46 protein-coding genes (1 of these 46 running past the window's edge) are annotated in these 57,671 nt (G+C 66.1%); 27 read left to right on the top strand and 19 right to left on the bottom strand.

Translation table 11 applies throughout. From position 1 onward, the window contains the following. Positions 1 to 77: 77 nt before the first annotated feature. Entirely contained in the window at positions 78 to 875 is a 798-nt protein-coding gene (locus AC1RQF_RS15400; protein ID WP_273996817.1) for a thioesterase II family protein, read from the bottom strand. 216 nt (positions 876 to 1,091) lie between these two features. Here AC1RQF_RS15400 and AC1RQF_RS15405 point away from each other — a divergent pair, with 216 nt between their 5' ends. The 8 genes from AC1RQF_RS15405 (at position 1,092) to AC1RQF_RS15440 (ending at position 10,103) form a co-directional block, all read left to right on the top strand. After that, entirely contained in the window at positions 1,092 to 1,532 is a 441-nt protein-coding gene (locus tag AC1RQF_RS15405) for a GNAT family N-acetyltransferase (RefSeq protein WP_273996816.1), read from the top strand. Positions 1,533 to 1,567: 35 nt separating this feature from the next. Then, positions 1,568 to 1,717, top strand: a complete 150-nt coding sequence (locus AC1RQF_RS15410) for a hypothetical protein (protein ID WP_273996815.1) — start codon at positions 1,568 to 1,570, stop codon at positions 1,715 to 1,717. Continuing rightward, complete coding sequence (locus AC1RQF_RS15415; protein WP_273996814.1) at positions 1,695 to 2,594, top strand: metal-dependent hydrolase; 900 nt, start codon at positions 1,695 to 1,697, stop codon at positions 2,592 to 2,594. Before AC1RQF_RS15410 ends, AC1RQF_RS15415 begins: the two co-directional genes overlap by 23 nt. A gap of 345 nt (positions 2,595 to 2,939) precedes the next feature. After that, complete coding sequence (locus AC1RQF_RS15420) at positions 2,940 to 4,484, top strand: amino acid permease (RefSeq protein WP_273996813.1); 1,545 nt, start codon at positions 2,940 to 2,942, stop codon at positions 4,482 to 4,484. 434 nt (positions 4,485 to 4,918) lie between these two features. After that, entirely contained in the window at positions 4,919 to 5,521 is a 603-nt protein-coding gene (locus AC1RQF_RS15425; protein ID WP_273998416.1) for a DUF1326 domain-containing protein, read from the top strand. Further along, on the top strand, positions 5,518 to 6,333 hold the full coding sequence (locus AC1RQF_RS15430; protein ID WP_492872401.1) for a DUF2182 domain-containing protein: 816 nt from the start codon (positions 5,518 to 5,520) through the stop codon (positions 6,331 to 6,333). The genes AC1RQF_RS15425 and AC1RQF_RS15430 overlap by 4 nt, the downstream gene beginning before the upstream one ends. After that, complete coding sequence (locus tag AC1RQF_RS15435) at positions 6,326 to 7,198, top strand: DMT family transporter (protein WP_492872402.1); 873 nt, start codon at positions 6,326 to 6,328, stop codon at positions 7,196 to 7,198. The genes AC1RQF_RS15430 and AC1RQF_RS15435 overlap by 8 nt, the downstream gene beginning before the upstream one ends. A 367-nt stretch (positions 7,199 to 7,565) precedes the next feature. Further along, positions 7,566 to 10,103, top strand: a complete 2,538-nt coding sequence (locus tag AC1RQF_RS15440; RefSeq protein WP_492872403.1) for an ATP-binding protein — start codon at positions 7,566 to 7,568, stop codon at positions 10,101 to 10,103. A gap of 131 nt (positions 10,104 to 10,234) precedes the next feature. Here AC1RQF_RS15440 and AC1RQF_RS15445 read toward each other — a convergent pair whose 3' ends face one another. Genes AC1RQF_RS15445 through AC1RQF_RS15455 form a run of 3 tightly spaced genes read right to left on the bottom strand, consistent with a single transcriptional unit; the run spans position 10,235 to position 12,316 of the window. Continuing rightward, positions 10,235 to 11,266: an FUSC family protein gene (locus AC1RQF_RS15445; RefSeq protein ID WP_492872404.1), complete on the bottom strand. Its 1,032-nt coding sequence runs from the start codon at positions 11,264 to 11,266 to the stop codon at positions 10,235 to 10,237. Between the two features lie 10 nt (positions 11,267 to 11,276). Then, positions 11,277 to 11,849 carry a cysteine hydrolase family protein gene (locus AC1RQF_RS15450; RefSeq protein ID WP_273996807.1) on the bottom strand — a complete coding sequence of 191 codons (573 nt, stop codon included), beginning with the start codon at positions 11,847 to 11,849 and terminating at the stop codon, positions 11,277 to 11,279. Next, the gene (locus AC1RQF_RS15455; protein WP_273996806.1) at positions 11,846 to 12,316 is read right to left on the bottom strand and encodes a MarR family winged helix-turn-helix transcriptional regulator; all 471 of its coding nucleotides are present in this window, start codon (positions 12,314 to 12,316) and stop codon (positions 11,846 to 11,848) included. The genes AC1RQF_RS15450 and AC1RQF_RS15455 overlap by 4 nt, the downstream gene beginning before the upstream one ends. A gap of 379 nt (positions 12,317 to 12,695) precedes the next feature. Here AC1RQF_RS15455 and AC1RQF_RS15460 point away from each other — a divergent pair, with 379 nt between their 5' ends. Then, positions 12,696 to 12,935 carry a hypothetical protein gene (locus tag AC1RQF_RS15460; protein ID WP_273996805.1) on the top strand — a complete coding sequence of 80 codons (240 nt, stop codon included), beginning with the start codon at positions 12,696 to 12,698 and terminating at the stop codon, positions 12,933 to 12,935. Positions 12,936 to 13,051: 116 nt separating this feature from the next. Here the strand turns inward: AC1RQF_RS15460 and AC1RQF_RS15465 are convergent, their stop codons facing one another. The 9 genes from AC1RQF_RS15465 to AC1RQF_RS15505 form a co-directional block, all read right to left on the bottom strand. Then, positions 13,052 to 13,570, bottom strand: a complete 519-nt coding sequence (locus AC1RQF_RS15465) for a DUF2878 domain-containing protein (RefSeq protein ID WP_492872405.1) — start codon at positions 13,568 to 13,570, stop codon at positions 13,052 to 13,054. 143 nt (positions 13,571 to 13,713) lie between these two features. After that, positions 13,714 to 14,292, bottom strand: coding sequence for a chalcone isomerase family protein (locus tag AC1RQF_RS15470; protein WP_492872406.1), 579 nt, complete (start codon positions 14,290 to 14,292; stop codon positions 13,714 to 13,716). Next, a complete protein-coding gene (locus AC1RQF_RS15475) occupies positions 14,258 to 15,469 on the bottom strand; it encodes an SAM-dependent methyltransferase (protein WP_273996802.1) in 1,212 nt (403 codons plus the stop codon). The genes AC1RQF_RS15470 and AC1RQF_RS15475 overlap by 35 nt, the downstream gene beginning before the upstream one ends. Beyond that, positions 15,466 to 16,257: a DUF1365 domain-containing protein gene (locus AC1RQF_RS15480; protein ID WP_273996801.1), complete on the bottom strand. Its 792-nt coding sequence runs from the start codon at positions 16,255 to 16,257 to the stop codon at positions 15,466 to 15,468. Before AC1RQF_RS15480 ends, AC1RQF_RS15475 begins: the two co-directional genes overlap by 4 nt. Next, a complete protein-coding gene (locus AC1RQF_RS15485) occupies positions 16,254 to 17,543 on the bottom strand; it encodes an NAD(P)/FAD-dependent oxidoreductase (protein WP_492872407.1) in 1,290 nt (429 codons plus the stop codon). Before AC1RQF_RS15485 ends, AC1RQF_RS15480 begins: the two co-directional genes overlap by 4 nt. Positions 17,544 to 17,646: 103 nt before the next feature. Continuing rightward, entirely contained in the window at positions 17,647 to 18,741 is a 1,095-nt protein-coding gene (locus tag AC1RQF_RS15490; RefSeq protein WP_273996799.1) for an SAM-dependent methyltransferase, read from the bottom strand. A 22-nt stretch (positions 18,742 to 18,763) separates the two neighbouring features. After that, positions 18,764 to 19,558, bottom strand: a complete 795-nt coding sequence (locus AC1RQF_RS15495) for a DUF1295 domain-containing protein (RefSeq protein WP_273996798.1) — start codon at positions 19,556 to 19,558, stop codon at positions 18,764 to 18,766. 413 nt (positions 19,559 to 19,971) lie between these two features. Then, positions 19,972 to 20,700: an anti-sigma factor gene (locus tag AC1RQF_RS15500; protein WP_492872408.1), complete on the bottom strand. Its 729-nt coding sequence runs from the start codon at positions 20,698 to 20,700 to the stop codon at positions 19,972 to 19,974. After that, positions 20,697 to 21,296, bottom strand: coding sequence for a sigma-70 family RNA polymerase sigma factor (locus tag AC1RQF_RS15505; protein ID WP_273996796.1), 600 nt, complete (start codon positions 21,294 to 21,296; stop codon positions 20,697 to 20,699). Before AC1RQF_RS15505 ends, AC1RQF_RS15500 begins: the two co-directional genes overlap by 4 nt. Positions 21,297 to 21,636: 340 nt before the next feature. Here AC1RQF_RS15505 and AC1RQF_RS15510 point away from each other — a divergent pair, with 340 nt between their 5' ends. From AC1RQF_RS15510 to AC1RQF_RS15525, 4 genes are all read left to right on the top strand, one after another. Continuing rightward, a complete protein-coding gene (locus AC1RQF_RS15510) occupies positions 21,637 to 22,065 on the top strand; it encodes a helix-turn-helix domain-containing protein (protein WP_492872409.1) in 429 nt (142 codons plus the stop codon). 102 nt (positions 22,066 to 22,167) lie between these two features. Further along, positions 22,168 to 22,587, top strand: a complete 420-nt coding sequence (locus tag AC1RQF_RS15515; RefSeq protein WP_492872410.1) for a DUF4180 domain-containing protein — start codon at positions 22,168 to 22,170, stop codon at positions 22,585 to 22,587. Positions 22,588 to 22,632: 45 nt separating this feature from the next. Continuing rightward, the gene (locus AC1RQF_RS15520) at positions 22,633 to 23,502 is read left to right on the top strand and encodes an alpha/beta hydrolase (RefSeq protein WP_443111457.1); all 870 of its coding nucleotides are present in this window, start codon (positions 22,633 to 22,635) and stop codon (positions 23,500 to 23,502) included. A 49-nt stretch (positions 23,503 to 23,551) separates the two neighbouring features. Further along, positions 23,552 to 24,745, top strand: coding sequence for a retropepsin-like aspartic protease (locus AC1RQF_RS15525; RefSeq protein WP_492872411.1), 1,194 nt, complete (start codon positions 23,552 to 23,554; stop codon positions 24,743 to 24,745). Here the strand turns inward: AC1RQF_RS15525 and AC1RQF_RS15530 are convergent. From AC1RQF_RS15530 to AC1RQF_RS15545, 4 genes are all read right to left on the bottom strand, one after another. Then, positions 24,702 to 25,211 carry a GNAT family N-acetyltransferase gene (locus AC1RQF_RS15530; protein ID WP_492872412.1) on the bottom strand — a complete coding sequence of 170 codons (510 nt, stop codon included), beginning with the start codon at positions 25,209 to 25,211 and terminating at the stop codon, positions 24,702 to 24,704. The two genes, AC1RQF_RS15525 and AC1RQF_RS15530, sit on opposite strands and share 44 nt — an antisense overlap. Then, positions 25,212 to 25,475 carry a hypothetical protein gene (locus AC1RQF_RS15535; protein WP_492872413.1) on the bottom strand — a complete coding sequence of 88 codons (264 nt, stop codon included), beginning with the start codon at positions 25,473 to 25,475 and terminating at the stop codon, positions 25,212 to 25,214. Positions 25,476 to 25,589: 114 nt separating this feature from the next. Continuing rightward, positions 25,590 to 27,011, bottom strand: a complete 1,422-nt coding sequence (locus tag AC1RQF_RS15540) for an MFS transporter (protein ID WP_492872414.1) — start codon at positions 27,009 to 27,011, stop codon at positions 25,590 to 25,592. Beyond that, the gene (locus AC1RQF_RS15545) at positions 27,008 to 27,442 is read right to left on the bottom strand and encodes a nuclear transport factor 2 family protein (RefSeq protein WP_273996789.1); all 435 of its coding nucleotides are present in this window, start codon (positions 27,440 to 27,442) and stop codon (positions 27,008 to 27,010) included. Before AC1RQF_RS15545 ends, AC1RQF_RS15540 begins: the two co-directional genes overlap by 4 nt. A gap of 126 nt (positions 27,443 to 27,568) precedes the next feature. Between AC1RQF_RS15545 and AC1RQF_RS15550 the strand changes: the two genes are divergently transcribed. Beyond that, positions 27,569 to 28,318, top strand: a complete 750-nt coding sequence (locus AC1RQF_RS15550; protein WP_273996788.1) for an ArsR/SmtB family transcription factor — start codon at positions 27,569 to 27,571, stop codon at positions 28,316 to 28,318. An 81-nt stretch (positions 28,319 to 28,399) separates the two neighbouring features. On the opposite strand, the gene AC1RQF_RS15555 is transcribed toward AC1RQF_RS15550, so the two are convergent. After that, positions 28,400 to 28,933 (bottom strand): tautomerase family protein, encoded by a 534-nt coding sequence (locus tag AC1RQF_RS15555; RefSeq protein ID WP_492872415.1) that lies wholly within the window; start codon positions 28,931 to 28,933, stop codon positions 28,400 to 28,402. Between the two features lie 106 nt (positions 28,934 to 29,039). Between AC1RQF_RS15555 and AC1RQF_RS15560 the strand changes: the two genes are divergently transcribed. Beyond that, positions 29,040 to 30,026 (top strand): GlxA family transcriptional regulator, encoded by a 987-nt coding sequence (locus AC1RQF_RS15560; RefSeq protein WP_492872416.1) that lies wholly within the window; start codon positions 29,040 to 29,042, stop codon positions 30,024 to 30,026. Between the two features lie 64 nt (positions 30,027 to 30,090). Here the strand turns inward: AC1RQF_RS15560 and AC1RQF_RS15565 are convergent, their stop codons facing one another. Then, positions 30,091 to 31,146, bottom strand: coding sequence for an AraC family transcriptional regulator (locus tag AC1RQF_RS15565; RefSeq protein WP_492872417.1), 1,056 nt, complete (start codon positions 31,144 to 31,146; stop codon positions 30,091 to 30,093). Between the two features lie 102 nt (positions 31,147 to 31,248). Between AC1RQF_RS15565 and AC1RQF_RS15570 the strand changes: the two genes are divergently transcribed. From AC1RQF_RS15570 to AC1RQF_RS15625, 12 genes are all read left to right on the top strand, one after another. After that, a complete protein-coding gene (locus AC1RQF_RS15570; protein ID WP_492872418.1) occupies positions 31,249 to 33,282 on the top strand; it encodes an oxidoreductase in 2,034 nt (677 codons plus the stop codon). 469 nt (positions 33,283 to 33,751) lie between these two features. Next, positions 33,752 to 34,963 carry a glycoside hydrolase 5 family protein gene (locus tag AC1RQF_RS15575; protein ID WP_273996783.1) on the top strand — a complete coding sequence of 404 codons (1,212 nt, stop codon included), beginning with the start codon at positions 33,752 to 33,754 and terminating at the stop codon, positions 34,961 to 34,963. A 753-nt stretch (positions 34,964 to 35,716) separates the two neighbouring features. Next, the gene (locus AC1RQF_RS15580) at positions 35,717 to 45,157 is read left to right on the top strand and encodes a hemagglutinin repeat-containing protein (RefSeq protein WP_492872449.1); all 9,441 of its coding nucleotides are present in this window, start codon (positions 35,717 to 35,719) and stop codon (positions 45,155 to 45,157) included. A gap of 408 nt (positions 45,158 to 45,565) precedes the next feature. After that, positions 45,566 to 46,945, top strand: coding sequence for a VENN motif pre-toxin domain-containing protein (locus AC1RQF_RS15585; protein ID WP_492872419.1), 1,380 nt, complete (start codon positions 45,566 to 45,568; stop codon positions 46,943 to 46,945). A gap of 9 nt (positions 46,946 to 46,954) precedes the next feature. Next, positions 46,955 to 47,350: a hypothetical protein gene (locus AC1RQF_RS15590; RefSeq protein ID WP_273996780.1), complete on the top strand. Its 396-nt coding sequence runs from the start codon at positions 46,955 to 46,957 to the stop codon at positions 47,348 to 47,350. Between the two features lie 196 nt (positions 47,351 to 47,546). Then, positions 47,547 to 48,473 (top strand): CdiA C-terminal domain-containing protein, encoded by a 927-nt coding sequence (locus AC1RQF_RS15595; protein ID WP_492872420.1) that lies wholly within the window; start codon positions 47,547 to 47,549, stop codon positions 48,471 to 48,473. After that, positions 48,470 to 48,754, top strand: coding sequence for a hypothetical protein (locus AC1RQF_RS15600; RefSeq protein WP_273996778.1), 285 nt, complete (start codon positions 48,470 to 48,472; stop codon positions 48,752 to 48,754). The genes AC1RQF_RS15595 and AC1RQF_RS15600 overlap by 4 nt, the downstream gene beginning before the upstream one ends. 682 nt (positions 48,755 to 49,436) lie before the next feature. Next, positions 49,437 to 51,194 (top strand): ShlB/FhaC/HecB family hemolysin secretion/activation protein, encoded by a 1,758-nt coding sequence (locus AC1RQF_RS15605; RefSeq protein ID WP_492872421.1) that lies wholly within the window; start codon positions 49,437 to 49,439, stop codon positions 51,192 to 51,194. Between the two features lie 35 nt (positions 51,195 to 51,229). Next, positions 51,230 to 52,162 (top strand): prolyl aminopeptidase, encoded by a 933-nt coding sequence (gene pip / locus AC1RQF_RS15610; RefSeq protein WP_492872422.1) that lies wholly within the window; start codon positions 51,230 to 51,232, stop codon positions 52,160 to 52,162. 68 nt (positions 52,163 to 52,230) lie between these two features. Next, on the top strand, positions 52,231 to 52,782 hold the full coding sequence (locus AC1RQF_RS15615; protein ID WP_492872423.1) for a GNAT family N-acetyltransferase: 552 nt from the start codon (positions 52,231 to 52,233) through the stop codon (positions 52,780 to 52,782). A 199-nt stretch (positions 52,783 to 52,981) separates the two neighbouring features. Beyond that, the gene (locus AC1RQF_RS15620; protein ID WP_492872424.1) at positions 52,982 to 55,957 is read left to right on the top strand and encodes a tetratricopeptide repeat protein; all 2,976 of its coding nucleotides are present in this window, start codon (positions 52,982 to 52,984) and stop codon (positions 55,955 to 55,957) included. Between the two features lie 593 nt (positions 55,958 to 56,550). Continuing rightward, a protein-coding gene (locus tag AC1RQF_RS15625) for a polysaccharide biosynthesis tyrosine autokinase (protein ID WP_492872425.1) crosses the window boundary here: on the top strand, positions 56,551 to 57,671 show its 5' portion. It continues 1,105 nt past the right edge of the window; 1,121 of the gene's 2,226 nt are visible here — the first part of the coding sequence; the start codon lies at positions 56,551 to 56,553; the stop codon falls past the right edge of the window.

The following is a 57,671-nucleotide window of genomic DNA, read 5'->3' on the forward strand; positions in this document are numbered from 1 at the left end:
TGTTCGGCTGGGAGGCGGCCTGGCTCGCGATCACCTGCACGGTGCCGCCGTTCAGCGTCGCCGCGCCGGTCGCCGCGCTACGGTTGCGACGGCAGCGCCGCGGCCGTGCGCGCGCGGTGCGCGTCGTCGAGCGCGCGGCCGATCGTGTGCTGCACGGCCGCCGCCTGGTCGAACAGGTAGAAGTGGCCGCCGTCGAAATCATGGAAGGTGACCGGGTGTTGCGAGCCGCGGGTCCAGTCGTGCAGGCCCGCCGCGCTCACCACCGGGTCGTGGCGGCCCGAGAACACCGCGACCGGGAACGGCTGCGGCGTCGCCGACGGCAGCGGGAAGCCCGCCTCCACGATGCGGAAATCGGCTTTCGCGAGCGTCAGCAGCATCTCCTTCAGCTCCCGGTGCTCGGCCAGTTCGCGCGGCGTGCCGCCGAGCGTGACCAGGTAATCGATGATCTCCGGATCGCTGCGCAGGTGGACCGGCGCATTCGCGCGGCGGCGGCCGCGTTCCGGGTAGAACGGCGCGTCCGCGCCGGAGGCGCCGAGCCACAGCGGCGGCCGGCCGAGCTGCGTCATGTCGTGTGCGAAGCAGTACGCGACGAGCGCGCCCATGCTGTGACCGAACACGGCATAGTCGCGCGGCAGGAACGGCGCCAGCGAACGCAGGTGGGCGATCATGGCCGGCACCGTGTCGACGGGCCGCTGGCGCATGGTCTTGCCGCGGCCGGGCAGGTCGATGAGCCAGACTTCGGTATCGGCGGGGAAACCCATCGCCCAGCGATGGTAGTTGGTCGCCGCGCCGCAGGCGTGATGAAACACCAGCAGCCGGTGGCGGGCCGCGTCGCGGCGGGAGGGAATCGTGATCGTGTCGGGTAGCGAGGCCATGCGCGGCGGCTCCGGGTCAGCGGAGGCAGGTCAGTGTGTTGTCATGTGTTCAAATGGCGGGCCGCGCTGCGCGCGAAGGTCCCGCCAGATGCGCCGAGGTGCTTTCTGGAATGCGCAGCAGATTATGCGGCACGCGCGCGCGGAATTCACGCATCGCTTTGTTCGGTCCGCCACACCGAGCGGAATCGGACCGTAAAAAAACGGAGACCCGCCGACATGACGCTTCACGTACGCGGCGCAACCGCCGCCGATTTGCCTGCCTTGCGCGACCTGTTCCTGCGTTCGCGCCGCGCCGCATTCTCCTGGGAACCGCCCGAGATCTTCGCGCTCGCGGACTTCGAGGCGCAGACGCGCGGCGAGGCGCAGTGGGTGGCGGTCGGCGCGAGCGGCCAACTGGTCGGTTTCGCGTCGGTGTGGATGCCCGAGCATTTCCTGCACCACCTCTATGTCGATCCGGCGCGCCTGCGCGACGGCGTCGGCCGCGCGCTGCTGCAGGCGCTGCCGGGCTGGCCGGCGACGCGCTATCGCCTCAAGTGCCTGACCCGCAATCTGCGTGCGCTGGCGTTCTATCGCGCATGCGGCTTCGTGGAGGTCGGCGCGGGCACGGCCGATGACGGCGACTACCTGTTGCTGGCGTCTCCCGACGGCGGCGGCTGAACCGATCCTTGCATCCTGGACGTTCCGGTTCTATCATGACATCGATCAATGTAACTGTTTATGATGACTTAATTGCCCGGGTGACCGTTCCCCATTTTCGCGCCGCCGTGACGCAGTCCGGCGCGCCGTGGGCGGCACCCCGGGACGACCGGGAGACATCCAATGACTTCGATCGTACGCCGTGACGTCCGTTTTGCCCTGCCGCCGGATCGCGCCTGCGACTGGCATGGGGAGGGCGTCGCCACCACGCATCTGTACAACGCGCTGTCGCTGCTGTTCCCGGCGGGCGAGCGCTTCTTCATGGATTCGGTGCGCAATTACCGCGACCGGATCGACGATCCGGAACTGAAGCAGGAAATCGTCGGCTTCATCGGCCAGGAGGCGATGCATACCCGCGAGCACGTCGAGTACAACGACCTGCTGCAGGCGGCGGGCCTGCCCGCGCACAAGATCGACGCGCGGCTGTGGGCGGTGCTCGGCTGGATGAAGAAGGTGTTGCCGCACTCGATGCAACTCGCGATCACGATCGCGCTCGAGCACTACACGGCGATGTTCGCGGACCTGCTGCTCGCGAAGCGGGTGACGCTCGCCGAGGGCTCGGTCGACGGCTACGTGCAGATGTGGCAATGGCACGCGCTCGAGGAAACCGAGCACAAGTCCGTCGCGTACGACGTGTGGCTCGCCGTGATGAAGCCGGGGCTCAAGCGCTACCTGATCCGCACCGGCGCGATGTTGTTCACGAGCGTGCTGTTCTGGGGCACGGTGTTCGAGTTCCACCTGCATCTGTTGAGCGCGCATCGCCGGCGGATCGGCAAGGTCACCGGCTTCGGCCGGCTGGTCGGCTATCTGTTCGGGCCGCGCAAGGGCGTGTTCGCGCTGATCGGGCGTGAATGGCTCAGCTACTTCCGGCCGGGCTTCCATCCGTGGGACCACGACAACCGCGCGCATCTGGCGCGTCTCGACGGCTTGCTGGCCGCGATCGACGCGACCAACCGGCGCTATGCGTCCGAGGCCGCGCCGCGCCGCGTGCCGCTCCATCCGATGCCGCAAGCAGGCGCCTGAGCGCCGCATCCGCCGTCACGGGGCCTGCCGCGCCCTCGTCCCGAGGTCGATTCCGGGCCCGCCGATGTCAGGCGGGCCCGGGCGCTTTTCGGGGGCCGGCACCGGCCGTCGGCACGATACGCCCACTATGCACGGATGATTGTATAATCGACCGACCGGCGGTCAATGCAGCGGCGCCCCGTCGGACGAATCGGGTAGAATCCGCGCTGCGCAAAAAAATGCAATCGGCGCGGCCGCCCGTACCATTTCCGGCTGACGTGCCGCCATCCATTCCGGGGACACATCGAATCCCGGAGCGACCCGAAGCGATGCATTCATGCGTCGCCCGCTCCTTGCACGCCAGTTATGCCAGCACACCCGAATTCCGACAGTCCTACTTCATCCTCGACTCAACCCAAGCTCCACCGCAGTCTGAAAGCCCGTCACCTGACGATGATCGCGATCGGCGGCTCGATTGGCACCGGCCTGTTCGTCGCGTCCGGCGCGTCGATCTCGCAGGCCGGCCCGGGCGGGGCGATGCTCGCCTACCTGCTGATCGGGCTGATGGTTTATTGCCTGATGATGAGCCTTGGCGAGATGGCCGCGCTGATGCCCGTGTCCGGCTCGTTCTCGACCTACGGCGCGAAATACGTCGAAGAGGGCTTCGGTTTCGCGCTCGGCTGGAACTATTGGTACAACTGGGCCGTGACGATCGCGGTCGAGCTGGTGGCCGCGCAGCTCGTGATGCACTACTGGTTTCCCGATGTGCCGGGGGTGTGGTGGAGCGCGCTGTTCCTCGCCGTGATGTTCCTGCTCAACGTGCTGACGGTGCGCGGTTTCGGCGAGGCCGAGTACTGGTTCGCGCTGATCAAGGTCGTCACGGTGGTCGCGTTCATCGGCATCGGCTTGCTGATGATCGTCGGCATCCTGAAGGGCGGGGCCAACACGGGCTGGCATAACTTCACGATCGGCGACGCGCCGTTCGCGGGCGGCCTGCCCGCGATGATGGGCGTTGCGATGATCGCGGGCTTTTCGTTCCAGGGCACCGAGCTGATCGGGGTCGCGGCGGGCGAATCGGAGAATCCGCGCACGACGATTCCGCGCGCGGTGCGCCAGGTGTTCTGGCGGATCCTGCTGTTCTACGTGCTGGCGATCTTCGTGATCGGCATGCTGATTCCCTATACCGATCCCAATCTGCTCAAGAGCGACGTGACCGATATCGGCGTGAGCCCGTTCACGCTGGTGTTCCGTCACGCGGGCCTCGCGTTCGCGGCGGGCGTGATGAATGCGGTGATCCTGACCGCCGTGCTGTCGGCCGGCAACTCGGGCATGTATGCGTCGACGCGGATGCTGTACAACCTCGCGACCGAGGGCCGCGCGCCGAAGCTGTTCGCGAAGCTGTCGCCGGGCGGCGTGCCGCGCAATGCGCTGTATGCGACCACCGCGGTCGGGGCGCTGTGCTTCCTGTCGTCGCTGTATGGCGACAAGACCGTTTATCTGTGGCTGCTCAATACCTCGGGCATGACCGGCTTCATCGCGTGGCTCGGCATCGCGGTCAGCCATTATCGGTTCCGCAAGGGCTTCATCCGGCAGGGGTACTCGGTCGATCAGCTGCCGTACCAGTCGAAGCTGTTCCCGTATGGGCCGATCTTCGCGTTCGTGCTGTGCATCGTGATCGCGTTCGGCCAGGACTATCAGGCGTTCCTGTCGAACAAGATCGACTGGATCGGCGTGACGGCGACTTATATCGGCATCCCGCTGTTCCTGGTCGTGTGGCTCGGTTATCGGCTCGTCAACAAGAGCCGCTTCGTGAAGTACGAGGACATGGAGATCGCGCCGTGGCTCGAAGGCAACGGCGTGGACGGCGTGCGGCGCACGCGCGTGCCGGCGAATACCGAGACCGTGGCGTAACGCGGGCGGGTGAAGCGGATGACGGGGAGCCGGGAGGCTCCCCGTTTTTTTTGTTTCGTGGATTTCCGGCGGATGTCGCCGGTCGATCTCATCCCGGCGATCTCGTCGCGCGGATGCGGCGTCGTGATGATCGTCTGGAGAATCGGTATCGCACGAGGTCGAGCGCCGATCGTCGGCACTCGCCTCTATCGAATTTATACGCAGACAAAATCGGTCTTTCGATGATGCAGCTGTGCGTGGATAGCGAAGCGCGGTCGCATCGCTCGGGTTGTATGACGTAATGATCTTGCATAAGCCCGACCTGATCTGTCGACCTGCGCGCTCCGCAATGACCTTGACTTTCCGCAACCGGCAGCGAAAAGATTAAGAGTCCTTGCAGTCGCGCCATGCAGCGTCAAGTTGGTGGTGTTCGCCTGCCTTCAATGGAGGTTCGTATGAGTTATCACCTGGAAGGTCGTCTCCTCGAAGTTTGCAACTGCAATGTGCTTTGCCCCTGCTGGATCGGCGAGGACCCCGACAACGGCACCTGCGACACCATCGTCGCGTGGCATATCGACAAGGGCACGGTCGACGGCGTCGATGTGGCCGGCAATACCATCGCGGCCGTCGCCCATGTGCCCGGCAACATCCTGCAAGGCAACTGGACGGCCGCGATCTATGTCGACGATCGGGCTTCGAAGGCGCAGGAAGAAGCGCTGCTGAAGGTCTACACCGGCCAGGCCGGCGGGCCGGTCGCCGATCTCGCCAAGCTCATCGGCCAGGTCGTGTCCGTGGAGCGCGCGCCGATTCGTTTCACCGTGGTTGCGGGCAAGGGCGAACTCGAGATCGGTGCGAACTACTACGCCGAACTCGAACCCTATCTCGGCGCAACCGGTGGCCAGACCACGCTGTCCGACACCGTGTTCTCGACCGTGCCCGGCGCGCCCGTGTTTGTCGGCAAGGCCCCGACCTATCGATCGAAGAACCCGGCGTTAGGCATCGACCTCGATCTCAAGAATCACAACGCCCTGCAGAGCACCTTCGTCTTCGACGCATGAACCCGATGGCCGGCCCGCCGCCGGCCCGCGCCTCGCGCCATACTCATGTGTTCCTGCCGGTCTTGACGGCGTTGATCGCGCTCGCGTGGGTGGTGTTGTGGGCATGGGCGCGCAGTCCATACGGGCGCTACATCGAACACGGCGACTGGACAGCGTCCGGACCGGCGGCGTTTCTGTGCCGTGTCATTCCCGCGGGTGACGTGGTCGTGCCCGTGGTGCTCTACGCTGTCGCGTGGATTCTCATGACGGTAGCCATGATGCTGCCGACCACGTTGCCGTTGTTCAATGCATTCGACCGGCTGACGGCGGGGCGCCCTGATCATGGTGGGCTGCTCGTGTTGCTCGGTTCGGGCTATGTGGCGGTGTGGGGAATCTTCGGACTTTTGGCGCATGCGCTTCACAGTGCGGTGCTGTTCATGGTCGGCAGCGTCCCCGCTCTTGTCTGGCATGGGTGGCTGATCGGCGTCGCGGTCATTGCGTTGGCCGGCGCATTTCAGTTCAGCCGGCTCAAGTATCGATGCCTTGAAAAGTGTCGCACGCCCTTGAGCTTCGTCATCGAGCACTGGCGCGGGCATGCGCAGGCGTGGAATGCATTCGCGCTGGGCGCGCGGCATGGTCTGTTCTGTGTCGGCTGTTGTTGGGCGTTGATGTTGCTGATGTTCGCGTTAGGCACCGGCAGTCTTGGCTGGATGCTCCTGCTTGCCGCCGTGACGGCGATCGAGAAGAACGTTTCCTGGGGCAAGCGTCTCAGCGCACCTCTCGGCGTGGCGCTTTTGTCGTGGTCATTCGTCATGGTCCTGACTCATGCATGAAGCGCGCGGGGGATTGTTGATCTTGCGGACGACCATCCTCACTGTGGCGGCGATGTTTGCCTTCGCGGCGAATTCGTTGCTGTGCCGGCTCGCGTTGCTGCGGGGGGAAATCGATCCGGCCAGCTTCGCCGGCATCAGACTGGTTTCGGGGGCGATCGTGCTTGCCGTCATCGTCCGGTTCAGGTCCGGGCCGTACGCGTCTGGTCGCGTTGATTGGCTCGCGGCTGTCATGCTGTTTGTTTATGTCGTGTTCTTCTCTTTCGCGTATTCAACGTTGTCCGCCGGCACGGGTGCGCTGGTTCTCTTCGGCGCGGTTCAATTGACGATGTTCAGCGTGGGTTTGCGCTGTGGGGAGAAGTTTGGATCGGTCGCGTGGGTCGGTCTCGCGCTGGCGGTCGCAGGGTTGATTTATCTGGTATCGCCGGGGATCGCGGCGCCTCCGCTCGTCGGCGCGGCGTTGATGGCGATCGCGGGGGGCGCTTGGGGGGTGTATTCGCTGCGCGGCCGCGGCGTGGCCGATCCGATCGCAGCGACGGCGGGTAATTTCGCGCGAGCGGCTCCGCTTGCTTTCTCGTTAAGCGTGTTTTTCATTATCAGCACCCGTGCTCATGCGAGTGGGGCGGGGGTTGGTCTGGCGATTGCGTCCGGCGCGCTCACGTCCGGCATCGGGTATTGCATCTGGTATGCGGCGCTGGGCAGGCTTACGGCCTTGCGGGCAGCGACGGTGCAGTTGGCGGTGCCGTTGATCGCTGCGTTTGGCGGGGTGGTGTTCCTGTCGGAAGCGATTACGCCGCGTCTGGCTGTGGCTTCGGTTGCGATTCTTGGCGGCATCGCGATCGTGCTTGCGGGGAGGTCGCGTAGCTAGCGGTCATCGTATTCCGGATCGTAGATGGTCGAGCCTGCCGATAGACGGCACGCTATTCAGGGTGGTCGACAGACCGACTGTCTTGATCGATGCACGAAGGTCTGTTGCCGGCGTCCTTGCTGATGCGTGGATCAACACCCTTATGTAGCAGGTCTTGGCCTGAGGCGTGAGACCGTGATCGACCCGATTCGGCCAATGTACCTCGTACTGTATAAACGGCTGCATCCGAAGTTCAACGGACATCCGCGCTTGTTGCGTCGGCCAACCCCGCATTGCCACGGCGGCCGATCTCGCGTGCACTAGTCCGGCTTATACTTACAGTGCAACATAAGTCAACTGAAGTTCTGCCGATACATTCGGGGGAAAAATGGTGACAGGCATCGATCAGATGTTTCAGGACTTTATCACTTTAGAACCTGAGCTAACTGCAGCCCTTAATGAGGCTCCCAACGAGAGCGATACGCGGTTAAAAGCCCTTGATCGGATTCTGTTTGAAATTTTGGGATGGCGGCATGAATCAGTTTTCACCGAACAAGCAACTTCATCGGGTTATATCGATTATCTGCTAACAGTCGGAGAACGACGGGGTGCTATAGTAATTGAGGCCAAGCGGTCGGGTCTTCTCAAGGCAAGCACTACCACAAATAAGGCCACAGCTTTGTCTCTTAATGGTCCTGTCTTGCAACCGCTGAAGGAGGGTATTCGCCAAGCACTAGCGTATGCAACCGAGCAGGGTACGCCAGTGGCGGCGCTTACTGACGGTCGTTGTTGGTTGTTTTTCAAAGCATCAAGAACCGACGGCCTTCCTCCCTTGCAGGGAAAAGGAATCTTCTTCCCCACAATAGAATCCGTTAGGGATGATTTTTCTCGATTTTCAGAATTACTTGCACTTCCATACGTTCTTGAGCGACGCCATTTAGTGCACCTTAATTCAGCTGAGGGAGTGTCAATCGGCGAGGCGGAGGAACAGTATTTCGTTGCAAATCCGGCTGACGCACATATGAAGCCACGCGATGCTCTCGCAACCGACGCGTCTTTAATGTTCTCACAGTTTTTCTCTCGCCTATCAAATACCGAAGACAAAGAGATGGTGCGTGCGTGCTTTGTCGAAACACCGGAAAGTCGATGCGCCGATTTTGAGCTACAAAAAATCGTTCAAAACGTACTGAACGGTATAGCTTCGCTCGATACCGCCGAAAGCTCTGCCCTTCAGGCGGAAATCGAGAGAACATTAACATCTCAAAGGTCGGAAACGGTTCTCCTCGTTGGCAATAAAGGCTCTGGAAAATCAACCTTTATAGATCGATTTTTTGGAGAAATATTGCCGCTCAGTGTAAGACAGAAATGTTCAATTGCAAGAGTCAATTTAGATGAATATTCCGGCGATCCTTCTGGCATAGTCGAATGGGCAATTCGCCAACTTCGAGCGTTGTTGGAGGTTCAGATCTGCACGAATCAACCGCCCAGTTACGACGATCTCCAAGGTATTTTCTGGGGTGAATACGTTCGCTGGAAAGAAGGTCCCAAAAAACCACTGTACGAAACCAACAAAGACCAGTTCAAAATTGCTTTCGGCGACCATATGGAAGTTAGAAGAGAGAGCCAGTCGGAAGAATATGTTCGCCTCTTACTGAAAAGGTCTACCGTAGGGCTGAAGCGCTTGCCATGTATTGTCTTCGATAACACCGATCAATTTTCGCCTGATATCCAAGACAAAATCTATCAGCTTGCGCACTCGCTCGAGAGCGCGTCTGCGGTTTTCATCATGGTCCCAATAACGGATCGTACTGTTTGGAGGCTCAGCAAGGCTGGAGCACTTCAGAGCTATGCAGCCAAAAGCTTCTACCTTCCAGTTCCTGAAGCTAAGGAAATACTGTCGCGGCGAGTGCGGTTTGTGAAGGAAAAAATCAACCTAGAGAAAGAAAATAATTCTTCTTATTTTTCAAAAAAAGGATTTTCAGTAAGCATCGATGACCTATCGATGTTCGCAGACGCAGTCGAGCGAATATTTGTTGATAGCGACTATGTCTCTGGCCTCATCGGGCGACTTGCAAATTTCGACATTCGTCGCATGTTGCGGCTAGCCGAAAGAATTTTTATTTCTCCGGAAATTAAGATCGACGATATAGTCAAGTCTCACTATGGCGGGCCGTCAGTTTCGTCTGATAAGTATCGAACTCATCGGGCACTTATAAAAGGAGAATATGATCGCTTTTCCGAGATGGAAAACGAGTATGTTTGCAACCTATTTTATACAGACCCACGCAAGCCGACATCCCCTTTACTTGCTCTCTACGTGCTCTGGATATTACGCCAACGTTCCGCAAATGTTCGATTGGATCAAGTAGACGGGCGACATTGGCTGATATCGGAATTGTGTGATTTCTTTGAGGCCTGCGGGGTTTCCATTGAATCCGTTTTAACAATCGTGACTCGGCTCTTTGACCGAAGGCTATTGGAAACACTTGACCCAAATGTGGTAAAGCCAGCCCTTTCCGATCGAATTGCAATAAAAGAAAGTGGTATTGCGCACATCGAACTACTGGGCAATTCATCAGTTTACATGGAGCAAATGGCATTAACGACAGGAATTAATAGCCGTCTAGTGCGCGATGAGCTAAAACAAAAACCACATCACTCAAATAGCCAGAGCTTTGTAGAAATGCGCGATGTGTTTATCTCTTATTTGCTTAAAATCGACTCGAATCGCATTTCCATTCCACAAACAAACCAGTACAGGCAGTTGAACGAAGTGAGGGCATTTGTCAGGGACATCAAGGCGCTTGATAGACCGGGACCACGCCAACAAACCACTACCACTATTCAGAATCGGAGGGGTGGTGGCATACGTGCGAAGCAATTTGGTGTCACAAGCAAGAACTTTCGAGGTGGCAAATTACGCTAGGGAGAAGTCTGTTCGCTGACGTCAACGGCCATTCGACTGGCGCCGCCAGAGCGTTAGCGAACGCCAGTTCATGGCCGAGTCCAGACAGATCTTTCCCCGATATCCGTACCGCTGGCGGCGCAACTCGGGCGCTACGCATCGCGCGCCGCCGAAGCGGCCGACGTATTCCACAGACCGACCACCCGCCCAGCCAACGGCGCAACAACCAACATGCACGCGCAACCAATCAACCCACCCAACCAGACATCGACCACCCGTTCCACCGCGATCGCGGCCGACTGCTGCGCGATCCACACAGCGCACGCAATACACGCGCAGCGCGCGGCGAAGCCGCTCGCATAATGTCGAAACGAGACCAGCGTGAGGATCGATGCGAGCGCGGTGGCGGTATAGGCCAGCGGCGCGGCGGGCAGCAGATAACCGACGAGCAGTCCGAGCGGCGCGCCGACCAGCGCCCCGAGGCCGCGATCGCGCAGCTTCACGAGACTTTCGGCCACGCTGCCGGTGACGACGCTCGCCGCCGACCAGACTACCCATTGACCACCTTCAAGCTTCCGTGAAACGACCAGCGCCGCCGCCACGGCGACCGCGCAGGCGACAGCCAGCATCGCAGGCAACGCGACGTCGCGCGGCGCGCCGACCACCGGGCCGCGCGGTGCATGCCAGCGAACGAGTGCGCGCCAACGGTCCTGCAAGGCGGCGCGCCGCCACTGCGCGATACCTGCCGCGACGATCGGCGGCAACGCCCCCACCGCGAGATAAGGCAACAGACGTTTGACCGATCCATGCGCGATGGCGGTCTCATAGCTCAGATACAGCGCCGGAATAAAGATGTAGTTGCCGAGCGAGCGCAGCCGCGCACCGACGAGCGACAGCGCGACGCTCATCGCCGCGAGCGCTGCGCAGCCGGCGGTGAACGCAATAGGCACAGGCAACGCATACGACAGCACGCCGACCCCCGCGACGATCGCGAGCCCCTGTGCAACGAGCCCTACCGGCGCGAGGTCGACGCGCTCGTGCGCGACGAACAGTGCGATCGCGACGAGCGCCGCCTGCAGCCACCCGGCGTCGCGGCTCAGCGCATACAGCGCGACGAGCGGTGCGAGCACGGCCAGCGCGCGCAGGCCCGCGCCGGGGTCGAGGGCCTCGCGGACGGCGCGCATCGCGCGGGCCTCAGTGGGCGGCGAGTTCGTCGAGCGTGACGATCCGCGCGATGCCGCGCAGCATCTCGATCGAGCGCTGGTGTTCCTCGTCGGTCGCGGCGGCGCAGGCTTCTTCCAACACCAGGACTTCGTAGTCGCGATCGTGCGCGTCGCGGGCGGTTGCCTGCACGGCCCAGGTCGTGCTGACCCCGGCGACGACCACACGCTCGATCCGGTTCGCGCGCAGCGCGGGTTCGAGCGGGGTGCCGTGGAACGCGCTGACGCGCGGCTTGACGACGACGAGTTGCGCGGCGGCGGCGTCCAGGTCCGGATGGAACGCGGTGCCGGGGCCGGCGAGGTCGAGCGCGCCGAATTCGCGCGCGCGGCCGAACATCGGCGAGCGGCTCGGCAGGGCGGCGTAGCCGGGCTCGAAGCCGACCTTCACGAGGATCCGCAGCCATTCGCGCGAGCGGGCGAGCGCGAGGGCCTGGTTGAAGCGGCCGACCACGTCGCGCGCGGCCGCGTGGGCGGCGCTGCGGGCGATCTTGCCGGTGGGATGCATGATGTCGACGATGTAGTCGAGTCCGATCAGGGCGGTGGTCATCGAGGGCTCCGTTTGGTTGAGGGGCTGGGCGGGTCGTATTGGGCCAGACGTTCGAACAGCGGGCCGGCGGCTTCGAGCAGCGCGCGCTCCTCGGCGCTCAGGCACGCGCGCATCGCGGCCACGAGCCATTCCTCGCGCTTCGCGCGATTGCCGTAGAGCATGCGCCGGCCCGTCGCCGTCAGCGACAGGCGGATCTTGCGGCCGTCGTTCGGATCCGGGAGGCGGTCGATCAGCGCCTGCGCTTCCAGCTCGCGCAACAGCGCGGCGAGATTCGACGAGCGCAGCCGCTCGGTCGCGGCCAGCTCGGACGGCGTCACGCCGTCGCCGAGCCGGTCGATCGCGCCCAGCACGACGAGTTGCGCGAACTGAACGGGATCGGCCTGCGCTTCCTGGCGCAGGCGGCGGATCAGCGCGGTGACCTGGCTGCGCAGGTGGGCGGCGAACTGAAGGTCGGCATCGGGTTTCATGGTCGCTACTTTAATATAGTTATAAAAATATAGCAAAATGACAAAGATGAGCAGGCAAGGGATGGGGAGTAGGGGAATAGGTTCCCGAGTTCGCCGGTTTGCGTGGCAAGCGGGCGAGACGTGTGGGGCGGACAAGACAGGCGAGCCGGACGAAGCAGGACATTCGCGATCTGGTTTGGGGGAGAAACCACATGAGTACGCGGCCGGGAATAACGCCAGTACCGGCACGCCGCCGCCCCACTTAACAATCCGATCATTGACCGCTCGGCGTTCGGCCTGCAAGATGCCGGGTCGCGCCGTGCTGCGGCGTCATTGCCTACCTCCGTCATCGACCGTGAATCACATCATCCTGCCGCGCCTCATATCCGTCGTCGTCCTCATGACTGCTTTGCCCGCGCAAGCGGCCTACACGGAAGAATGGCTGGGCGCCCGGCCCACCCGCCAGGCCGCCGAGGCGTCCACGCATCCGGCCGCTTCGCACAAGCCGGCGAAGCCGGTGGCGCACAAGGCCGCGCCGTCTGCCGAGGCGGCCGATCCGATTGCCGATCTCATCACGCGCCGGACGCATCCGGCCAAGCGCCCGGCGTCCGCGAAGCCGGCGGCGAGCGGGCGCGGCTGACGCAAAGGCCGCCCGCTGCGCATCGTCGGCATGCCGCGCCGGCAGGTCCGGCAGCGATGCCCGTCGTGCCTCGATACAAGCGTGGTGCGGCCTGAACACGTGCCTTGCGCACGTGTTCACGAATCCCGCACTTCCCCGCGAGACGGCGCATGCCAGCGGCGCGCGAGCGCCAGGCACGCCGGCAGCAGGAACGCCCAGCCGAGGCCGATCGCGAGCAGCGCCTCGCCGACGTCGGCCATCTTCACGGCGCCCAGCGCCGCGCCGGCGCGAAACGACAGCGGCGCGACCAGCGCGCCGAGGCCGGCGGCCAGCCACGGGCGGCCCTGCAACCAGCGAAACGGCCCGTCCAGCTGGATCGCGAACAAGGCCCAGAGCGCCGCCATCCAGACCGGTGCGGCAACGACGGGCAGCGCACTGTCCACGTAGACGAGCAGGCCGGTGCGGGCGAGCAGGCTGTCCCACAACCAGCCGATGGCCATGACGCTGACGACGAGCCCGGCCGCGCGCGCCGGCTGCGCATGCGACACGAGATGCCCAGCCGCCATGCCCGCTGCGAAGCCGATGCCGAGCAGCGCGGCATGACGCGCCGCACCCGCCACGCACAGGAACCAGCCGGCCTGGCAGAGCACGAACATCGCGCCCGCTCGCATCGCAGGCGATTCGTCCCGTACAGGGACGTCAGGCGCCGAGCGCGTCCCGGGGTTGTCCGGCAGCCGCTCGACGGACCGCACGCTCTCCCGCGCGTTCGACGCGGGACGCCGGATCGCGCGTCGGCAGGTCATGGCCCGCCCCATTCGTCTTGCGCCCCGCCGAGCAGATGCGTGCGCAGCGTCCGTGCGCGCGTGCGCGGATCGAGCCAGATGCCGAAGAACGCGCGCGCGAAGGCGGGATCGTCGATTTCAGCGGTCAGCCGATCGTTGGCGTAAAAACGCGCGCCCTTGCCCGGCAGGTAAACCCCGCACAGCGTGTCGCCCGCCGCGACGTCGCCGAACGCGCGCGCCATGTCGTCGCGCCATGCGGCGCGCGTGGCGGCAGGCAGTGGCGCGGCGGCGAGCCGTTCGATCTCGTGGAGACCGACGGCGACGAGCCGTTCGCGACGGATTGCGCGCCGGTAGGTGAGGCGCAATGCGAACGGCGCGTCGAATCCGGAATCGGCCCGCGCGGCCCACAGCTCGGCGTCGTACAGGCAGAAGCCGAGTACGCAGAATTCGCCCGCGCCGATCCGCTGCGCCGGCGCGACGTCGTCGCGCCAGCCGCCGTGCGCGAGCGGCGCGCCGAGCAGCAGCGCGGACGCCAGCGCGAGCAGCAGGCGTCGACGCGCATCAAGGCGCGCGCGAGACGACGAAGTGCCGGACATCGGTGCATCCCTCGATGAAACCTGCCTCGCAATACGCGAGATACATCCGCCACGTGCGCGCGAAGGGTTCGTCGAAGCCGAGCGCGCGCACGTCGTCGAGACGGCTTTCGAACGCGTCGCGCCAGCAGCGCAGCGTGCGGGCGTAGTCGGGGCCGAAGCTGAGCGTCGAGACGGCATGCAGGCCCGCATCGGCGGCCGAGCGGATGAAGCGCGCGGGGCTGGGCAGCATCCCGCCCGGAAAGATCGTTTCGCGGATGAAGTCGCTCGACGCGCGATACGCGGCGAAACGCGCATCGGCGATCGTGATCGACTGCACCAGCGCACGCGCGCCCGGCGCGAGCCGCTGTTTCAGTACCTCGAAATAAGTGGGCCAGTACGCCTCCCCGACCGCTTCGAACATCTCGATCGACACGATGGCGTCGTATTGGCCGTCGAGGTCGCGGTAGTCGCGCAGCTCGACGCTCGCGGGCGTCGCGATATCCGCCGCACGCAATCGCGCGGCGGCGATCTCGTGCTGGCGCGGCGAGAGCGTCACGCCGCGCACCTCGATGCCGAGGCGCGCCGCGTGGAGCACGAAGCCGCCCCAGCCGCAGCCGATTTCGAGCACGCGCATGCCGGCGCGCAGGCCGAGCGTATCGATGATGCGCTGGTATTTCGCCGCCTGCGCCACTTCGAGCGATGGCCCGGTCGGACCGTCGAACAGCGCACTTGAATACGTCCAGCCAGGATCGAGCCAGAGCGCGTAGAAGTCGTTGCCGAGGTCGTAATGCGCGTGGATGTTGCGCCGGCTGCCCGCGTGCGTGTTGAGGCGCAGCCGATGGCGCAGCGCGTACCACAGGCGCGCCGCGGGTCCGCCCCACACCGTGCGCGACAGCGCCGCCTCGTTGCGGATCGCGAGCCGCAGCAGCGCGATGGGGTCGGGCGTGTCGAGCCATGCGTCGCGATAGGCCTGCGCGAAGCCGATGTCGCCCGCGCGCAGGATCGCGCGGCAGGCTCGCCAATCGTTCAGGCGCAGCGTCGCGGACGGCTGCGCATGAGGATCGCCGTAGAGGCGCTGCGCGCCGTCGGGCGTGACGAGCACCAGATGACCGTGGCGGATGCGGCGCAGCAGCGCGAGGAACAGCCGCGCCGACGGCGGCGGCGCGGCGGGCAGCGAGGACAGCCGGAGCAGCGTCATGAGCGCATCTCCTGATCGGGCAGCGCGGTCGCCGAGGGCGGCGTGCGACCGTGGAACGGCACGCGTTTCATCGCGAGACGCAACGCTTGCCAGTGGATGCGCGCGAGGACGCCGACGATCGAGAACGGCTGCGCGAGCAGCGCGCGCGCCGCGCGCCGGCCGGTCAGCGGCCCGGCGCGCATCGCGAGCGCGGTGCGCAGCAGCACGCCGTCCCGGTCGCGGTAGTCGATCGCGATGCGGGTCCGCGCGGCTTGCTCGCGGACCCGGAACAGGTATTCCCCGGCGACGTCGCAGAACGGCGAGACGTGGAAGTGCTTGCGGCAGACGAGCACGGTGTCCGGGCCGATCGGCGCATGGTTCGCGGCGCTCAGCAGGTAGCCGTGATGGCCGCCGAATGTGTTGCGCACGTCCGCATACAGCGCGCGCAGGCGTCCGTCGCGATCGTGGCAGAACCAGAAGCTCACGGGGTTGAACGCATGGCCGAACAGGCGCGGGATCGTTTGCAGCCAGATCGCGCCGTCTGCCGGGAGCGCGGCGGCGGCGAGCTGGTCGCGCATCCACGCGTCGAGCGGGCGGCCGTCGCGCGGCCCGTGGTCGAAGCGCGACAGTCCGAGCGGCGCCCAGCGATCGATGCCGAACCACCAGCGGTCCAGTTCCGCGAGCCGCGCCACGTCGCAGCGCACGCACAGCAACGGGTACGCGAAGCGATGCCGCACCGGCCGTTCCCGGACATGCAGCACCCGCCCGAGCAGCAACAGGCCGGCGGCGGGGGAGGCGGGCCGGTTCATGCGCGCGTCCAGGCTGGCCGGACGCCGAAATCGACGGACACGGCGAGCGCCGACTTGAGCCCGTCCTCGTGGAAGCCGTAGCCGGTCCAGGCGCCGGCGAACCAGGTGCGGCGGCGTCCCTGCAAGGACGGCAGATGCCGTTGCGCGTCGAGCGCGGCGAGATCGAGGAGCGGATGCTCGTACTGGTAGCGTCCCAGCGTGCGTTCGGGCGCGGGCTCGCTGACCGGATTCAGCGTGACGATCACCGGGGTGTCGAACGGCAGCGGCTGCAACTGGTTGATCAGATAGCTGACGCACACCGGCCGGGTCGCGTCGCGCGCGCCGAGGTAATTCCAGGCGGACCACACGCGACGACGCCTCGGCAGCAGTGCGGCGTCGGTGTGCAGCAGCGCGAGGTTGCGCTGATAGCGGATTGCGCCGAGCACGCGGCGTTCGTCCGGCTCCGCGTCGGCGAGCAGGGCGAGGCTCGTCGGTGCGTGGCTCGCGAGCACCACCGCGTCGAAGCGGGCCGGACCGGCGTCGGTGAACACGGTCGCGCCGTGCGCATCGCGTCGCACGGCGCGCACCGGCGTGCCGGTGCGCACGTCGTCGAGCGTGGCCGCGATCCGCTCGACGTAGGCGCGGCCGCCGCCGGCGACGGTCTGCCAGCTGGGGCGGCGCGCCACCTGGAGCAGCGCGTGGTTCAGGCAGAAGCGCAGGAAGGTCGCGGCCGGAAAGCGCAGGATCTCGTGCGCCGTGCTCGACCAGATCGCGGCCGCCATCGGCAGCAGATAGTGATGCTGGAACGGCGCGCCGTAGCCGCCGTCCGTCAGCAGGTCGCCGACCGAGCAGCGGGTCCGGCTCGCGGCCTCCAGATGTCGCTCGGCGTGCGCGTTGAAGCGCAGGATGTCGCGCAGCATGCCGATGAAGCTCGGCGAGAACAGGTTCGCGCGCTGCGCGAACACCGTGTTGAGGCTGGTGCCGGCCCATTCGAAGCGGCCGTCGTCGAGCGACACCGAGAACGACATCTCGCTGCGATGGGCGGTGACGCCGAGTTCGGCGAACAGCGCGACGAGGTTCGGGTAAGTCCGCTCGTTGAAGACCAGGAAGCCGGTGTCGACCGGATGGCGCCGGCCGTCCAGCTCGACGTCGACGGTATGCGCATGGCCGCCCAGCGTGGGCTCCGCCTCGAACAGCGTGACGCGGTGGCGGCGCGCCAGCAGGTACGCGCAGGCGAGCCCGGCGATGCCCGCGCCGATCACGGCGACGCTGCGGCCCGGTTGCAGGAACGCGTAATGATGATCCATCGCGTTGAGTCTCCCTGGTGGCGCGGCAACGTGCGGAACGGCCGCTAGCCCTGAATACGGACGGCGCGCGCGTGCGGATGCACGGCGTCGCGCCGCGCTGTGGTCAGCGGCGACGTTTGTCGAGCAGGTAGTGGGCGACGCCCCATTCGCTGCCGCGCGCGTAGCCGAACAGCTCGGCCACGGCCATGTAGAACATGCGCCAGCGCTGGAACGCGCGCGCGGCCTGCCGGCCATGACAGTCGGCCAGGATCGGCAGCGCCCGGTCGCGCGCGGCATCGAGCGACGCGAGCCACTGGTTCGCGGTGCGCGCGTAGTGGGTGCCGTTCAGCCACCACTGGCGGCGCACCCGCAAGTCGTCCTGGAAGCGCAGCAACAGCGCGGCGGACGGCATCGTGCCGCCCGTGAAGAAGTGGCGCGACATCCAGTCGTTGCCGTCGCGCGCCGCGAAGTGATAGGCGAGCGTGCGATGCGCGAACAGGTGCACGAACAGCAGGCCGTCGTCGCGCATCCAGCGCGCGATCTTGCGCAGCAGCAGCCCGTAGTTCTTCATGTGCTCGAACATCTCGATCGACAGCACGCGATCGAAGCCGGCCTGATCCGGGTCGAAGTCGAAATCGACGATGTCGCCGGTGATCACGCGCAGGTTCGTGAGGCCGCGCGCATGCGCGGCCGCCTCGATGAAGGCGCGTTGGCCGTGCGAATTCGACAGCGCGACGATCTGTGCGCGCGGATAACGTTGCGCGAGCCATAGCGACAGCGCGCCCCAGCCGCATCCCAGGTCGAGGATGCGCTGCCCGTCCTCGAGGCCGGCGCGCGTCGCGTACAGCGCGAGCATCGCTTCCTCGGCTTCGGCGAGCGTTTCGCGGCCGTTCGGGTAATAGCCGCACGAATATTTGAGTTGCGGGCCCAGATGCGCGGCGAAGAACGCGTGCGGCAATTCGTAATGTTGTGAATTCGCGGCCGGGGTGTCGATGGCGATCGGGCTCGCGCGCAGTTCGCACAGCAACTGCTCGAAGGCGCGGGCGCATGCTTCGCCGTCGCCCGCCTGTTCGTCGCGCAGGCGCTGGCGCAGCAGTGCGCGCATGCCGGCCCGGACCAGCGCGTCGGGCAGCCAGCCCTGTTCGCAGGCGCGGATGGGCCAGCTGTCGTGGGCGGCGGGCGTCGGGCGGCCGGCGCGAGGGGTCGTGGTGTCGCTCATCGTGGCTCCTGTCGGGATCGGATCAGTCGGGATCGGGGGCGGGCCGTCGCGGCGGCCACGGGATCAGCGCGCTCGTCGTGCGCATGTAGCCGCGATAAGCGGGGCGGGTCGCGGCGAGATGCGCCTCGAGCACGGGAATGCCGGAAACCTTCAGCAGCAGCCAGGCCATCAGCAGCGGCGGCGCGAGTGTGAGCGCGCCCCAGTGCGGGTCCAGCGCGAGCACGGGATACGCGACCCAGTGAAGGCATTCGAAGAAGTAGTTCGGGTGGCGCGAGTAGCGCCACAGCCCCGCCTGGCATACGGCGCGCGAGCCGCCCGACACGGCGATGAAGCGACGCAGCTGGCGATCGGCCGCGCGCTCGCCGGCCAGCGCGACGAGCCACACGGCGGCCGCGCCCGCGAGGCGCAGGCCGCCGGCGGGCGTGGGCTGGTAGGCCGGGACCAGGAACGCGACCGACAACAGTGCGCAGACCACGGCCTGCAGCAGGAAGAACCCGAGCATGCGGCGCGAGGCGTGAGCGCCCCATGCGATGCGCAACTGTCGGTAGCGGGCGTCTTCGGGCTTGCCGTGCTGGCGTTGCCACAGGTGGGCGGCAAGGCGCGCGCCCCAGAGCCCGCCGGCGACGCCGACGAACGCGCGATTGACGGGCGCGCCCGTGCCGAGCGCCGCGGCGAGCACGGCGGTGACGCCGAGCGAGGCGGCCCAGACCGGATCGATCACGCCGGCGTTCAGGGTTTTCATCTGCCGCAGCCAGACGGCGAGGAAGGCGGCGAGGGTCCCGGCGCTGGCGAGCGCGGCGGTCGCGAGGACAGGCATGGGCGGCTCCGTGAGGCGTTCAGTGACGGATACGGATCAGCGGGCGTACCGGATGCAACGATGAGGGGGTGTTGCCGGGAGCGGGGCGATGGGTTGAGGCGGATGCGGCGAGGTGCGAGGTGCGAGGTGCGAGGTGCGAGGTGCGAGGTGCGAGGTGCGAGAGGCGAGGTGCGAGAGGCGAGGTGCGAGAGGCGAGAGGCGAGAGGCGAGAGGCGAGAGGCGAGAGGCGAGAGGCGAGAGGCGAGAGGCGAGAGGCGAGAGGCGGCGCCGCATGGAGGCGCGGGCAACGAGGCCCACAGCTTGCGGATGCGACGCGCGTAACGAGCCGCATCGCGCCGGATCGGTGCGCGTGACCGGCCCACGAGCGGGGCGTCAGTCAGGCATGCGTCATCGCGCGGGCGCGTCGCCGCGGCTCAGGCGCCCTGCATGGGACCGGTTGCAAGCACGGGGCCGGTCGGCAGGCCGGTCGGCGATCCGCCGGGCGGTTCGAGCGAGACCGCGAGCGTGGCGCGCGCGCTCATGCGCGCGACGACCGCGGGCGGCAATGCGAGCGTCGCGGGGGCGTCGGCGGCGAATACGCCGAGCGGGATGGGCTGGGCGTTCGGCGGAATCAGCCACAGTTCGGTCACGCGCTTCGCCGCGATGCGCGGCGGGACGGCCGGCACGACGACGAGGCTCGCGCGTTGCAGGTCGACCGTGGCGGTCCAGTGCGCGATGCCGTCCTGGCGCGCGATCGTCGCGACCAGATAGCGGTTCGCGACGCCGCCGGCGGCGGGCGGCGCGGCCTCGCGCAGCCAGACGAGGTTGACCGCGAGCAGCGCGAGCGCGGCGACGCTCGCGCCGATCGCGAGCCAGCGCCACAGCCGCAGGTTGTCCAGCCAGCCGCTGCGCGGCGCGGAGCCGGGCGCGGGCGCGAAGCCGAGGTCGTGACGGATGCGCGTCCAGACCCGCGCCGGCGGTTCGATCGGCGCAACCGCCTCGGCGAGCGGCGCGAGGCGTTCATGCCAGTGCGCCAGCGTCGCCTGCAAGGCGGGATCGTCGGGCAACGCGTGTTCCAGCGCGCGGCGCTCGCCGGCGTCCAGCACACCGAGCGCGTATTCGGCGCAACGCAGTTCGCGTTCGGGATCGAGGGGCGTGCTCATCGTTCGAGACAGGTTTTCAACTGGATCAGGCTGCGCCGGATCCAGCTTTTCATGGTGCCGAGCGGAACCCGCACGCGTTCCGCCAGTTCGCTGTAGGTCGCACCCGTGAAGAACGCTTCGCGCACCGCGTCGCGCTGCGGCGCATCCAGCGCGCCCAGGCATTGTTCGAGCCGGCGCCGTTCCTCGCTGGCCTCGGCTTGCGCGGCGGGTGTCGGGCCCGCGTCGGGGAGATCGAGTGCCGTGTCTTCGTCGAGCGCCTCCTCGCGATGCTGCCGCAGCCGGTCGATCGCGCGATGGCGGGCGAGCGTGACGAGCCACGTCATCGCGCTGCCGCGCGCCGGATCGAACTGGTCGGCGCGTCGCCAGGCGGACGTGTACACCTCTTGCAGGATGTCCTCGGCTTCGCCGCGATCGCGCAGCATCCGGACGATCACGCCGAACAGGCCTGCCGAGGTTTGCCGATAGAGTGCCGCGAAGGCCGGCTGGTCGCCCGACGCGACCTGCAGCAGCAGGGCGTTCAGACGGGTGCGCCGCGCGCGGTCCGGATCGGACGCGTCGTGGTCGAGGGGCTCTGCGTGTCCTGCGTCTTCGTTCATGCGTGGCATGAGGCTGACGTCGCCCGGGCGGATGGAGGAGTGCCGGGTCGAATATAGCATCGACGGGCGCAGCGAGGGCGTGGCATTCAGCATGAGGCGGGGCGACTCGTGAGTAAGCGGGCGGCGGCGCGGGCCGGGTGGCGCGCGCCTGTCGACGATTACGTCCCGGCGCGGGGCGCGGATGCGGCCGAGTGCGGTTTTTTCACGGCGCTTACGCCTGGATCGCATGAGCCGCCTCGGTCAAGACAACGGAATCCCGTCTCCAGATGTGAATAAATGTACCTTATTAGTCTTTTTTGACGGGTAATATAAGGTACGTTTGAGAACAATTTGAGCGAGAATGGAAGCCTCCTATTACACCGTCGCACAGACCGCCGCGCATCTCGGCCTGCATCCGAAGACCGTGCTGCGCTTCATCCACGACGGCCGTTTGCCTGCGACGCGCATCGGCAAGTCCTATCGGCTGCTGCGGGACGAAGTCGCGCGGTTTGCCGGCGGCGCGGCCGCCGTCGCGCCGGCCGGGCCGACGCCGAGCGCGCGCGTGACCAGCATTGTCGAGATCGACGCGCTGTCGGCCGCGCAGGCCGAGCGGCTGGCGACGGCCCTGCAGGCGACATTGCTGGGCCGCGACGCCGGCGCGATGCCGATTCGCCTGCAGAGCGCGTACGACCCGTCGCAGTCGCGCCTGAAGTGCGTGCTGATCGCCGCGCCGGCCGATGCGGCCGAGTGGCTGGGGCTCGTGCAGATGTTGACGGATGCGCTGCGTTGATGCCGCGCGACACGATCCAGCGATAAGCCGCGCGCGGCGCAAAAGACCAGAAACCAAAGACCAAAGACCGGCGACGCCGGCCGGAACATCCAGGGGAATTCGATGACGACATCCGATGAAGTGGTGCAGATCGGCAGCGTGCCGGTGCTGATGTGCGCGGAGCGGGGTTCCGCGATCGCGAACGAACGCGATGCGGGCGACCTGATCGCCGCCGCATGGGGATGCGGCGCGGTGTGGGTGGTGATCCCGGCCGCACGGCTCACGCCCGCGTTTTTCCAGCTGCGCACGAGGGTGGCGGGCATGCTGCTGCAGAAGCTCGTCAACTACCGGCTGTGCGTCGCGATCGTCGGGAATCTCACGGGCCGGGTTGCGGAGAGTACGGCATGGCGCGATTTTGTCCTAGAGTCGAATCAGGGTCGCACGGTCTGGTTCGTCGCGGATCACGATGCGCTGCGCGTTCGGCTCTTGGGGACGGCGTCCGGTCATGGGCGCGACGTGTCCGGCATGGCCCGGATCGTCTAGCGCGCAGGTGGCCCACGTGACGCCCGGCTTGTGCAGGTGACGGAAATGATGCTCACAGGCGTGTTGCTGTTCGGATCGGTGCTGGCGTTCGGCGTCGTGGCGGGCTGGCGGCCGGCCGCGGTGCTGAACGTGGTGGCGGGCCGCTCGTCGTTCGTCGGCCGCTACGATCTCGCCTATGGCGACGGGCCGCGTCACGCCCTCGACGTCTATGCGCCCGCGCGCCGGCCCGGCGGCGCACCCGTGCCGCTCGTCGTGTTCTTCTACGGCGGCAGCTGGCAGAGCGGCAGGCGCAGCGACTACAAGTTCGTCGGCGAGGCGCTGGCGTCGCGCGGTTGCGTCGCGGTGATTCCCGACTACCGGCTGTATCCGGACGCGGTGTTCCCGGCGTTCGTCGAGGATGCGGCGGCCGCGGTGCGCTGGGCGCGCGATCATGCGGTGGAGCTGGGCGCGGACCCGTCGAGGCTGTTCCTGATGGGCCATTCCGCGGGCGCGCAGATCGCGGCGATGCTCGCGACCGACGCGCGCTTCCTGGCCGAGCACGAGATCAGCAAGCGCGACATCGCGGGCGTGATCGGCCTGGCCGGGCCTTACGATTTCCTGCCGTTGCGCGACGAGACGCTGATGCGGATCTTTCCCGAACCGGCGCGCGCCGCGAGCCAGCCGATCAATTTCGTCGACGGCGGCGAGCCGCCGATGCTGCTCGCGTCGGGCGCGAACGACACCACGGTCCGGCCCGCCAACACCGACCGCTTCGCCGCGCGCCTGCAGGAGGCGGGCAGCGTGGTGCGGGTCAAGCATTACGCGGGCGTCGGGCATGCGGTGCTGGTCGGGGCGTTCGGCTTGCCGGTGCGCCCGTTCGTGCCGCTGCTCGACGACGTGACGGCGTTCATCGCGAGCGCGGAGCCGCGCAGATAAGCGCGCGCATCAAGCGGTTTTCCCTGGTTTTCCCTTGAAAGGAGGCGGCATGCGCACGGCGCATCGGATCAGGCTGGGCCTTGCGGTCGTGCTGGGCGCGACCTGGGTCGCGGGCCAGGCCGCGGTCGCGGCGGTGGTGCTGCCCTTGTCGATCGTCGACAACCGGCCGTTCGTCGACGTGACGATCGACGGCCAGGGGCCGTTCGCGTTCATCGTCGATACCGGTTCGTCGGAAACCACGGTCAGCGCGGCGACGGCCGCGCGGCTGCGGCTGCCGCGCGTGAGCACGGGAACGGGCACCGGGGCGGGCGAACAGGCGCTGGCGTTTCCGGTCGTGCACGTGCGCGCGCTGCGCGTCGGGACGGTGTCGCTCGGCGCGCTCGATGCGCCCGCGTTCGACGTCGGCGTGCTGAGCCGCGCGATGGGCTTCGCGCGATTCGACGGCGTGCTGGGCGTCGAGCTGTTCCGGGATCGCGTGGTGACGCTCGATACGGGCGCGCGAACCTTGACCGTCGAGGCGCCGGACGCATTTCACCCGCCCGAGGGCGCCGTGCCGGTGCCGTTCCGGCTGGACCAGAACGGCATGCCGCTCGTCGACGCGACGGTGCAGGGCGAGGCGGGCGTGTTCCAGGTCGACACCGGCGACCGCTTCAGCCTGACGCTGTTCGGCGCGTTCTGGCGTGAGCGCGGGCTCGATGCGCGGCTCGGCCCGCTCGTCGAGGCGATGACGGGCTATGGCGGCGGCGGGCCGATCCGCGCGCGCGTGGGACGGGCGGCGGCGTGCTCGATCGGCGACGTGGCGCTGGCGCCGCCCGTGACCCGCCTGTCGTTGCAGAAGGCGGGCGGGTTCGCGCGGACCGATCGCGCGGGTAGCGTCGGCATGGGCGTGCTTGGGCGCTACCGCGTGTCGTTCGACTATCCGCATCAGGTGATGTGGCTCGCGCGGCGCGCGGATTCCGATGCGCCCGAGCACTACGACCGCAGCGGCATGTGGCTCGGGCTCGGGGAGGCGGCCGGGCTGCGCGTGATGGACGTGGTCGCGGGCGGCCCGGCCGCGCAGGCGGGCATTCGCGTGGGCGATCGGGTCGAGCGCGTCGGCGCGCTGCCGGGCGACGCGGCGACGCTGGCCGCGATCCGCGCGCTGCTGCGCACGCCGGACCTGGCCGACGTGCCGGTGGTGATCCGGCGCGCGGATGCGCTCAGGCAGGTGCGGATTGCGCTGCGGGACCTGATCGCGCCGTGAGCGCGTGGCGGACATAGTGGATGTCCCACGCCGATTCGGCCTCCTGCCGGAAACCATGCCGCTGGTAGAAGCGCTGGGACGCGCTGCCGCGCAGCGCGTCGAGCCGCAGGTCGAGCGCCTGCGCGTCGGCTTCCGCGAGCAGCGCGCGCAGCACGGCGGAACCGATTCCCCGGCCCTGCCACGCGGGCGTGATATAGCAGTGATCGAGCTTCAGGCCCGCATCGTCGGGCCGTAGCTGCACGAAGCCCGCGCGCGCGCCGTCGACGATCACCCAGCGGCCGTGCGCCGGCGCGTACGTGGCCAGGAAGCGGTCGCGGGCCCGGTCGGGATCGAAGCGCCCCAGCTGTTCGAGGCTGTCGCGCATCGCGGCGATGCGCAGCGCGACGAGCGCCTCGGCGTCGTCGGCCGCGGCCGGTTCGAAGCGGAACCCGGGCGCGGGGGGCGTCGAAGGCGGGACGTCGTTCATTCAGGTTCCGGTGGCCTGGAGTGCGGCGGCGATCGCGGCGAGCAGCGCCTGCCGCTCGCCGGGCCCATCGAGGCGGAAGCGCTCGAAGTCGTCATGGCGGCGCAGGTCCGCGTAGAGATCGGCCGCCTCCTCGTGAAAATGCAGGAACGGCCGGGATTTCCAGTAGAACACCCCGCGCGATTTCTCGCGCAGGCCGGGCAGCGCGCGCACGTCGGCGAGCAAGGGTTCCAGCCGGTCGAGCGCGGCCGCGCCGGCATGTTTCATGAAAGCTCCCGAAAGGAACGGCGCCGCAATGGTTGCGCGCGCAAGCACTGGCGGGATCGGTGCGCGCGCATCGTCACGCAATGGTAGGACAAAATCCCTGCGCCGTGGGCCGGATCAGCCGCGCGGCAATGCGCGCGCGGCGGGGGTGTCCGATGCGGCGGCGCGTGGTCCGCGCCATGCGTATCCGCCGCCGAACCCCGCCAGCACCGCGCTCGCGGCGGCGGTCCACAGCACCGCATGCATGCCGCGCGTGAAATCGGCCGCGCCGGCGAGCAGCGCGCCGAATACCGCGACGCCGAGCGCCGCGCCCGCCTGGCGCGCGGTGTTGAGCACGGCCGCCGCGATGCCCGCGTGGTGCGCGTCGACCGTTTCCAGCGCGGGCGCGGTGGCGGCGGGCGAGATGAAACCCGACGCGCAGCCGATCGCCAGCAGCGAGGCGACGTCGAGCCACGCGGGCGCGCCCGGCCCGCCGACAAGCAGCCCCAGCGCGCCCGCCGCGTAGCCGCCGAACGCCGCGCACAGCGCGCGCCGAGCGCCGAACCGTGCGGCGAGCCGCCCGGACCACAGGCTGCCGAGCGCGACCATCACCGTCATCGGCAGCAGCGCGAGCCCGGTTGCGAGGGGCGATGCGCCGCGCGCGCGCTGCCAGTCGATGCTGATCGCGAACAGCAGGCCGTAGAACACGAAGGCCGAGGCCATCGAGACCCCCGTCGACCCGTTGAAGACCCGTGCGCGAAACAGCGCGGGCGGCAGCATGGGGTGCGCGCCGCGCGTCTCGATGCGCAGCAGCGCGGCCCATGCGAGGACGCTGGCCGCGCCGCCCGCGATGACGGCAGGCGAGCGCCAGCCGAGCGCGGGCCCTTCGATCAGCACGCCGATCAGCGTGCCCAGCGCGACGATGCCGGTCAGCAGGCCGGCCCGGTCGAGGCGCGCGGCGACGGCGCGGATGCGGTCGTGGGGCAGGCGCCACGCGAGCACGGCGGCGGCGAGGCCGAGCGGCAGGTTGACGAAGAAGATCGCACGCCAGTCGGCGAGCCGGATCAGCACGCCGCCGAGAAGCGGGCCGGCCGCCATCGCGACGCCGCCGCAGCCGACCCACAGGCCGATCGCGCGCGCCCGCGCGCGCGGATCGACGACATGCTGGTTGATCAGCTTCAGCGCGCACGGCACGAGCAGCGCCGCTCCGAGGCCCTGGCCCGCGCGCGCCGCGACGAGCGCGGGCAGGGACGGCGCGAGGCCGCACAGCGCGGAGGCGAGCGTAAACGCGAGGAGCCCGGCGACGTACAGCCGCCGCGCGCCCCAGCGATCGCCGAGCATGCCGCCCGTCAGCAGCAGGCTCGCGAACGCGAGCGTGTACGCGTTCATCACCCACTGGAGCCCGGCGATGTGCGCGCCGAAGGCCGCGCCGATGCGGCCGAGCGCGAGGTTGACGATCGAAGTGTCGAGCAGCACCAGCACGTAGCTGACGCAGACGGCCGGGAGGACGCGGGCCGCAACGCGCGGCGGCGCGCAGGCCGTGGCGACGGCGGGGTTCACGCCGCGTCTCCGCGCCGCATCGCGCTCAGCGCGAGAAAGCCGGTCCAGCCCCAGTAGACGCGATGGTGCGCGATCCGCTCGCCGTCGAGATCCATCACTTCGACGAGGTCGGTCTGATCGCCGTCGGGCGTCGCGCGCGGGTATTCCCAGACAAGGCGGTTGCCGTGCGTGAGGAACACGTCGCTCCGATGCCAGCGGGTCGGCGCGGCGGAGGCGGCCGCGCGCAGGCCGGTCGCGAAGAACGCGCGCAGCGCGTCCTTGCCGCGCAGCACGCCGTCGCGCCGGTCGGGCAGCGCGACCAGGATCAGCGGCGATTCGAGCACGGCGTCGTCGGTGTACAGCGCGAGCAGCGCGTCGAGATCGCGCGCGACCACGGCGGCGTGCCAGGCGTGGTGGATGTGACGCAGGCGGGCGTCGGAGGTGTCGGTCATGATCGGCTCACGAAGGGGAGGGAATGGCCGAAGCGTAGCCGCGCCGCGCGCGCCGATGCTTCGATGCGTATCGAAGCGACGGCCGGGGCGGAGGTGCTATCGTCGACGTATTCCTGGGAGCCCGTGATGCAAGCCAACGCGAATATCGTTTCCTCGGCGTTCCTGATCGCCGATCCCGCGCGCCTCGCGATACTCGTGAGCCTGCTCGACGGCCGCGCGCGGCCGGCCGGGGAGCTGGCGCGCGCGGCCGGCGTCACCGCGCAGACGGCCAGCTCGCATCTCGGCAAGCTGCTCGACGGCGGGCTGCTGAGCGTCGAGACCGAGGGCCGCCATCGCTACTACCGGCTCGCGGACGCGCACGTCGCGTCCGCGCTCGAAAACCTCGCCTCGATCGGCCCGCGCGAACCCGCGCCGGCGCGCTCGACCGCGCCGCATGCGCGGGCGCTGCGCTTCGCGCGCTGCTGCTACGACCATCTGGCGGGGCGGCTCGGCGTGACGGTCACGCAGCGCCTGCAGGCGCGCGGCCTGATCGTCGCCGTCGCGGACAAGCGTTTCGAGATCACGCCCGACGGCCATGCGTGGTTCGCGGCGCTCGGGATGGATACCCGCGCGCTCGCGGCGGGCCGGCGCGGCGTGGCGCGCCAGTGCCTCGATTCGACCGAGCGCCGGCATCATCTCGCGGGGCCGCTCGGCACCGGGCTCCTGGCATGCCTGTGCGAGCAGGGCTGGCTGCGCCGCACGCCGTCGTCGCGTGCGCTCGACCTGACGCCGCGCGGCTGGGCCGGCCTGCACGAATGGCTCGGGATCGATGCGGATGCGCTGACGGAGGCGGAGGCGCCGCCCGACAGCGGGGCCGGCGCGCACGCGCGGCCGTGACGGCGCACGGGGGCGCGCCGCGGCGCGCTGATGCACGCGGCCGGCCCGCCCCTCGGGCGCGGCCGACGCGCGCCCCGGACCTCAGCGCTCGCGCGGCTCGGCCGCCAACGCCCCGAGCACGCTTTCCAGCAACACGCGCGCCTTGTCGCGCCGCCGCCGGGCCAGACGCGCCGCGCCGACCGGCCGCTCGGCCTCGCCGGCGATGAACGCATGGATGTCCGGCAGCGGACGGATCACGCCGCGGCTGCCCCAGTCGCCTTCCGGGACTTCGGTCGGGAACACCCAGACGCGCGACGCCACGTCGCCGAACGCACGGCCTTCCACCCGCGCGACCGCCGCGGTGACGTCCGTGACGAGCCGCCGCCGCGCATCGTCGTCGTACTGGCCTTCCGGCACCGACGCCACGATCCGGTAGCGCGGCTCGGGCGCGGGCGCGCCGCCGACGAAGATCGCGGCGGGCCGGTGCAGATATGCGACCGACACGCTTTGCGCGACCGGATTCGCGGGATCGAAGCCTTCCGCGCGCAGCAGGATGTCGGTGAGGTCTTTCAGCAGCGCGGCTTCGGTGGCGGGCGCGAGCGCGCCCTCGGGAATGCAGACGTCGATCATCGGCATGGCGTTGCTCCTTCGTGGTGGGGAAGTGTGCTTATCGTCATGCTTCACGGCGCGGCGGCGAAGTGGCAGTATCGCCATTCCTCAAGGCAAATCGGACAGCGCGGCGATGATACGGATCTGGGTCTACGACGGCATCCTGGCGTCGGGCGTGGCGGGGACGGTCGACGTGCTGCACGCGGCCAACCAGTTGGGCGCGCGCCGCGCCGAGGCGGACGGCACGCGGTTCCGGGCGTTGCGCTGGCGGGTGGAGTCGCTCGACGGCGCGCCGGTGCGCGCGGCGTCCGGGCAGACGATCGCCGTGGACGGCGCGCTCGATCCGCGCCGGCGCACCGGCGCGATCCTGTTGGCCGCGCCGTTCGTCGACGACATGGAGGCGTTCATCGCACGCCGCGCCGCCTGGTGCGGGCTGCTGCCCGCGCTCAGGCGCCAGCATGGCGCGGGCGCGCTGCTCGCGTCCTATTGCACCGGCAGCTATCTGCTCGCGGAGGCGGGCCTGCTCGACGGCCGGATCGCGACGACCCACTGGGCGAAGGCCGCCGATTTCGCGCGGCGCTATCCGCGGGTCGAACTGCGGGCCAGCGAAGTCCTGACCGAGCAGGACGGCATCCTGTGCAGCGGCGCGGTGACCTCGAGCCTCATGCTCGCGGTGCGGCTGGTGGAGAAATGCACGGACGCGGCGCTCGCGGCGGCGACGGCGAAACTGATGCTGATCGACATGCACCGCATCGAGCAGGCTTCCTATGCGTCGCTGCTCGTCGATCACGGGCACGCGGACCGGCTCGTCGCGCGCGCGCAGCGCCGGATGGAGGCGACGCTGCGGGAGCGCTTCCGCCTGCCGGAGCTGGCGGCCCGGCTCGCCGTCAGCGAGCGGACGCTGAACCGGCGCTTCAAGCAGGCGGTGGGGCAGGCCCCGCTCGCGTATCTCCAGACCCTGCGGGTCGAGGTCGCGAAGCGGCTGCTGGAGGCGGGCGAGGTGGGCTTCGAGACGGTCAGCGAGCGGGTCGGCTATGAAGATCCGGCGACCTTCCGGCAGCTGTTCCGCCGCCTGACCGGATTGTCGCCGCGCGCGTATCAGCAGCGGTTCGGCGGGTGAGGTGCGACCGGGCCGCGGCGGCCTGCCGCGCGGCGGGATCGACCGCGCCGCGCCACGCCCGCCCTCAGCGCGCCCCCTCCCGCGCGGCCGCGAGCCGGTACGCGCTCGGCGTCTGCCCCGCCCATTTGCGAAACGCGCGCGTGAAGTTCGCGGGATCGCTGAAATCCAGCCGCTCGGCGATCGTCTTCAGATCGAGGTCGGACGCGCGCAGCAATTCGCGCGCGTCGCGAAAGCGCGCTTCGTCGAGCAGCGTTCGATAGCTCGACCCCGCGTCGAGCAGGCGTCGCCGCAGCGTGCGGGTCGACAGCAGCAGGCGCTGCGCCAGCCACTCCGGGCCCGGATAGCCGCCCGCGTATCCGGCCAGTTCCGCCCGCACCCGTTCGACCAGATCGCCTTCCTCCTGCCGCACCGCCGCGTATTCGCGCTCGACCTGCACGAGCGCCTGCCGGTGCGCGACCTCGTCGGCCAGCGCGAGCGGCCAGTCGAGCACGGCGCGCGGAATCCACAGCGCATGCGCGTCGCACGAGAAACGCACGCGCGGCAGCCGCTCGCGATAGCGCGCGTAGTAATCGGGCTCGGGCCACGTGAAGCGCAGCTCGACCCCGGGCGCGGCGCGTCCCGCGAGCGTCGCGATGCCATGCGCGAGCCCGGTCAGCACCATCTCGAACATCATGTGGTGCTGGAGCACGGGGCTCGCCTGCACACCCGACAGGACGACCCGCGCGCCCGCGTCGTCCTCGGTGAACTGCAATTGGTACTGGCGGTTGCGCATCCGGAAGTAGCGCGCGTGCACCTGCAGCGCCGTGCGCAGGTCGGGCGCCGTCATCGCCGCGTAGCCGAGGAAGCCGTGCGCCGACAGCTTGAGCCGCAGCCCCAGCTCGAAGCCGAGCCCTTCGTCGCCGCTGAGCCGGAGCGCGTTGAGCACGAGCCGCGCCCATTGCGCCGGCGGCACGCGCGCGTCCGGCTCGGCCAGCACGTCGTCGCGCAGGCCGGTGCCGGCGCGCGCCTGCCGCGCGTCGATGCCGCGCTCCTCGAACACTTGCAGCAGCAGCCGCAGGTAGGCGACGGGAATGGTCGGCCGCCGCAGCCCCAGATTGTCTTTGGCGGATCGTCGTGTCATCGTTTTGGCCGAAAATGACAAGCATTATGGCTGTTTGCCCCCTCACGCTCAAGCGGCGGCGCGCCCTACGATGGCGGACACAATCATTCCCCGCACCCCGCCATGACCACGCCCTTCCCGCACCTGCTGGCCCCGCTCGACCTGGGCTTCACGACCTTGAAGAACCGCGCGCTGATGGGCTCGATGCATACCGGCCTCGAAGACAGCCGCAAGACCCTGCCGCGCCTCGCGGACTATTTCGCGGAGCGCGCGCGCGGCGGCGTCGGGCTGATCGTGACGGGCGGCTTCGCGCCGAACGTCGCCGGCTGGACCAAGCCGTTCGGCGGCACGCTGTCGACGCACGGCGCGGCGCGCCGGCACCGGGTGATCCCGGACGCGGTGCACGCGGAGGGCGGCAAGATCGCGTTGCAGATCCTCCATACCGGCCGCTACGGCTACCATCCGCTCGCCGTCGCGCCGTCGAGGATCAAGTCGCCGATCTCGCCGTTCACCCCGCGCGCGCTCACGGCGGGCGGCGTCGAACGGCAGATCCGCGCGTTCGTGCGCTGCGCGCAGCTTGCGCGCGAGGCCGGTTACGACGGCGTCGAGATCATGGGCTCCGAAGGCTACCTGATCAACCAGTTCATCTCGCAGCACACCAACAAGCGCACCGACGCCTGGGGCGGCTCGTATGCGAACCGGATGCGCCTGCCGGTCGAGATCGTGCAGCGCACGCGCGAGGCGGTCGGGCGCGACTTCATCATCATCTACCGGCTGTCGATGCTCGACCTGATTCCCGACGGCAGCAACTGGGAGGAAGTCGTGCAGCTCGCGAAGGCGATCGAGCGCGCGGGCGCGACGATCATCAACACAGGCATCGGCTGGCACGAGGCGCGCGTGCCGACGATCGCGACCTCGGTGCCGCGCGGCGCGTTCGCGTGGGTCACGCAGAAGATGAAGGGCGAAGTCGGGATTCCGCTCGTGACGACCAACCGGATCAATCGCCCGGAAGTCGCCGAGCAGATCCTCGCCGACGGCTGCGCGGACATGGTGTCGATGGCGCGGCCGTTCCTCGCCGACGCCGAATTCATGAACAAGGCGGCCGAGGGGCGCGCCGACGAGATCAACACCTGCATCGGCTGCAACCAGGCCTGTCTCGACCATGTGTTCAAGAACCAGGTCGCGTCGTGCCTGCTGAACCCGCGCGTGTGCCACGAGACCGAACTGAGCTACCGGCCGACGCCGCGCGCGAAACGCATCGCGGTGGTCGGCGCGGGGCCGGCGGGGCTCGCGTGCTCGACGCTGCTCGCGCAGCGCGGGCACGCGGTCGACCTGTTCGACGGCGCGGCCGAGATCGGCGGCCAGTTCAATCTCGCGAAGCAGATCCCCGGCAAGGAGGAATTCCACGAGGCGCTGCGCTACTTCGCGCGGCAGATCGAGGTGACCGGCGTGCGGCTGCATCTGAACCGGCGCGTCGACGCGGCGGCGCTGATCGCGGGCGGCTATGACGAAGTCGTGCTCGCGACCGGCGTGACGCCGCGCGATCCGCGCATCCCCGGCCAGGATCATCCGAAGGTGCTCAGCTACGTCGACGTGCTCGCGGGCAAGCGCCCGGTCGGCGCGCGGGTCGCGGTGGTGGGCGCGGGCGGGATCGGCTTCGACGTGTCCGAGTTCCTCGTGCAGGAAGGCGAATCGTCGACGCTCGACCTCGCGACGTGGAAGGCGGAGTGGGGCGTGACCGATCCGGGCGCGGTGCGCGGCGGCGTCACGCGTCCGGTCGCGACGCCGCCCGCGCGGCGCGTCACGCTGTTGCAACGCAAGGCGACGGGCGTCGGCAAGGGGCTCGGCAAGACCACCGGCTGGATCCATCGCGCGGCGCTCAAGATGAAGCAGGTCGAGATGCTCGCGGGCGTCAACTACGAGCGCATCGACGACCAGGGGCTGCACGTGAGCTTCGGCGAACAGCGGACGAAGCCGACCGTCATCGAGGTCGACACGATCGTGCTGTGCACGGGCCAGGAACCGCAGCGCGCGCTTTACGAACCGCTCAAGGCGGCGGGCGTGGCGGTGCATTTGATCGGCGGCGCGGAGCTGGCCGCCGAACTCGACGCGAAGCGCGCGATCGACCAGGGCGCGCGGCTCGCCGCCCGGCTCTGACGCGCGCGCCGGGCGGCGCGGCCGAATCGGGTATCATGCGGCCCGATCGAAGCCGGATCGGGCCGTGCCTGCCCGTACCGGCGCGACGGGGCGACCCGCGCACGGCCGAGGCCGCCTGCGCGGGCCGGCCGGCGGCGCGGCGTCATCACGCGGCGGGCCGGTCGATTCGGATTCAACCAGTTGAAAGCGTTGTCATCATCGTGTCGTATTCTTTAAGGTATCCAAAAGGAAAGGCCCGGACCGGGCGCGTCATCACGCGCGGCATTCGGTCCGGGCCCTTCGTCCATCCTCCGCTTCCGATCTAAGACGTCCCGGGTTCATCGTCTCATTTACTTGCTCGTCGCGAAAAATAATATTCAAGACGGCGATGCCCCGGGAAACGTCGACAGTCCAGTTCTTTACAGCTCAACGGCGCGGTCGTCCGACAGCGGGCCGCCGCGCGACATGATTTAGCGGATGGGGGTGAATCATGGCAACTCGCAGACAATTTCTGCTGGGCGCGGCGGCGGCCGGGGCCGCGCGCATGTTGTCCGGCTGCGGCGGGGGCGGCGACGGACAGGCGTCCGGCGCGACGTCCATCATCGACAGCAGCGCCAAGCAGCCGACGACCGGCGCGCAGCCGCCCACGGGCGGCGCGAAGAACGTCACCGGCACGCCGACCGTGACGCCGTCGCCGCCGTCGCCGCCGGTAGCGGCGGCGGCGCTGCCGTTCTTCGGCATCAACGCGCACCTGCTCGCGACCTACGCGCCGTTGCCGGCGTGGCTGTCGTCGACCTACGTCAACACGTTCGCCGACCTCGGCGCGCGGACGGTGCGCACCAACCTCAGCACGGCCGTCGACGCGGCGGCGCTCGTGCCGTACTGCCAGGCGTTCGCCGCGAGCAACGTCGTACCGTTCGTCGTGATCGACCAGGGCATCAGTCTGGTCGCCTCGTATACGGCGAACTACAGTGCGGGCTATGCGCTCGGCAAGTCGATCGCGCTGCCGCTGAACGGCCATTGCCGCTACTTCGAATGCGGCAACGAACTCGACTACGCGTGCCGCGTCGATTTCCTCACGCCGGGCGCGGTGAATCCGGTGGACGGCAAGCCCGTCGACGGATCGGTGCCGACCGACTATCTGCCGACCTCGATCGAGGCGCTGCGCGGCTGGACCGCCGGATTGCGCGACGGGATCAAGGCGGTGATTCCGGATGCGCAATGCGGCTATGCGTCGGGCGTCGCGTACAGCAACGTGGTGGCCGACATGCTGTGCAACGGCAAGGACACGACGGGCGCGGTCACCCGTCCGCCGATCGCGCTCGATTTCATCGGCGTGCACTGGTACAGCAGCGAGAACGACATCCTCGCGGCCGGCCCGTCGACGCACACCAACCAGTTCGTCAACGTGCTGCAGCAGTTGAACGCGGTGACCGGACGCAAGCCGATCGTCGTCTCCGAGTTCGGCGCCTGGGCCAGCGAGGCGGGCCAGGCGCAATACCTGAGCAGCCAGTTCGACGTGTGGCGCACCCAGCGCGCGCAGTACAACATCATCGGGGCGATCTATTACGCGTTGTTCCCGAACCCGACCGATCAGGGCGAGACCGCGGCGATGAACTGGGGGTTGATCCAGGACGACGGCGTGACGCGCAAGCCGGCTTATGCGGCGTATAAGCGGTATACGGCGGCGTATCCGCTTTAAGGCGCGGTGACGGGTTAAGCGTTATGTGCGGGAATGGCGAGGATCGACGCATTGCCGGCGATCCTCGTCTCCCTATCGAATGGCCCGTGACGACATCGTTGATTCATTGCGTCGCCGCTCGACGCTTCTTTTTCAATAGACTGATAAAATTCCTGCCCTGAATAAAAGAACACGAGGGTTGGGCGGTGGCGGCGATCGCGCAGCGTGATTGCCGGGTGCGCATCACAAGTCCAATGGGTTTGATGATCCTGGGTACCGCTCGAACGGGGTTTCAACGAGGCTGAGGTGAACCGCGGCGTGCGTCACGCATGGCGGCGTAATCCTGCTCAAGCGCCGCGATGGGCGGCGTGTTTATCCCAAGCAGCGCGACTTGGCATTCGAAGCGATCGAATCAATTCGAATCAATCGATTCACGCCACGGCGACTCAACGGCTTCAGTCAAATCAACGCGTTCTTGTCAGTTATATCGGTTTCTTTCCAAGGAAGGTGTCAAAGATTTTGAACGCGTGGCGTTATTTCCCCTCGTAATTCTGTCAGGGATTTTTCGAGATCGAAATTGTGGTTAGTATGGCGTCCTTTCCGATCGGGTGAGGTTGTCCGGTTCGGGAATCGCGCCGTACCGAGCGCGTTCATGCATCAAGGTCCGACAGAGACCGGTGCACCTTGAAGTTGATAGTCGACGACCCCGTTGGAACACGCATGGCCTGGGCATCCGTGCGTGCGAACCGAGCGGATCGCGAGCAGACCAGAATCATGAATAAAAATTACTATCGATTGGTGTTCAGCCGCGTGCGCGGCATGTTGGTTGCCGTTCGGGAAACGGCCAATGCCGCGGGGAAAACCAACCGCGGCGAAACGCGGCGGGCAAGCCACGCAGGCGCATCGCGCGGGCGCGGGCACTTTGCGATGCGTCATGCCGCATTCGCGGCGCTGATTGCCGCCGGCGCGATGCCGAGGTGGGCGGACGCGCAGATCGTCGGCGCGGGGCCGAATGCGCCGTCGGTCGTCCAGACGCCCAACGGGCTACCGCAAGTCAACATCAACCGGCCCGGCGGCGCGGGCGTCTCGCTGAATACCTACAGCCAGTTCGACGTCCAGAAGGGCGGCGCGATCCTCAACAACGCCGCGGGCATCACGAGCACGCAACAGGCCGGCGTGATCAACGGCAATCCGAATTTCGGCGCGAACGACGCCGCGCGGATCATCGTCAATCAGGTCAACAGTGCGAATCCGTCGCAGCTGCGCGGTTTCGTCGAAGTCGCGGGCCAACGCGCCGAAGTCATCCTCTCGAATCCGTCGGGGATCTACGTCGACGGCGGCGGCTTCATCAACACATCGCGCGCGGTGTTGACGACGGGCGTCCCGTTCTACGACCGGGACGGAGCCGTCGCGGGCTTCAACGTGAACCGCGGGCTCGTCACCGTGGCGGGCGCCGGGCTGAATGCATCGAACGTCGATCAGGTCGACATCCTCGCGCGCGCGGTCCAGGCCAATGCCTCGATCTACGGCGACAAGCTGAACGTCATCGCGGGCGCGAACCAGATCGATCACGGCACGCTGGCCGCGAAGCCGATCCAGGGTGAAGGCGCGGCGCCGGCGGTGGCGATCGACGTCGCGCAGCTGGGCGGCATGTATGCGAACCGCGTGTACCTGGTCGGCAATTCGGCGGGCGTCGGCGTGGCCAATGCCGGGACCATCGCCGCCCAGGCGGGCGACCTCACCCTGCAATCGGACGGCCGCCTGGTCCTGACGGGCAAGACCACGGCGCACGGCAATCTGCTGCTGTCGGCGGCGGGCGGCGTCGACAACAGCGGCGCGATCGACAGCCGGCAGTCGGTGGACGTGAAGACCGCGGCGGATCTCACCAACAGCGGAACGCTCGCCGCGCAGCAGAACGTGACGGTGAGCGCCGGCAGCATCCATTCGACGGGCGCGCTCAGCGCGGGCGTCGACGACCAGGGCAAGGTCGTGCGGGCCGGCGACCTGAACCTCACCGCGTCCGGCCAGCTGACCGCGACGGGCCGCAATACCGCGGGCGGCAACGCAGCGTTGACGGGCGGCAGCGTGAACCTCGCCGGCAGCCAGACCGCCGCGAACGGCAGCCTGTCGCTGACCGCCAAGACCGGCGACGTGAACCTCGCGAACGCCACCACGAGCGCTCAGCGCGCGGTCACGGCCAATGCGGCGGGGGCGATCATCAACGATCACGGCCAACTGTCGAGCGACGGCAACGTGACGCTGACGGGCGGCAGCATGTCGAACCAGGGCGGCAAGGTGTCGGCGCAAGGTCCGCTGTCGGTGCAGTCGTCGGGGCAGGTCGCGAATCAGTCCGGCACGCTGGTGTCGCAAGGCACGCTGGAGGTGCGCGGCGGGGGGATCGCCAACCAGTCCGGCACGATCCAGGGCGCGGGCCGGACCACGGTTGCCGGCGCGTCCATCGACAACTCGGCGGGGCGCATCACGTCGCTCAACGGCGACGGCCTGACGGTCACGGCGACCGGCCGGCTCCTGAACGCGGCGGGCGTCGCGGCGGACGGCGCGCAGGGCGGCGTCGTCGGCGGCAACGGCAAGGTGACGGTGCAGGGCGCGGATCTCGTGAACCGCGGCAAGATCACGGCCGGCGCCGACCTGCAGGTGACGGGACAGACCATCGACAACAGCGACGGGCTCCTCAAGGCCGCCCAGACCGCCACGATCGACGCGGGCGCGCGCTTGACCAACCGCGGCGGCACGATCGTCGGCCAGACGGCGAAGGTCGTCGGCACGACGCTCGACAACCGCGCGGGCACCGTGCAGGCCGACCAAGTGTCCTTGACGTCGACCGATCTCCTGAACCAGGGCGGGACGATCACGCAGACCGGCGCGGGCGCGATGCGCGTCGAGGCCACGGGCACGCTCGACAACTCCGGCGGCGGCTTGCTGGAGACGGAGAGCGCGGATCTCACGCTCGCGCCGACCACGCTCGTCAACGACGGCGGCACGATCACGCACGCGGGCAAGGGCACGCTGACGCTGGGCGGTGGAACCGGGTCGGTTTCGAACGTGGGCGGCACGATCGCGGGCAACGGCCGCGTTCTCGCCGAAACCGGGGCGCTGAACAACACGGCGGGCTCGATCAACGGGCAAGGCGGACTGACGGCGAACGTCGGCGGCCTGCTGAACAACGCGAAAGGCAAGCTGTCGTCGGATACGGCGCTCGACCTGACGAGCGGCGCGCTCGCCAACGACGGCGGCCGGATCGGCGCGAGCACGGCGGTGACGATTCACGGCGGCTCGTTGACGAACCGCGACGGCGCGATCGTCGCGCCGAACCTGACCGCGACCATCGATGCGACGCTCGACAACAGAGGCGGCAAGCTCGAAGCCAATCAGATGGCGTTGACGGCGAAGAACCTGACCAACCACGGCGGCACGATCACGCAGTACGGCGCGTCGGCGATGGGCATGGATGTCAGCGGCACGCTCGACAACGCGCAGGGCGGCGTCGTTCAAACCAACAGCACGGACCTGACGCTCAAGCCCGGCGAACTGAACAACGCGGGCGGCACGATCACGCACGCCGGCGCCGGGACGCTGACGATCGGGCCGGGCGGCGGCTCCGGCATGCTGAACAATGCGGGAGGCACCCTCGTCACGAAGGGGCGGGCCGTCGTCAACGCGGGCAAGCTGAACAATGCGAGCGGCATCCTGTCGGCGCGCGGCGCCATCCGCGCGAATATCGCGGGCGACGTAATCAATACGCAGGGCCTGATCCGCTCGGACGGCGCGCTGTCGCTGACCAACGGCGGTGCGCTCGTGAACCGGGCCGGGCATATCCAGGCAGGGCAGTCGAACCCCGGCGACGCCAGCACGCTCGACGTCCAGGCCGCCTCGATCGACAACGCCGACGGTGCGATCGCCGATCTCGGCGCGGGCAAGATGACCGTGCAAGGCGGCAGCCGCATCGACAACAGCCATGCGAACGGCGTCGCCGGCATGGGCGCGATCACCGGCAACGGCGACGTGACTGTCCACGCGTCGTCGATTGCCAATACGCAAGGCGGGCAACTGAGCGGCGTGGCGTTGACGGTTCGGGCCGACGTGCTGGACAACAGCGGCGGGCGGATCGGCAACGTCGTGAATTCACGCGGCGACGTGACCGTGGCGACGGCCGGCGCGGTCACGAACGCGAACGGGCAGATTGGTTCGACGCGCAGCCTCACGGTCACCGCGGCGACGCTGCAAGGCGGCGGCGAGTACAGCGCGACCTACGACGCCAGCATGAACCTGCAGGGCGATTTCACGGCGACGTCCGATTACCGGTTCGGCGTGGGACATGACTTCGGCTTCACCCTGCCCGGTACGTTCACCAACCGCGGCAATCTGGAATCGGTGCACAACCTGAGCATCCAGGCGGGCAATATCGTCAACGTGGGGGCGCTGTCGGCGGGCGGGCTGCTGCGCACGCAATCGGCCAATCTTGCCAACACCGGCGCGATCGTCGGCGGCAGCACGTCGATCAACGCCACGGATACGGTCTCGAACCTCGGGCGCACCGCCGTGATCGGTGGCTCGGACAGCAACGGCCTGCTCGAAATCCTCGCGCGTCACATCGAGAACCGCGACGATACGTCGTCAACCGACTCGATGGCGCAGACCGCCATCTTCGGCATGGGCCGGGTGGTGCTGGCGGGCGGCAAGGACGCGAACGGCAATTACACGAACGCCGCGCTGGTCAACAACTCGTCGGCGCTGATCCAGTCGGGCGGCGACATGGAACTGCATGCCGACCGGGTGACGAACACGCGCCGGGTGATGACGACCACGGGGTACACGAACAACGTCGATCCGGCCATGCTGGAGAAGTATGGGATCAGCATGTCGGGTTGCGCGGCCGTCTACATAGCTGCTTGCAGCGGTCACGACGTCCGTTGGGCGGATATCTTTGGCAGTCCGAGTTTCCCCGATTACGATCCTGCGCCCGTCATTGCGCAACTGAAGGAGCAGCCGGGCGGCATGTTTACCGTTCCCCCGAGCGAAGATCACTGGAACAGCGGCTATCAATACACGACCTACAAGGGCGTCGCGATCGCGAACATGATCAAGGACGTCAGCGCCGCCGGGCAAATCGTATCGGGCGGTGCGATCGATGCCTCGTCATCGGGCACGGTGCAAAACTACTGGAGCAATATCGCCTCGGTCGGCGCGCTGAAGCTGCCCGCCCGATATGAGTCGGACGCATGGGCGGCCACGGGGCAGCAGGCGCCGGGCGTTACGGTCACCTACTCGGGCCACTATCACTACAACAACTACAACAACGAGGAACACGGCTGGACGTTGCCGTTCGGCGATGCGCCGTTTATCGGCGGCCGTCCGGGGGGATATGCTCAGGCCGCGCCGGCCGACGTCAAGAAATACGCGCTGCCGGGTTACGGGGCGACCCTGAGTTCCAACAAAACGATTTCCGGAACGGGCGTGAGCATCAACAACACGGCCGCCAATGCGTCGATCCCTTCGCTCGGGCTGATTCCCGGTCAGGCGGTGCCGGGGTTGACGATCGGCGGGCCGAACGGCAGCGCGAGCGGCGGGAAGACGGGCGCCGTGGCCGTGCGCGGCGGCCGCGCCACGGCGGTCGATCCGATCATCGCGAGCGCGACGGCGCTGAACGTGCTGAACAACCTGACGATTCCCCAGGGCGGCTTGTACAAGCCGACCGAGTTGCCGAACGCGAGCTACGTGATCGAGACGAATCCCGCGTTTACGAATCAGAAGACCTTCATTTCGAGCGACTACTTCTTCAAGCAGCTCGGCGTCGACCTGACGCATGTTCCGAAGCGCCTGGGAGATGGCTTCTACGAGCAGCAGCTCGTCCGGAACGAAATTACCGCGCTGACCGGCAAGGCCGTGTTGGGACCGTATACGGATCTCCAGACGATGTATCAGTCGCTGCTGACGGCGGGCGCGGCGTTGCAGAAGGATCTGGCGTTGCCGGTCGGCGCGAGCCTGTCGGCCGAGCAGGTGTCGAAGCTGACCAGCAACGTGGTCATGATGGAGACGCAGGTCGTCGACGGGCATTCGGTGCTGGTGCCGGTCGTGTATCTCGCGAAGGCAAGCCAGCAGAACATGGGCAACGGCCCGCTGATCGTCGCGACCGACATCGACATCAAGGACGCGCAGTCGTTCGTCAACAGCGGCACGATCAAGGCGGACAACACGCTGGCGGTTCAGGGCAAGCAGATTGACAACGCGTTCGGCGCGTTGGAAAGCGGCGGGCTCATGTCGTTGACGACGGCGGGCAACGTCGATCTGACTTCGGCCAAGGTGAAGGCCGGCAGCCTCAGCGTCGCGGCGGGCGGCGACCTGATCCTCGATACGGCGACGAAGACCGACAAGCGCGTGAGCCGCGACGGCGCGACCGGCGTCTTCACGACGCTCGGGCCGACCGGGCAGGTGGATGTGGCCGGGGATGCGGCGATCGTGACGGGCGGCAACGTGCGGCAGAACGCGGGCAACCTGACCGTCGGCGGCAACCTCGGCGCGAACATCGGCGGAGATTGGACGCTTGGTGCGCAGCAGATCGGCGAGCACAAGGTCGTGCAGTTGGCGAACGGGGTGTCGGATACGAACGTCAACTCGGTGGTGGGCAGTACGGTCAAGGTCGGCGGCGCGTCCGTCATCGGCGTGGGCGGGGATTTCACGGCGAAAGGCGCGCAGATCGAACTGGGCGGTGGCGGGGCGATCGCCGCCAAGGGCAATGTGACGCTCGGGACGGCGAGCGCGACGTCGGTCATCAATTCCAACGGCTCGGGCGGAAGCAGCGGCCGCAGCTATGTCGAGCAGCATCACTCGTCGGACGAGACGCTGACCGGCACGGTGCTCAAGGGCGGGCAGACGGTCACGATCGCGGCGGGCAAGGACATTACGCTCAGCGGGAGTGCGATCAGTCTGGACAAGGGCAATGCGAACCTCGTGGCGGTGGGGGACGTGAATGTGGTGGCGGCGACGGAGACGCACGTCATCAATTCGCACGAGACGCATAGCCATAGCGTGGTGGTGAGCGGATCGAAGGTGGCGAGCGGAATCGATCAGACGTCGGTGCGGAGTCTGGGGAGTGTGATTTCGGCGGATGGAGTGAATGTTGCGAGCGGGAAGGATGTCAATGTGACCGGCAGTACGGTCGTCGGTACGAACGATGTGACACTGAAGGCGGCACGCGATGTCAACATCAAGACATCGCAGGACACGGTCGAATCGTCCAACTACTACCAGAAGAAGGAAACCGGGCTGATGTCGAACGGCGGGTTGTCGATGTCCGTCGGCTCGCGATCGATGACCGACCGCGAACAATCTTCCACGGTGACGAATAACGCGAGCACGATCGGTGCGCTCAACGGCAACCTGTCGATCCAGGCTGGCAACAATGTAAACGGCACCGCGGCCATCCTTCATGCGGGCAACGACGTAGAGGTATCCGGCAAGCGGGTCAAGCTGGATTCTGCCTATGACACGATGAGTCAGGCGGAACAGCAGCAGTATCGCCAAGCGGGTGTAACGGTCGGCGTGTCGAGTCCCGTGATTGCGCTGGCGCAGACCGGCAAGCAGATGGCGGAGGCCGCCGGGAAGACCAAGGGCGATGCGCGTCTGATTGCATTGGCCGCGGCCACGACCGGCCTTGCCGCGAAGAATTCCTACGATGCGACGGACGGCGGCGATCCGACATCCGTTGCGAAGTCGGTCGGCGTGAATATTTCGCTGGGGGCGAGCAAGAGCGATAACCAGTCACAAGCGCAATCGAGTACTGCCGTTGGCGGTACGGTGTCGGCCGGCCGAAACGTTTCGATCAAGGCGACGGGCGCAGGAGCCGACAGCCAGATCGACGTGATCGGCAACACGATTTCGGCTGGAGGGAATGCCAAGCTCGCCGCCGACGGCAAGGTGAATCTCCTGGCCGCTGAAAGCACCAGCAGCCAGCATTCGACCAACAGCGGAGGCAACTTCGGCGTTGGCGTGTCGATTGGCTTTGGCAAGCAAAGCGGCATTGCGTTCACGGCTGGCGTTGCGGGCAATCGAGGAAAGGCCGATGGCGATTCGGTCGGATGGACGAATACGCATGTCACCGCAGGGAATACCTTGACGATCGAGTCCGGCGGCGACACGAACCTCAAGGGGGCTGTCGCGTCGGGTAAGCAAGTCGTGACGAATGTCGGTGGGAATCTCAATGTCGAGAGCCTGCAGGATATCGATCATTACGACTCGAAGCAGCAGAGCGCGGGTGTATCGGTCCGTGTGTGTGTGCCGCCGTTGTGCACCGGCTCATCGAGCGTGGCGGCGAATGTCGCTCAGCAGAAGATGCGCAGCGACTACGCGGCAGTGGGCGAGCAGTCGGGCATCAAGGCCGGCGATGGCGGCTTCCAGGTCGACGTGAAGGGGAATACCGATCTCAAGGGAGGCGTGATCGCAAGCAGCGACAAGGCGGTGCAGAGCGGCGCAAACAGCCTGACGACGGGGACCCTGACGTATAGCGATGTCGAGAATCATGCTTCTTATGAAGCGTCGTCGGTCGGGCTTTCAGGGGGCTATGGCGGAACGATCGGCAAGAATCAGAAGGGCACGGCCGACAATACGAATCCGGTGGCGGGTACCGATTTGCCCAAGGAAGGCGGATTTTCGGCTACGCCTCCGGTGCTGTTGGGCGCATCGGGAGATGCGAGTTCGACCACGCGCAGCGGAGTGAGCGGCGGCGCGATCAAGATCACCGATGGTGCTAAACAAGAACAGCTGACAGGCAAGACGGCTGAGGAGACGGTCGCAAGCATCAATCGGGATACGTCGGATACCGGCGGTGCGCTGGCGCCGATTTTCGACAAGGAGAAGATTCAGGCCGGGTTTGATATCACGAGCCAGTTCGTGAATCAGATGGGGACGTTTGTTGCGAATCGAGCAGCGGAAGCGGATGCGGCGAGGGATGCTGCCAAGAATCCGAATCTGTCGCCTGAGCAGCGGGCGGCGGCACAGGCCAAAGCGGAAGACCTGGCCAAGTGGGGGCCGGGTGGCACGTATCGTCAGGTGCTCACGGCGTTGACGGTGGCCGCCGGCGGCAATGTGACGGGTGGCATGGGCCAGTTCGCGCAGAGTGCGACGGTGGCATATCTGCAGGAACTCGGCGCGAATCAGGTCAAGCAGGTTGCCGATAACCTTGGTAGCGAAGAAGCGCGGACGGCACTTCATGCGATTGTCGGGTGTGTGGGGGCGGCGGCGAGTAGCAATAGTTGCGGTGCTGGTGCGATGGGTGCAGCAACCAGTTCGGTGCTTGGTAGCCTGCTTGCTCCGACAAACAATTTGTCGGCATCGGAACGCGAAGCGCGCGACAATCTTGTGACGGGTTTGGTGGCGAGCATTGCTGCGGTATCGGGGCAGAATATGGCGATGGCGGCCGGGGCAGGCAAGATCGAGGTCGAAAACAATCAGCTTGGACGTAATGGCGTGCCGAGTAACCCGTTCAAGGTTGATCTTGTTAAGCAATATTGCGGCATGGGCAACTGTTCGGATAAGAAAGTTGAGCAACTTATCCAGGTTCAGAACCAGTTGATGCAGGATAGCGGTGAGGTCGCGGTGAGGGTGGCTGGTGTGACTGGTGCTGCTGCGATTGTGGCAGCAGTACCGGTGTTGGCATCGCTGGCCCCCGAGGCGTTAGCGCTTGCGTTGGCGAATCCTGCGGCAGCAGTGAATGCGGGCATCATTACGGTAGAAACAGCTGCAGCGATTGCGACGAACTCTCTCACGCCGGGAGTGGTAATTGAGGGGGGCGGGGCGAAGGCTGTTGCGAGTGGTTCAAAATTTGTTGTGCAGTATGGACCACTCAATCGAGGTCCTCTCCCTCAAGCTATCGCAAACACATTTAGAGGAGGAAGTTATGCAGAAGTCCTTACAGAGACGCCAACGATTCTTTACCGAGTATACGGAGGGACAGCTAAGGAGCTTGGTGGGTATTGGTCGCGTACTCCGCCAGCGGGACCAGTTCAATCAATTATCGATAGTGCACTGAACCCACAGTGGGGCAACACGGCTGTCAATGTCGTGAAAATCGAAGTGCCTGTCGGAACGAAATTCTATGAAGGCGCTGCTGCTGCTCAAGGTGGATTGGTTGGGGGTGGTAGCCAAGTGCTGTTCCCAAAGGATGTCAAAATTGATTCATCGTGGATTAAGAAGCCATGAACTTGTGTAACTGGGAAACAATCGATGCATTCTCTTCGCCAGATGAATATCGTCGGTTCTGCATTTGGATATCTGAACAGATTGCTATTGGATTAGTTGAGCAAATCGATGTCCAAGACTCGTATGCAGGTGCGATGTTTGATGAAAGATGGTTTCGGTGCAAGCAGTGCGGAGAAGTATGGAGACTTGTAGCGCCAGATGATCCGTTCCATGGATATTGGGGTGCAGTTTAGTGGATCTCTCGCCTGATTGAATGGTCGGTTACCTGCCGGTAACGCTCGGTGTATCAGGTGGCGCGAGTTCGACCATGCGCAGCGGAGTGAGCGGCAGGATACTCACGATCACGGATAGTACGAGCAGCCGTTGACCGCTCAGACGGAGGCAAATGTCAATCGGGACACGTCGGACATGAGCAGTGCGCTTGCGTCGATCTTTGACAAGGAGAAGATTCAGGCCGCGTTTGATATCACGAGCCAGTTCGTGAATCAGATCGGGACGTTTGTGTCGAACAGGACGAAGGAGATCGACAGCCTCAAGCAGAAGGCGAATGACCCGAATGCGAAGGATGCGAATGGGAATCCGCTGACTGATGCGCAACGTCAGCAGATGTTGGCCCAGGCGAACGACATCGAGCAGACCTGGGGACCGGGTAAGCCGGGGCGTCAGATCATGACGGCGCTGACGGCAGCAGCGGGCGGGAATGTGACGGGAGGTGCGGGGCAGTTCGCGGCGAATGCGGCGATTGGGTATGTGCAGAGTCTAGGGGCGAACAAGGTCAAGGAATTGGCGCACTCGTTCGGTCAAGGGACGGCGGAGGCGGAATCGGCACGCGCGGCGTTGCACGCAATCGTGGGTTGTGCGGGCGCAGGGGCAGGCGGTCAAGGATGCGGATCTGGCGCGATGGGGGCGGCGGCGAGTTCCTTGATCGGATCGGCATTGGGATCGGCGGAGGGGCTGACGCAGGAGGAGCGGCAAGCACGTGTCGATCTGGTGACGAGTATCGTGGCTGGTGTTGCGGCTGCGGGGGGGCTGGATTCGACAACAGCGGGGAATGCGGCGCGGATTGAAGTGGAGAATAATCAGCTTGGGCGTAACGACGCGATGAGCAACCCGTTCAAGGTCGATTTAGTCAAAAAATACTGCGCCACAGGCACCTGTTCGGATAAGCAAGTTGAGCTGCTAATTCAGGCACAGAATCAACTGATGCGGGATAGCGGCGATGTTGCGGTGAAGGTAGTCGGTGCGATTGGTGCGACTGCGGTAGTGGCGGCAGTGCCTGTGTTGGCATCGCTTGCTCCTGAAGCGCTAGCGCTTGCGTTGTCGAACCCGGCCGCAGCGGTGAATGCTGGCATCATCACGGTAGAGACGGCAGCGGCGATCGCAACCAACTCGGTTACGCCAGGAATGGCGATAGAAGGGGCTGGAAAGAAAGCAGGTACGGTATGGGACTCCATTGTTGCGACTCAACCTGTCTATCCTGGCTCAATTCTTCCGAAATCTTTTGAACTTACGTTGGGAAGTGGCCAAAGTATATGGGTGCATGGGAATGCGACGGAATACATTGCCGAATATGCGCAAATGATCGCAAAGAACAATTCGCCCGAAGTTGTCAGACTTGCAACACAACAACAGCTTGCGAGCTTGCAAGGTGCAGTTAGCGCCGTGACCAAGAACGACGTGCCATTCAATCAGCTAATCAAAGCTGATGGTTGGGAGTTAAAGTTTGCTCCCCCGCGACAGTCGGGGAAGCTCCCTGTGCTTATTCATGCATTGCCTACTGGTAAATGAGTTTGATATATGAACATCAGAATTGATAGGCCATTTTTTTTAAATTTAGATGTAATCGAAACGGATGATTATGTTCCGTCGATGAAGATGGAAATCTCGGTTGAGCTGCAGCAGTTTGGATCCAGGATTGATTATCGTGGAGCTTTGTGGTTTAACTGTTCAAGTTGGGATGAGTTTGTTTTGGGGTTAAATAATATTGACACGGCAGATGCTGTTTTTTTTGATATGAGCGGCTATTTCGTTTTGCGGATTAGGACGGTATCTGGAAAGCCTGAAATCTCATGGGAGGTAAAAAGAAGTGACATCGAAGGAGCAACTGCAACGGTGGCATTTCGATCGCCAATTGACGAAGACATTTTGGCACATGTAAAACGCCAGGTTGAACAGTTTCCGGTGTGGTGGTAATTGATTGGGGGTAATCAAGTAGGACCACAGCAGGCGATACAAACCCCACAAGCCGTGCTCGTTCTAAACTGGCTGTCTCAGATACGTGGGTGAGATCGTAGTAAGAACGATAATGTAATCATCGATCCAGCCACGGAAACGGTTGTAGGAATGAAGGCAGGGCCTTTGATCATGCCGAGATCGGTTTAATCGGCAGTTGCATCCTGACGAAAGGCAGTGGGCGAAGGACAAGGCGAAGGATTTCGCGAAGTTCTATGAAAAAAATACCGGCAAGGAGATCACGGAGGAGCAGGCTCAGAATATGCTGCTGGCGACTGGTTACCGTTTGGTAGATGCTGTGGCGAGCAAGGGACCGGGCGGGGATCTGGTTGCGGTGGCTTATATCAGCAGCAACGCGGGAGGGATGTTCCAGAAAGACCAGTACTACAATGATCCGTTCAAGTTTGGTAACAAGGACGGATCGCTGACGCCGGAGCAGAAGGCTTTACCGGGGGCGATCGCCAATCCGGCGCTTGGGATCGCTGGTGCGGCGGCAGTGACAGGTGGTTTAGCGCTTGGACCGGAGGTTGTTGCAGCGGCGGTAGTTGCGATAAGGGCATGTGCGGCGAATCCGGTGTTGTGCGCGAACCAGATGGGGATTGCTGCGGGCGAGATTGCCGCGGGTGGTGCCATGCCGGCGGGGACGGGGGCGGCGATAGCCGGGGCAGCGGCTACAGGTAAGCTCATTGGTTCGATGGATGGCCTTACCGCGGCCGAACGGGGTTTCATAAGTGAAATGGTTGCGGGTGGTAGAACTGTTAACGTGATCCCTTCGAGCAACGCGGGCCGATCAGCAGACTTTCTCATCGATGGGAAGAAATATGAGCTGAAGACAATGACGGATGTAGTCAAGCAGGATTCAGATGGCTTATCCAAGGCAATCTCAAGCACAGCAATGGATGCGCGAGGACAATCGGACGATATTATTATTGATGCACGGAATCAGTTGGGCATGACATCGGATATTGCTCAGCGCGGAATTAACAGGGCATTATCGGCGGATACTAGATCTGGTTCTAAGATTCAGAGTATCACGGTTATAACTCAACAAGGGACGGTGTATGTCCCGAGGTTACCGCAATGACGGCCATGATTAACGGTTATCCAAAAGAGAGCGAGTTGCACGATAGAATAGAACGTCAGCTTGCTTGGCGTGGGGCAACTGATACGGTTGCACTTATTTGGCATGGATATCTATCTGGGTTGCTGGAATGGGGGCTGATTGAAATCGATGTATTCGATCGACTTTGCGCATTGCTTCCCAATGTTGGCTGTAAGGAGCTTGTAGAGCTATCTATGGATGAGCCGATGACTCCAGAACTAGAACGAGAGATCAATGAGTCGATGCGTAAGGGAAGGCAGTAACAACAAGCCGGACTATCGCTGAGTTTGTTGTTTAGTATGCCTGCATCGGTCGGGATCGTGAATCTGGAGCGCCGGTAATAATGGTCGGGACGATGCCAACTGATTCAAGGCGACATGGCAGTATGCGGGATCGACCGACGACGATAAGCCGAATCTGACGCAGTTTAAGGTGAAGCTGAATACTGAATTGCAGAGCTATATTCTTACGAATTCCGTATGGGCGCAGAATGAAGTGCCGAATATCATGTATGACGGAACTGAAAAGAAGAGCTTTGGCGTTGAGGTAATGGGGCCGTTTACGGAGGTTAATTAGTTGGATGCATCTGCGCGAAGAATACGACGTCGGATACGGTGTCGATGATCTCAACGAGTGGAGGCGTGTGAGTGCAACTGCAGGAGCGATGGCATCTGTCCCAAATCCGGCGCGGGTTGTTTTCTGCGGCAGAGTCACCGATCAGGCAATGTTCGAGGAACGTAACCCGTTGATCAAGTGACGACGCAGGCGAGATGGTGCACGCAATCAGGTAGCACACGACACGGTCCCCGGATCTGTCTTGCAGCTTTCCCGGTTCCGTGCACGAGGAAGATCCGCAATTTGGCGGGGCGAACACCACGCTGAACCCAACGACGACGACCCTGACCACCCCGTCGTCACATGAAACACGCAGTTGGAAAATAACGAATGAGAGTAGCTACACACCTGATCGCGCTGCTGCTTCTGGCTGCGTCCTTCGCGTCCCACGCGCAGCAGACCCCGACTCCCGACGATCGCGCCGCCGCCGCTCGCGCCAACGCGGAGCAGGACCGCCAGGCCCAGCAACAACGCGACGCCCAGCAGCGTAACGCCGACGTCACCACACCGTCCGTGCGCTCCGAAGTACCGCGCATCGAGGCCTACCCGACGTTACCCACCGAAACGCCGTGTTTCCGAATCGACCGCATCACTCTCGAAGTCCCTGCCTCGCTCCCCCCCGCAGCGCAATTCCAGGGCGCATCGGCATTACCAATGGACCGCTTCGCCTTCGCCCGCGAATGGCTCGACCACTACGCCGGGCAATGCATCGGCAAGCAGGGCCTCGACATCCTGGTCAAAGGTCTTTCCCAAGCGATCCTCTCGCGCGGCTACGTCACCACGCGCGTGCTCGTCCCCGAACAAGACCTGTCGAAGGGCACCCTCAAGCTCGCGCTGATCCCCGGCATGATTCGCCACGTGCGCTTCGCCGATGAAAAACTCCACGGCACCTGGAAAACCGCCTTCCCGACCGGCGACGGCGAGCTGCTGAACCTGCGCGACCTCGAACAGGGCCTCGAACAGATGAAGCGCGTCTCCAACCAGGACGTCTCCATGCAAATCGTCCCCGCCGACACCCCCGGCGAAAGCGACGTCGTGCTCGACGTGAAGCGCGGCAAACCATGGAGCGTCGTCGCATCGATCGACAACGCCGGCACCCGCGCAACGGGCCGCTTGCAGGGCAATCTGTCGCTTGGCATCAACAACCCGCTCGGCTTGAACGACGTCTTCAACATCGGCGTGAGCCAGGATCTCGAATTCGGCGACAAGCGGCTGGGGTCGCACGGCTGGAACGGTTTCTACTCGATCCCCTGGGGCTACTGGACCGCCACGCTCGCGGCCTACACCAACTCCTACTACCAACAGATCGCGGGCGTAAACCAGACCTTCGTCGCGAGCGGCAATTCGAAGACCGTGGACGTCAAGCTCAACCGCGTGCTGCTGCGCAGCCAGAACGACGTGCTCGGCGCGCAGTTCCGCCTGTCGCGGCGATTCGGCCGCAGCTACATCGAAGACACCGAGATCTCCCAGCAGCGACGCAACAACACGTTCATCGAATTCGGCCTGACCGATCGACACTACTTCGGCGGCGCGCAATTCGACGGCACGCTCGCCTACCGCCAGGGCGTCGGCGCGTTCGGCGCGCAGGACGACCTCCTGGCGGCGGACGGCGGTCCGTCCTACCGCTACAGGATGGCCGTGCTCGACGCGAACCTGTCGATACCGTTCGCGATCGCGCGGCAGCCGTTCCGCTACGTGACGACGTTCCACGGTCAATACACGGGCAATACGCTGTACTACATCGATGATCTGACGATCGGCAGCCGTTACACGGTGCGCGGCTTCGACGGCGAAACGATGCTGGCCGCCGCGCGGGGCTTCTACTGGCGCAACGAGATCCAGGCGCCGATCGGCCAGACCGGGCAGGCTGCCTACGCGGGGCTCGACTACGGCCGCGTATGGGGCCCGCAGCCGATCGCGCTGGTGGGCACGCAGCTGGCCGGCGCGGTGGTCGGCGTGAAGGGAAGCATCGGTACGCGTTTCGGCGCCTATGCGTATGATTTGTTCGTGGGAACGCCGGTCTATAAGCCATCCGGTTTCCCGACCACGCGCGTGACGTTCGGGTTCCAGTTGACGGCGCAACTCTAGCGCGACGCGCCTCCCCCCTTTTCCAGGAGCAACGAGTGTATCCACCGATCGAACCGTACCAACACGGCTGGCTCGACACCGGCGACGGTCACCGCGTGTATTGGGAGCTGTGCGGCAACCCGCAGGGCAAGCCGGCGGTTTTCCTGCACGGCGGGCCGGGCAGCGGCTGCTCGCCCGACCATCGCCGGCTGTTCGATCCCGCGCGCTACAACGTCCTGTTGTTCGACCAGCGCGGCTGCGGGCGTTCGACGCCGCACGCGAGCATCGACGACAACACGACCTGGCATCTCGTCGACGACATGGAGCGGCTGCGCGAGATGATCGGCGCGGAACGCTGGCTCGTGTTCGGCGGCTCGTGGGGCAGCACGCTCGCGCTCGCCTATGCGCAGACCCATCCGGCGCGCGTCGACGCGCTGGTCGTGCGCGGCATCTTCACGGCGCGCCGCGAGGAATTGCGCTGGTATTACCAGGAAGGCGCATCGTGGTTGTTCCCGGATTTGTGGGATGAATTCCTCGCGCCGATTCCGCCGGAAGAACGCGACGATCTGATGGCCGCGTATCGACGCCGCCTGACCGGCAGCGACGAACGGGTGCGACAGGACGCGGCGCGCGCCTGGAGCCTGTGGGAAGGGCGCACGATCCGCCTGCTGCCCGATGCGGCGCTGGCCGAGCAGTTCGGCGCGGACCACTTCTCGCTCGCGATCGCGCGCATCGAGAATCATTACTTCGTGCATCACGCGTTCATGGACGAAGGGCAGCTGTTGCGCGACGCGTATCGTCTCGCCGACGTGCGCGGCGTGATCGTGCAGGGCCGCTACGACGTCGCGACGCCCGCGCGCACCGCGTGGGAACTGAGCAAGGCCTGGCCCGGCGCGCGCCTGGAGATCGTGGACGACGCGGGCCATGCGTACAACGAGCGGGGCATCCTGCGCGCGTTGATCGCGGCGACCGATCAGTACGCGGCGTAAATGCGAAGGACGCGCGGCGCGCGGGGTCGCCGCGCGCCGCGCCTGTGTCGATCCCGAGGACCATGACGATGCCCCTGTTTCAACCTGTCGTGCTGCGCACGCCGCGCCTCGTGTTGCGGCCGCTGGCCGACGCCGACGTGATGCCGCTGTTCGAGCTGTACGCGGACCGGCAATTCATGCGTTATTACTCGTTCGCGCCGTTCACGCGCCCCGAGCAGGCGGCCGAGCGTCTCGCGCGGTTGATGGCGACGGCGGCGTCGGGCCGCGATTTCAATTGCGCGATGACGCTGGGCGGGGATGGCCGGGTAATCGGCGCGTGCAGCCTGTTCAACGCGGACGAGGCGTGCCTGCGCGCGGAGATCGGCTTCGGCGTGCATCCCGCGCACTGGGGCCGCGGCTACGCGGGCGAGGCGGTCCGCGCGCTGGTCGATCATGCGTTCGACGCGCTGGGGTTGAGGCGCATCGAGGCGGACATCGATCCGCGCAATCTCGGCTCGGCGCGCGTGCTGGAAGGCGCGGGCTTCGTGCGGGAAGGCTTGCTCAGGGAGCGTTGGCTCGTGGACGGCGAGGTGTCGGATTCCGCGTTGTATGGTTTGTTGCCGCGGGATCGGACGGGGTGACGGGGCGGCCGCGTGATCCGGGCGGCGCGGATCATGTGGCGAGACACGGGCCCGAGGTGGGCGGACAGGCCGATCCGGGCATGGAAACAAGCGGCGTCGACCTGATAAGACTCAGGGGAATGCCCGCGGCTGCCGATAATATCGGTTTGCGTATCGAGGCGAACGTGCCGAGCCCGATCCCCACCCAAACCGGAATGCCATGCCTTCGCTGAAAAATATTCACCAACCCAAAGAGCCGGGGCTTTTTTCCATCATTTTCGTGCACGGTCTGGACGGCGATCCGGAACAAACCTGGATGAGCCGTCCGAAAGACCCGACCACGCTCTGGCCGCGCTGGGTGGGCGAGGAAAGCGGCTGCGATACCTGGGTTCTGGGCTACGACGCGAAGTTGTCCGGCTGGCGCAGTGCCGCGATGTCGCTGCCGGATCAGGGCACGAGCGTGCTGGATCGTCTGGAGGGGCACAAGGCGTTGCGGAATCGGCCGCTGATCCTGGTCGGGCACAGCATGGGCGGTCTCGTCATCAAGACCGCCATCGTTCACGCGATGACGCACGACGTGGCGCGGTATGCGAACCTGGTCCGGTGGATCCGGGGCGTCGTCTTTCTCGCCACCCCGCACCAGGGTTCGGATCTGGCCAATCTGGCCATGGCGTTCAAGGGCCTGCTGCGCACGAATGTGCAGGTCGGCGATCTGACCGCGAACAATACGCATCTGCTGAGCCTCAATCGGCAGTTCAATAAGCAATATGGCGAACTCGGGTTCCGGGTTCGCAGTTTCGCCGAAACCCACGGCGTCGAGCTTCAGCGGCGCTTGCTCAAATGGCTGCCCGGGCCGCGAGTGATGGTCGTACCGGCGGGAAGCAGCGATCCGCACGTGCCGGGCGAAGTCCCCATTCCGATTGACGCGGATCATTTTTCGATCTGCAAACCGGCAACGCGGCAGGGCGATCAGGTGCATGACTCGCTGATCGCGTTCATCGCGGATCTGCCGAGGTCGCGGGAGGCGCAGGCTGAGCCGCCGCCGCACGAGGGCGCGGCGACGCCGGCCGCTTCGCCCGAGGCTATCCGGCCCGCGCCCTCCGACGCGCCGCGTCAGCCGGGCAGGTTGTCCGGCTGCAAGGATGCGCGCCTGCGGCCGCGCGAAGGAGAGGTCCTGGGCCGTGCCGACGAAGTGGCGGCGGTCCTGGCGTTCCTTCACAGCAGCGACGATTCCGCGGTCGTGTTTGCGCATGTCACGGGATGCGGCGGCATCGGCAAGACCGAGGTCTGCAAGGCGGCGCTGGAGGCATGGCTGAAAGCGTGCCCGGAACAGACGGCCTTCTACGTCGATGTCCCCGATGAAGCGAATCCGGCTGATCTGCCGGGGCTGATGGGTCGCGCACTGGGCGTCGACGACGTCGCCGACGGGAACAGCCTGGCCCAGGTGCTCGTGCCCGGGCTGTACTACCTCGACAACCTGGAGAGTGTCGCGGAACAGGAGGATGGCATTCGGCTGCTGCGCGAGGTGCAGAAAATCCAGGGCGTACGGCTGTTGGCCTCGTCGCGCGTCGATCTGACGGGGGTGATGTCGCGGCCGATCCGGATCGATGCGCTGCCGCTCGATGCCGCGACGGCGTTGTTCCGCAAGCTGTGGACGGGCGACGCTCCGCCGCCCGACGATGATCTGCGTCGGTTCGTATCGGACGATTTGGGATGCCACGCGCTGAGCGTTACCCTGATCGCGCGTCTCGGGAATGCGTATCCGTTCGCGGATCTCGTCGCACGGTGGCGATCCGTCGGCGTGGCGTTGGCGGAAGGGCGGCTGATCGATTCGCGGCTCGATAGTTTGTCGATCAGCCTGTGCTTGACGAAGGATGCGCTGCAGGATCAACCCGGCGCGCTTCAGTTGTGGATGCTGGCCGCGCTGTTTCCCGACGGCGTCGACAGCCACCGGGTCTCCGCGTTCGAGAAGGCGGGCGGCTGGCCCGATGCGGCCCGGCAGGCATTGACCCGGCATCACGTATGGAAGCTGCGCGGCGACCGGTTCCACCTGTTGCCGCCGGTGGCGCGGTTCGCGCTGGACGGATTTTCATCCGAAGGCGCCAAGGCGTGCTGGTCGGAGGTTCGACTGATCGCGTTTGCCTACTTCGACTGCTTGGCGGAGGCCGCCGACAGCATCGTCTCGACCGATGAAAGCCTGCGCGCCAGGGCACAACTGCTGAGTGTGTTCGAAGCGGTGCATCGGATGATTTCCCGGGAACTGCGGCTGGGGGCGCCGGGGGATGGCGTGCTCGAAGCATTGCTCCATCATCTGGATCCCACCTTGCAGTTCCGTCCCACCGCAGCCGCCGAGATTCTGCGCGCGAGTCTTCCCCATATGAAGCAACCGGCATTGATGCTGGCCCGTCTGGGGGATCTGGAGACTCGGCAAGGAAATCCCGAGGCGTCGCAGGCGCTTTACGCGCGTGCACTGCATCTTTACGAAGCGGCAGGCGACGTGCTGGGCACGGCCAATACGCTTCAGTCGCTGGGTAATCTCGGACTATGCCTGTCGGAATTCGACGAAGCACAGGAGCTGCTGGCGTGTGCGCTGACGATGTTCTTGCAGGCGGGCGACCGGCAGGGGCAGGCCAATACACATCGATCGCTTGCAGAGCTTGAACGGAGGCTCGGCCACGGAGAAGCGGCACGCGAGCAATACCATCGCGCATTCTCACTCTATGAGCAGCAGGGCGACAGCCTGGGCCAGGCGAACGCACTGTACGGGCTGGGCCTTCTGCTGATCGAGCAGGACGGGGACGACGCGCGAGTCCTGCTTGAACGGGCGGAGGCGATATTTGTCCGGGTGCAGGATTCGCAGGGGCAGGGCGACGCGCAGCAGGCGCTGGGAGATGTGGAGCGGCGCGCCGGAAATGCGGGCGAGGCGCTGGCTTTTTATCGATCGGCGCTGGAGCTGTACGCGCGGGGCGGCGATCTGGCGGGCGCGGCATACGCGCACTCGGAAATAGCCCGGTGCCATGCGATGTTGAACGAGGAGCGGGAGAGGAATCTGTCGCTCACGCAGGCGTGGCGCGCCGCCAAGGCATCGAATATCGAATCCGTGCTGCGCTACGTGCTCAGGGTGCTCGTCGAGCTTGCCGGAAGTCGGGAGTCAGCAGAGGCCTGGCTTGCGAACGAGCTTGGGGAGACCGGCTAAAGCAAGGTAGCCCTCATGGGGTGGCAGAGTGATCGTGGCGTGAATCCGGGCGTCACGTCGTGCGGCGAGCGACGTTCACATGACTGTCCGCCCCTTGCTCCAGCCGATCGTCGCGTTCTGTCATCCGGCGCACATATCGAATCGGCACGGATCGTGTCCGCCGCACGAACGACTCGCCCGATCGCGCATCGCGGATGCCGCCCATCCTCCCGACGACCGTCCGCCAAACGCCCGCCGCAGGGCCTTTTCCCACCGCCCGCCGCGATATCCACGCCCCCAGGAAACAATCGGCTACAAATCCCCCGATTGGTCGCCTGCAATTACTGTGCGCCAACTAACAGACGGCTTGTCGCAATGAATGCATGCTGTCTCGTGAAACTGGCGATCGCTGATTCCGCAGCGCATCCGTCGCGCCCGGCCTGACCGGGCGGACAGGCGGTCCGGCCCGGCCGGCCGACTCTTCCGACGCGAAGCCAGCGCGCCGCAGCAGCGGCGCCGCGGTCCGTGCGCGGGCCGCCTCCGATATGGGCCCCGCGCCCCGCGCTTACCGATAAACCCAGGCTACGGTGCATTCGAGCAAGGACACGCAGCAGATGAATACCGAAGTTTACGACCAGCGTCCGATCCGTCTGCGCGACAACCCGGATGCGTTCTCCGTGTCGGACCTGGTCCGGCTCGTGATCGACCACATGGGTTTCGTCGGCGCCTGCGTCGCGGCGGCGACCGTGCTGTGCACGGTCTACGCGCTGCTGGCCACGCCGATGTATTCGTCGGATGCGACCGTGAAGGTCGATTTTCCGAATCCGAACCCGCTCGTCGCCACCACGCCGGCCGGCGCGCCGGAGCCGATGCCGGCGACTTTGCCGACCGACGCCGAGATGCAGATCATGCAGAGCCGGCGCGTGCTCATGCCCGTGCTGGCCGAGTTCGGTCTCGATCAGCGGGTCGAGCCGCGCCGCTTTCCGCTGCTGGGCGCGTTGACGGCGAAGCTCGCGACGCGCGGCGAGCCGCTGTGGGTGCCGGGATTGTCGTCGTTCGCATGGGGCGGCGAGGAGGTCGGCGTGAGCGGGCTGCGCGTGCCGCCCGCGCTCGCCGACAAGCCGCTCGCGCTGAAGGTGCTCGACGACGGCCGCTATCGCCTCGAGGACGATCATGGCCGGCCGCTGCTCGACGGCGAGGTCGGGCACATGGCAAGCGGCGGCGGCGTGTCGTTGACCGTCGACCGTCTGGTCGCGCGGCCCGGCAACCGCTTCTCGGTCACGCGCTACAGCGACGAGCGCGCGATGAAGTATTTCCTGCGCGGTCTCAAGATCAGCGAGTCGGGCAAGGATACCGGCGTGGTCAACATCCGCTACGAGAGCGAGGAACCGGCGCTCGCGCAGGCGCTCGCGAACAGCGTCGTGCATTCGTATCTCGCGGCGCACGTCGCGCAGCGGCAGGAAGAGGCGAGCAAGACCCGCGCGTTCATCGAAGGCGAGCTGCCGACGCTGCGCGACAACCTCGCGAAGGCCGAGGCGGGCCTGAGCCAGTACCGCGCGTCGTCGAACTCGATGACGGCGACGAGCGAGGCGTCGTCGTACCTCCAGGCGAGCCTCGATCTCGATCGCCAGATCACCGTGCTGCAGGTGCAGCGCGCGGCGCTGGCCGCGCGCTTCACGAATCAGGCGCCGGAGATGCAGGTGATCGATCGGCAGCTGGGCCTGTTGCAGAAGCA

Source organism: Burkholderia sp. GW821-FHT14F03 (assembly GCF_058803765.1).

What these genes read in the sequence shown, in the direction of transcription:
- AC1RQF_RS15460 (WP_273996805.1), top strand. Translation starts at nt 12,696, where the DNA reads ATGACTGCTTTGCCCGCGCAAGCGGCCTACACGGAAGAATGGCTGGGC.
- AC1RQF_RS15590 (WP_273996780.1), top strand. Translation starts at nt 46,955, where the DNA reads ATGAACATCAGAATTGATAGGCCATTTTTTTTAAATTTAGATGTAATC.
- AC1RQF_RS15560 (WP_492872416.1), top strand. Translation starts at nt 29,040, where the DNA reads ATGATACGGATCTGGGTCTACGACGGCATCCTGGCGTCGGGCGTGGCG.
- AC1RQF_RS15520 (WP_443111457.1), top strand. Translation starts at nt 22,633, where the DNA reads ATGATGCTCACAGGCGTGTTGCTGTTCGGATCGGTGCTGGCGTTCGGC.
- AC1RQF_RS15575 (WP_273996783.1), top strand. Translation starts at nt 33,752, where the DNA reads ATGGCAACTCGCAGACAATTTCTGCTGGGCGCGGCGGCGGCCGGGGCC.
- AC1RQF_RS15580 (WP_492872449.1), top strand. Translation starts at nt 35,717, where the DNA reads ATGAATAAAAATTACTATCGATTGGTGTTCAGCCGCGTGCGCGGCATG.
- AC1RQF_RS15510 (WP_492872409.1), top strand. Translation starts at nt 21,637, where the DNA reads ATGGAAGCCTCCTATTACACCGTCGCACAGACCGCCGCGCATCTCGGC.
- AC1RQF_RS15435 (WP_492872402.1), top strand. Translation starts at nt 6,326, where the DNA reads ATGCATGAAGCGCGCGGGGGATTGTTGATCTTGCGGACGACCATCCTC.
- AC1RQF_RS15485 (WP_492872407.1), bottom strand. Translation starts at nt 17,543, where the DNA reads ATGGATCATCATTACGCGTTCCTGCAACCGGGCCGCAGCGTCGCCGTG.
- AC1RQF_RS15405 (WP_273996816.1), top strand. Translation starts at nt 1,092, where the DNA reads ATGACGCTTCACGTACGCGGCGCAACCGCCGCCGATTTGCCTGCCTTG.
- AC1RQF_RS15425 (WP_273998416.1), top strand. Translation starts at nt 4,919, where the DNA reads ATGAGTTATCACCTGGAAGGTCGTCTCCTCGAAGTTTGCAACTGCAAT.
- AC1RQF_RS15430 (WP_492872401.1), top strand. Translation starts at nt 5,518, where the DNA reads ATGAACCCGATGGCCGGCCCGCCGCCGGCCCGCGCCTCGCGCCATACT.
- AC1RQF_RS15605 (WP_492872421.1), top strand. Translation starts at nt 49,437, where the DNA reads ATGAGAGTAGCTACACACCTGATCGCGCTGCTGCTTCTGGCTGCGTCC.
- AC1RQF_RS15440 (WP_492872403.1), top strand. Translation starts at nt 7,566, where the DNA reads ATGGTGACAGGCATCGATCAGATGTTTCAGGACTTTATCACTTTAGAA.
- AC1RQF_RS15445 (WP_492872404.1), bottom strand. Translation starts at nt 11,266, where the DNA reads ATGCGCGCCGTCCGCGAGGCCCTCGACCCCGGCGCGGGCCTGCGCGCG.
- AC1RQF_RS15455 (WP_273996806.1), bottom strand. Translation starts at nt 12,316, where the DNA reads ATGAAACCCGATGCCGACCTTCAGTTCGCCGCCCACCTGCGCAGCCAG.
- AC1RQF_RS15555 (WP_492872415.1), bottom strand. Translation starts at nt 28,933, where the DNA reads ATGCCGATGATCGACGTCTGCATTCCCGAGGGCGCGCTCGCGCCCGCC.
- AC1RQF_RS15545 (WP_273996789.1), bottom strand. Translation starts at nt 27,442, where the DNA reads ATGACCGACACCTCCGACGCCCGCCTGCGTCACATCCACCACGCCTGG.
- AC1RQF_RS15600 (WP_273996778.1), top strand. Translation starts at nt 48,470, where the DNA reads ATGACGGCCATGATTAACGGTTATCCAAAAGAGAGCGAGTTGCACGAT.
- AC1RQF_RS15570 (WP_492872418.1), top strand. Translation starts at nt 31,249, where the DNA reads ATGACCACGCCCTTCCCGCACCTGCTGGCCCCGCTCGACCTGGGCTTC.
- AC1RQF_RS15530 (WP_492872412.1), bottom strand. Translation starts at nt 25,211, where the DNA reads ATGAACGACGTCCCGCCTTCGACGCCCCCCGCGCCCGGGTTCCGCTTC.
- AC1RQF_RS15505 (WP_273996796.1), bottom strand. Translation starts at nt 21,296, where the DNA reads ATGAACGAAGACGCAGGACACGCAGAGCCCCTCGACCACGACGCGTCC.
- AC1RQF_RS15420 (WP_273996813.1), top strand. Translation starts at nt 2,940, where the DNA reads ATGCCAGCACACCCGAATTCCGACAGTCCTACTTCATCCTCGACTCAA.
- AC1RQF_RS15465 (WP_492872405.1), bottom strand. Translation starts at nt 13,570, where the DNA reads ATGTTCGTGCTCTGCCAGGCCGGCTGGTTCCTGTGCGTGGCGGGTGCG.
- AC1RQF_RS15480 (WP_273996801.1), bottom strand. Translation starts at nt 16,257, where the DNA reads ATGAACCGGCCCGCCTCCCCCGCCGCCGGCCTGTTGCTGCTCGGGCGG.
- AC1RQF_RS15515 (WP_492872410.1), top strand. Translation starts at nt 22,168, where the DNA reads ATGACGACATCCGATGAAGTGGTGCAGATCGGCAGCGTGCCGGTGCTG.
- AC1RQF_RS15550 (WP_273996788.1), top strand. Translation starts at nt 27,569, where the DNA reads ATGCAAGCCAACGCGAATATCGTTTCCTCGGCGTTCCTGATCGCCGAT.
- AC1RQF_RS15500 (WP_492872408.1), bottom strand. Translation starts at nt 20,700, where the DNA reads ATGAGCACGCCCCTCGATCCCGAACGCGAACTGCGTTGCGCCGAATAC.
- AC1RQF_RS15585 (WP_492872419.1), top strand. Translation starts at nt 45,566, where the DNA reads ATGAGCAGTGCGCTTGCGTCGATCTTTGACAAGGAGAAGATTCAGGCC.
- AC1RQF_RS15620 (WP_492872424.1), top strand. Translation starts at nt 52,982, where the DNA reads ATGCCTTCGCTGAAAAATATTCACCAACCCAAAGAGCCGGGGCTTTTT.
- AC1RQF_RS15475 (WP_273996802.1), bottom strand. Translation starts at nt 15,469, where the DNA reads ATGACGCTGCTCCGGCTGTCCTCGCTGCCCGCCGCGCCGCCGCCGTCG.
- AC1RQF_RS15490 (WP_273996799.1), bottom strand. Translation starts at nt 18,741, where the DNA reads ATGAGCGACACCACGACCCCTCGCGCCGGCCGCCCGACGCCCGCCGCC.
- AC1RQF_RS15470 (WP_492872406.1), bottom strand. Translation starts at nt 14,292, where the DNA reads ATGTCCGGCACTTCGTCGTCTCGCGCGCGCCTTGATGCGCGTCGACGC.
- AC1RQF_RS15615 (WP_492872423.1), top strand. Translation starts at nt 52,231, where the DNA reads ATGCCCCTGTTTCAACCTGTCGTGCTGCGCACGCCGCGCCTCGTGTTG.
- AC1RQF_RS15565 (WP_492872417.1), bottom strand. Translation starts at nt 31,146, where the DNA reads ATGACACGACGATCCGCCAAAGACAATCTGGGGCTGCGGCGGCCGACC.
- AC1RQF_RS15450 (WP_273996807.1), bottom strand. Translation starts at nt 11,849, where the DNA reads ATGACCACCGCCCTGATCGGACTCGACTACATCGTCGACATCATGCAT.
- AC1RQF_RS15415 (WP_273996814.1), top strand. Translation starts at nt 1,695, where the DNA reads ATGACTTCGATCGTACGCCGTGACGTCCGTTTTGCCCTGCCGCCGGAT.
- AC1RQF_RS15525 (WP_492872411.1), top strand. Translation starts at nt 23,552, where the DNA reads ATGCGCACGGCGCATCGGATCAGGCTGGGCCTTGCGGTCGTGCTGGGC.
- AC1RQF_RS15410 (WP_273996815.1), top strand. Translation starts at nt 1,568, where the DNA reads ATGACATCGATCAATGTAACTGTTTATGATGACTTAATTGCCCGGGTG.
- AC1RQF_RS15400 (WP_273996817.1), bottom strand. Translation starts at nt 875, where the DNA reads ATGGCCTCGCTACCCGACACGATCACGATTCCCTCCCGCCGCGACGCG.
- AC1RQF_RS15535 (WP_492872413.1), bottom strand. Translation starts at nt 25,475, where the DNA reads ATGAAACATGCCGGCGCGGCCGCGCTCGACCGGCTGGAACCCTTGCTC.
- AC1RQF_RS15495 (WP_273996798.1), bottom strand. Translation starts at nt 19,558, where the DNA reads ATGCCTGTCCTCGCGACCGCCGCGCTCGCCAGCGCCGGGACCCTCGCC.